Source organism: Pseudomonas sp. (assembly GCF_036404235.1).
Classification (GTDB): domain Bacteria; phylum Pseudomonadota; class Gammaproteobacteria; order Pseudomonadales; family Pseudomonadaceae; genus Aquipseudomonas.
Map to the genome: position 1 here is coordinate 1 of NZ_DASWOT010000103.1, position 46,970 is coordinate 46,970.

A 46,970-nucleotide genomic window follows, 5' to 3' on the forward strand; every position below is an offset into this window, starting at 1 on the left:
ATGCTGACGCTGGCGTGCGCATCTATGACGATGCCACCGCAAGATGTCCGGTCATCTCTACGGATGAAATATCCTATGGCCATTGAGTCTCTACTCCCTGTTTATTTAACGTGCGGGTCCGTGCTATTGCCGGTTGCTGAAGCGATTGTTATCGGTGATCCCTGTGGGTCTCTGCCCAGACGAAGTTGGCGATTTGCTCATCTGTGGACGTTGGCTTATCCAGACTGCAGAGCCATTGGGGAAGTATCACCATGGTGACGTTGAGTGGACCTCCCAGTCGGCTGGGCATGCACAACGATAGAGAGCGTGAGGCAGCCATGATGAATGAGGGGGTGAGGCGTCGGTGGCGCAAATGGCGGTTTGTGCTGTAGGAGGTGTCCGAAAAGTGCAGGGGTTTGTTCCCGCTGCGGAGGGTGTCGCAGTCGGGTGTGGCTTAAGCTGGATGCATGAGCAGTCAGTGGATGAAGTCGACCGAAATGTGGTGGATGGCTGGCCAATATCTCCACTGGGAAGATAAACGATCAAATACACCGCAAGCCAATAACCAAAACGCCCCGCCAGGCTTTCACCGGACGGGGCGTTTGTTGGGGTCGCGATTCAGGCGACGTTCATGGACTTGTGGGTCTCGACCAGATGGGCCACCACGCCTGGGTCAGCCAGGGTTGAGATGTCACCCAACGAGTCGTATTCGCCCGTAGCAATCTTGCGCAGGATGCGACGCATGATCTTGCCTGAGCGGGTTTTCGGCAGGCCCGGAGCCCACTGAATCACGTCTGGCGAGGCAATCGGGCCAATCTCCTTACGCACCCAGTTGCGCAGCTCGATACGCAGTGCTTCGTCCGGCACTTCGCCGCCATTGAGGGTGACGTAGACATAAATGCCTTGCCCTTTCAGATCGTGTGGCACACCGACCACGGCCGCTTCAGCGACTTTGGGGTGCGCAACCATCGCGCTCTCGATTTCAGCCGTGCCCATGCGGTGACCCGACACATTCAGCACGTCGTCCACACGCCCGGTGATCCAGTAGTAACCATCTTCATCACGGCGCGCACCGTCACCGGTGAAGTACATGCCACGGAAGGTTTTGAAGTAGGTGTCAACGAAACGGTCGTGATCGCCGTACAGCGTGCGCGACTGACCTGGCCACGAGTCGAGGATCACCAGATTGCCTTCGGCCGCCCCCTCGATCAGATTGCCCAGGTTATCCACCAGCGCCGGAATCACGCCAAAGAACGGACGCGTCGCCGAACCCGGCTTCAAGGCGGTGGCACCCGGTAGCGGACTGATCAGGATGCCGCCGGTTTCGGTCTGCCACCAGGTGTCGACGATGGGGCACTTCTGCTTACCGACGGTGTTGTAGTACCAATTCCAGGCTTCAGGGTTGATCGGCTCGCCCACCGAACCGAGCAGACGCAGGCTCGAACCGTCTGCGCCGTCCACAGCTTTAGTGCCTTCGGCCATCATGGCGCGAATAGCGGTCGGTGCCGTGTAGAGAATGTTGACCTTGTGCTTGTCGACGATCTTCGACACGCGGGTGATGTCCGGATAATTGGGCACACCTTCAAACAGCAATGTGGTTGCGCCATTGGCCAGCGGGCCATAGACGATGTAGCTGTGACCGGTGATCCACCCCACGTCAGCGGTACACCAATAGACTTCGCCCGGTTTGTAGTCGAACACGCGCTCGTGAGTCAGCGCGGCATATAGCAGATAGCCCGCCGTGGTGTGCAGCACGCCCTTGGGCTTGCCAGTCGAGCCCGACGTATAAAGGATGAACAGCGATTCCTCGGCGCCCATTTCTTTTGGCGCGCATGTGGCAGAAGCCACCTCCAGCAGCGAGTGGTACCAAATATCACGGTGACGGTTCCACTCGATGTCGCCGCCGGTGCGCTTGCACACGATGACTTTCTGCACGCTGGCTGTTTCAGGGTTTGTCAGGGCATGGTCGACGTTGGCTTTCATTGCGGTTTTCTTGCCACCACGCAGGCCTTCGTCAGCGGTGATGACCACCTTGGATTTGCAGTCGATGATCCGCCCGGCCAGGGCCTCCGGCGAGAAGCCGCCGAACACCACCGAGTGGATTGCACCGATACGCGCGCAGGCCAGCATGGCGACTACGGCTTCCGGGATCATCGGCATATAAAGGGTGACCACGTCACCCCGGTGCACATCCTGGCCACGCAAGGCGTTGGCGAACTTGCAGACTTCTTCGTGCAGTTCACGGTAAGTAATGTTGCGGCTTTCGGAAGGATCGTCGCCTTCCCAGATGATTGCGAGCTGATCACCGCGCTCGGCCAGATGGCGGTCGAGGCAGTTGTAGGAGACGTTCAAGGTGCCATCGGCGAACCACTTGATGTCGACACGGTGATCGTCGAAGGAGGTCTGCTTAACCGTGGTGAAAGGCTTGATCCAATCCAGACGCTGAGCTTGCTCACGCCAGAAACCATCAGGATTGACCACCGATTGCTGGTACATGGCCTTGTAGGTCGCCTCGTCAGTCAGCGTTATTGCTGCTACTTCAGGGCGGACGGGGTACAGGGAAGCCGCGCTCATCTTTCTTACCTCGGTGCATATGTTGTTGTTTTATTGACCTGTTGTATCTGGCGAATGCCATAAAAGCCATTCGACGATGGTCTTACCGGCTGTCAGCATACGCCAGAACAGCGCTGAAAGCCTGTAGTACCGGGAGGGTCGACAATTTTGCTACGACCAAAGCACTAGATTTGCGACCACCAAAACAGCGAATTCGCCGATTATTACTGATTCGCTCAACAGTCTTTATCAAAACGGTTTCTATATGTCTCCAGACAAGGGGCATAGAATCCGCTCCGCCAACAAGGCAAATGATTGACAACTAGCGGCCCCCCACACCGGCTTGTCGATCAAGCAACTTTAACAAGTAACTACCGAGCGTCACACAGAGCCCCAAAAGGGTTCTGTGCACCCTGCCGAACAGAGTACCTGCGACGCAGAACTTAATATTGAACTTAGAGGTAACTTGTAATGAAAGCTGTACTGGTTGTAATGGCTCTTTGTGGTTTCAGCGCTGTGGCAATGGCGGAAGAAGCACCGAATGATGTCGCCAGTCAAGCATTACCTGTCGAGCAATACACCTACTCGACTCACCTGGACATCGCTAAAGTCATTTCAATAGATGAAATTCCTAACGTTTGCGCCGTCGTGCCAGAACACATGACATACGAGGATTCCCAGGGCAAACGTCACGTACTGGAATACCAAGTAATGGGCAACGGTTGCAGCAACGGTTGATCCACCGGCTACATTTGTCCCCTCTACGCCTCGCAGGCTGCACCCGCGGGGCGTGACTCGTTTATGGGTCTGTTATTTTCAACTCACTTCACCTCCACCCGCAAATCATCAGCCCTACATTCATCGTCGATGTTCATGTAGCCTGCTGCGCATCATTAAATAACGAACCTGCCCCATAACTTTCACCCCCGCCACAACAGGTCAGAGACCACTCGATATTTAGCAGAAAGTTCAATACCTGCTTGTTAAGCACCCGCTCAAATAAACCATGAGACCCAACGCTTAATAAAGCGATTGACATTTTCATCATCCGCACTACCAGCGGACCGCAATCTATCGACGTCTCTTTTGCTGATGCATGAATCATTATCTGAATGCTAACGCCTCAGTCGAAAACCCCCTTCGCGGTAAAGCTCACGTCACGCGGATCAATCGCAGCGTCCCTCCCCGTCGGGCACTCACGGCGCGCTTATTTATACCCGACACCGTACTGACGTAGTTTGTTGGCGATCGTGGTGTGCGAGACGCCGAGGCGTTTGCCCAATAGTCGGCTGCTTGGGTACTCAGAATGGAGGTGTTCGAGCACGGCTTTTTCAAAGCGTCCGACAATCTCTTCCAGGCTGCCGTCCAGAGAACTGCCATAGAGAGAGCCCCCCCCAAGCGGCTGACGCACACCGTAATCAGGGAAGCGTATGTGCTCGGCCTTGATCACTCCCGCCTCGCACAGAGAAACCGCCTGAAACAACACATTTTCCAATTGCCGCACATTACCCGGCCATTGGTATTGGCGCAGTCGGTCCATAGCGGCTGGCGCAATATCCGGTAACGCACAACCAATCTGTCGACTGGCCTGATCAACAAAATGCTCAACCAGCGGCACCAGGCCATCGAGGCATTCTCGCAAGGGAGGAATGTGCAGGGACAACACATTGAGCCGGTGATACAGGTCCTGACGAAATGCTCCACGCGCACACAACTCAGAGATATCCACCTGGGTTGCGCAAATTACCCGCACATCCAGGTACACCTCCTCATCGCTACCAACCCGGCGAAAGCAGCCTTCTTGCAGATAGCGCAACAGTTTGGCCTGCAGGCGCGGGCTCATGTCTACCAAGCCGTCGAGAAACAGCGTGCCGCCCGCGGTGAGTTCCAACAGCCCCAGCTTGCCTTCAGCCCGCGCCCCTTCGAATGCACCCGGGCCATAACCGAACAGCTCGGTCTCGGCCATGGATTCAGACAGCCCCGCACAATTGAGCGCCATCATCGGAGCCTGCCCCCGCGGGCTGGCCAGGTGACAGGCACGGGCGAGCAACTCCTTGCCGGTACCTGTCTCACCTTCGATCAGCAACGGCGCGTCGAGCGGTGCCATGCGTCGAGCTTCGCGCACCACGGCGGCCATCACTCTAGAACTCTGGAAGATGCTGTCGAAGCCGCGCAGCTCCTGCTTGCGCACGTTATAAATGCGCTCGCCGACGCGATCTGCGCGATGCAACGTCAGTACCGCACCGGCCATCGCTTCGCTGTCGTCATGCTCAGATTGCAATGGCGCGATGTCGGCGAGAAACACATCGCCTCTGACCTTGACCCTCAGGCCGTTGATCCGCGACTTGTTGGCGCGCACCAATTGCGGCAAGTCAAAATCTTCGGCGTAACGTGACAGCGCGATGCCGGGCACCTCGTCCACTCGCACGCCAAGCAATTGTGCCGCCGCGCGGTTTGCGGCGACGATAGAACCGCCCATATCGATGGACAGGACCGGAAATTCCAGCGCCCCGAGCAGAGCATTCAGTTCCATGTGCCGACGCTCGCTGGGCATCAACCCTACACGCTTGATGCCAAATACTCCGGAGATAGCCTTGAACTTCGGAACCAACGCCTGAAATTGCAAATTGATCAGGTTCGGACAGCGCAGATAGATCGCATCGCCATATTCGCCACCCACTTCGCCACCGGACACATTGACCCCGTAGGCGACCAACAACTCAAGAATGTCGCGAAGAATACCGATGCGGTTCTGACAATGGACTTTGATGCGCATGGGTTGACCGGCCTTGGAAACAAGCACGTTTTTGGGAGTGAGCAAAGTTTATCGTAAAGAATACGTGACAGCACAGTGACAAAAACCCTGCCTACGCCCCCCCCACTCGACGCTCACCAATGACCAGACGTAAAGTTATCGTTACGCAAATGGCCCGCTTGCCTTGAATGACAGGTAGGACTCAAGCGCGCCAGCCTCTGACAACTGCGTTATCAATAGCGCCATGCAGTCCCGCTCACCAGGCGGCAACGATCTACAACGCTGCGCATAAGAACAATCCTTCAGGAGAGCAGCATGACGCAAACCCGATACGTGGCTCGCGAGCCGGATTCAACCGGGTTCATCGACTATCCCGACGCCGAGCACGCGGTATGGACCACACTGATCGCCCGTCAACTGGAAGTGATCGAGGGCCGCGCCTGCCAGCAGTACCTTGATGGTATCGAGCAATTGAAGCTGCCCCATGAACGCATCCCGCAACTGGGAGAAATCAATCGGGTGCTGGACGCCACCACTGGTTGGCAAGTCGCTCGCGTACCGGCGCTGATCCCCTTCCAAACCTTTTTCCAATTGCTGGCTAACAAGCGATTTCCGGTAGCGACCTTCATTCGCAGCCGCGAAGAACTGGATTACCTGCAAGAGCCGGATATTTTCCACGAAGTTTTCGGCCACTGCCCATTGCTGACCAACCCCTGGTTTGCAGAATTCACCCACATCTACGGCAAACTCGGCCTGGCCGCCAACAAGGAACAACGCGTGTATCTGGCGCGCCTGTACTGGATGACCATTGAGTTTGGTCTGCTGGATACACCCCAAGGCAAGAAAATCTATGGCGGCGGCATTCTGTCCTCGCCCAAGGAAACGCTGCACAGCCTGTCGTCGACGCCTGAACATCAGGCGTTCGATCCGATAGAGGCCATGCGCACGCCGTACCGTATCGACATACTGCAACCTCTGTATTTCGTGCTGCCGAACCTCAAGCGCCTGTTCGATCTTGCCCACGAAGACATCATGGGCATGGTGGTCAAGGCCACCGCGCTCGGTCTACATGCGCCGAAATTTCCGCCAAAACCCAAAGCAGCTTGATCAGGAAAACCGTTCATGACCACATTAAATCAAGCCCATTGTGAAGCCTGCCGCGCCGACGCCCCGCAGGTTAGCGAGGGCGAACTGCCCGCACTGCTCAAACAAATCCCCGACTGGAACATCGAAGTCCGTGACGGCGTGATGCAACTGGAAAAAGTCTTTCTGTTCAAGAATTTCAAATTTGCGCTGGCGTTTACCAACGCGGTCGGCGAAATTGCCGAGGCTGAAGGTCATCACCCTGGTCTGCTGACCGAATGGGGCAAAGTGACCGTCACCTGGTGGAGCCACTCGATCAAAGGGCTGCACCGCAACGACTTCATCATGGCCGCCCGCACCGACGAGGTGGCCGCCGCCGAGGGCCGCAAGTAATGCATTTTTCACAGATTCAGCGTGTACCCGATGATCCGATTCTGGGTTTGATCCAGGCCTATGCCAAAGATCCGAATCCAAACAAGTTCGACCTCGGCGTCGGCGTGTACAAGGACGCGCAAGGCCTGACCACCATTCCACGCGCGGTGAAACTGGCCGAGCAGCGTCTGGTGGATTCGCAGCCAACCAAGACCTACATCGGTGGGCATGGCGAGCCGCGTTTTGGCACGTTGATCTGTGACCTGGTGCTTGGCGCCGAATCCGCACTGATCCGCGACAGGCGCGTAGGCGCTACCCAGACGCCAGGCGGTACCGGCGCCCTGCGCTTGAGCGCGGACTTCATCGCCAACTGCCTGCCAGGCAAAGCCATCTGGCTCAGCGACCCGACCTGGCCGATTCACGAAACCATCTACGCCGCCGCCGGTTTGCAGGTCAATCACTACCCTTATGTGGGCAGCGATAACCGCTTGAACGTCGACGCGATGCTGCAAACCCTGCAACAGATCCCGGAAGGCGACGTGGTGTTGCTGCATGCCTGCTGCCACAACCCAACCGGCTTCGATCTGTCCCAAGACGACTGGAAAGCGGTGCTGAACATCGTTAAAAGTCGCAACCTGCTGCCGCTGATCGACTTTGCTTATCAGGGCTTCGGTGATGGGCTGGAAGAAGACGCCTGGGCCGTTCGCCTGTTCGCCGCCGAACTGCCAGAGCTGTTGATCACCAGCTCATGCTCGAAGAACTTCGGCCTGTACCGTGAACGGACCGGCGCGCTGCTGGTGTGCGCCAACAACAGTGAAAAACTGGCGGACGTTCGCAGCCAGCTGTCCGCGACTGCTCGCAACCTGTGGTCCAACCCGCCGGATCATGGCGCCGCCGTGGTGGCCGAGATTCTCGGTGACCCGGAGCTCAAAGCGCTGTGGGCCGACGAAGTGGAAGAAATGCGCAGCCGTATCGCGCAATTGCGTCAGGGCCTGGTGGAGGCGCTGACGCCACTGGGGCTGGGTGAGCGCTTCGCCCACATTGGCGTGCAGCGCGGCATGTTCTCCTACACCGGCTTGAACGACGAGCAAGTGGCGCGCCTGCGCAACGAGCACAGCGTGTACATGGTCAATGCCGGCCGGGCGAACGTGGCCGGGATCGACGCGACGCGGCTGGATGCGTTGGCGGCGGCGATTGCGGCTGTTTGCTGACGCCAGTCACACTTGCAGGAGCCAACTTGTTGGCAGGCGACCAACGCGGTGCGCCTGAGGCACCGCCTCGCGAACAAGTTCGTTACAGTTGATCAACCGCCACATTGGAGACATGCGCCATCCGCAGGGGTGAAGCATTTGATACGGCCAGGCTGTTCAGCGAAATACACCGACTGAAAGCTTGACCGGGGACAGAGTATCTGCAGAGGTTACACCGTGCCGGCAATCATGGAGCTTCCTCGTCAAATGACAAACGGCCCACATTAAAAGTCTGTTTGTCATTTGTTGTGCTGTATCCTCACCAAGCGTTTTCAGACGTGCTGTTCAATCAACAACAAACACTTGTGAGGAGCGACGACGATGCATGAAATCCCAAACTTCCCCTTCCCAAGCACACCACAGCAAAGCGCTGCAGCCCGCCAGGAACTCGGTCAGCCGGTCGAGATGAAGGCAGGTGCCAAGAGTGACCCAAGCAAAAAAACACAACGCCCGCGTTAAAAGCTGATTTTTCAGCCCCTATGGAAGAACTTCTTCAAGGTGTATTTCCATAAGGGCTGAAATGCTCGAGTACCCATCCCATGACCGACTTCACCGAAACACAAGCCCAGGCCCTGATCGGCACCGCCGAGAAAATGATCGATATCTGGGCACGCCTGAGTCCTGAAAAACAAAACACTCTGCTTGCGCGCTTTGGCACACAAGAAAACGCCCTGGCTGCGCTGGTTACCACTCAACTTGTTGCGCCTGCAGATAGATAACTCCAGGGCTAAATCCAAGGAGTGAGTCTGCAATTCATTCAGCGTCTGTTCATCCTTGCCCTGCCATCCATTGACAACCCTGGTTATCATGGTCGCGTCGCCCGCCCTTGGAGCGTCTACGCGGAATCCGGACTCCCCCCGCTGCACCCTTCCTGTCGTAATCGTGGATTGATGCCATGCCAGACGCTTCGCGCGCCGAAACACAACGCCCTATGGCGGTCACGCTGCAGGTCGTTTCCATCGTCCTGTTCACTTTCATCGGCTATTTGAACATCGGTATTCCGCTTGCCGTATTGCCTGGCTATGTCCACACCGATCTGGGTTTTGGCGCCATTGCAGCCGGCCTGGTGATCAGTGTGCAGTACCTGGCCACCCTGCTCAGCCGCCCCTATTCCAGCCGCATCATCGACAATCATGGCAGCAAGAAGGCCGTGCTCTACGGCCTCTTTGGCTGTGGACTGAGCGGCGTGTTCATGCTGCTGGCGAATATGCTGGAAAGCTGGCCGGTGGTGAGCCTTGTCAGCCTGTTTATCGGTCGCCTGGTACTGGGCAGCGCGGAAAGTCTGGTGGGTTCAGGCTCGATTAACTGGGGCATTGGCCGGGTTGGCGCACAGAATACTGCCAAGGTCATTTCGTGGAATGGCATCGCCAGTTACGGCGCGCTGGCCATCGGTGCGCCGCTGGGTGTGTTTCTGGTCAACGGCCTGGGACTGTGGAGCATGGGCGTAAGCATCATCCTCTTGGCAAGCCTGGGCATCGCACTGGCCTGGAAAAAAACTCCCGCGCCAATCGTGCAGGGCGAGCGCATGCCGTTTCTGCATGTGCTGGGCCTTGTCTTGCCTCACGGCACCGGACTTGCGCTCGGATCAATCGGTTTCGGCACCATCGCCACCTTCATCACGCTGTATTACGCCAGCCACACCTGGCCCAATGCGGTACTGTGCCTAAGCCTGTTCGGTGTCTCCTTCATCGGCGCACGCTTGCTGTTCAGCAATATGATCAACCGCCTCGGCGGCTTCCGCGTGGCGATTGCGTGCCTGTCGGTGGAGACAGTAGGTTTGCTGCTGCTGTGGCTGGCGCCTAATCCCAATCTGGCACTGGCGGGCGCGGCATTGAGCGGTTTTGGCTTTTCATTGGTGTTCCCGGCGCTGGGGGTCGAGGCAGTTAACCTGGTACCCGCGTCCAGTCGTGGCGCAGCAGTGGGCGCTTATTCGCTGTTCATCGATCTGTCGCTGGGGATTACAGGGCCAGTGGCCGGAGCCGTTGCGGCCGGTTTTGGTTTTGCCTCGATCTTTTTGTTCGCCGCGTTAGCGTCGCTGGGAGGGCTGGGCTTGAGCCTTTATCTGTACAAACAAGCGAGGGTGATGCGGGAGAGATCGACGGCGGTTTAGCCTCTGGGCGCCTTCGGCAGAAGCGGAGTTGCAGCATCCGTTCAAAAGTCCACTTTCCCTCGCCCAGCCTTGATCGAGCCGCGTTTGGTCTTCGACTCCAGCCTGCGAGTCTTGGAGCCCAGGGTCGGCTTGGTCGGGCGGCGCTTCTTCTCGACCTTGCCGGCGCTGATGATCAGCTCACCCAAACGCTCCAGCGCATCGGCGCGATTTTGCTCCTGCGTGCGATATTGCTGAGCCTTGATGATGATCACCCCTTCACTGGTAATCCGACTGTCACGCAGCGCCAGCAGCCGCTCTTTGTAGAACGGCGGTAATGACGATGCGTTGATGTCGAAACGCAGATGCACCGCGCTGGACACTTTATTGACGTTCTGCCCGCCCGCGCCTTGCGCGCGAATGGCGGTCAATTCGACTTCGGCGTCCGGCAGCTGCACGTTATTGGAGATGATCAGCATGTGGATACCTGTGCAAGTTTTGACGCGAGGTCCTGAAGGAGCGTGGCTTGTCCCGCGATTGCGCAGTGCCAGTCACTCTTGTGATGGCTGAACCAACGCAATCGCGGGACAAGCCAGCCTCGCACATACGCGGCAAGCAAGCGCTGCGCCTGCTTACTTGATAATCGAAGTCCGCTGCGCCATGGACTCGCGGGCGGCGAGGCGTCTGTTCTTGATGCCGAAGAACCCCCACATCACCAATAGCCACACCGGAATTGCATACACCGACACCCGAATCCCTGGAATCATCAGCATGATCCCGAGGATCAACACCACGAACGCCAGACAGATGTAATTGCCGTACGGATACCACAGCGCCTTGAACAACGGAACCTGATGGGTACGGTTCATGTGCTGGCGAAACTTCAAATGCGAGTAGCTGATCATTGCCCAGTTGATCACCAAGGTCGCCACAACCAACGACATCAACAGCTCCAGCGCATTCTGCGGCACCAGGTAATTGAGCAGCACCGCAATGACCGTCACCGCAGCAGACACCAGAATTGCCCGAACGGGCACCCCACGGCTGTCGGCTTGCGCCAGAACCGCAGGCGCATCACCCTGCTCCGCCATACCGAACAACATGCGCGCATTGCAATAAGTGCCGCTGTTGTACACCGACAACGCGGCTGTGAGCACCACGAAATTGAGGATGTGCGCCGCGGTGTTGCTGCCCAGCATTGAAAACACTTGCACGAACGGGCTGCCGCTGTAGGAATCGCCAGATGCACTCAGCGCATTCAGCAGCGCATCCCAAGGCGTCAGCGACAGCAGCACCACCAGCGAACCTATGTAGAAAATCAGGATCCGGTAGATCACCTGATTGATCGCTTTGGGGATGATGACTTTCGGTTGATCGGCCTCGGCTGCCGTGAAGCCGAGCATTTCCAGGCCACCAAAGGAAAACATGATGAAGGCCAGCGCCATCACCAAACCGCTAATCCCATTGGGGAAAAAGCCGCCGTGATCCCATAGATTACTGACCGAAGCCTGTGGCCCACCGCTACCACTCACCAGCAGGTAGCTGCCCAGGGCGATCATGCCGATAATGGCCACGACCTTGATAGTCGCGAACCAGAACTCCGCCTCACCGAACACTTTGACGTTGGCCAGGTTAATGATGTTGATCATCACGAAGAACATCGCCGCCGACGCCCAGGTCGGAATTTCCGGCCACCAGTAATGCACGTATTTGCCGACGGCAGTCAGCTCCGACATGCCCACCAGAATGTACAAAACCCAGCAGTTCCAGCCCGACAGAAAGCCGGCGAAACCGCCCCAATATTTGTGTGCGAAATGGCTGAATGAGCCGGCTACCGGCTCTTCGACGATCATTTCACCGAGCTGGCGCATGATCATGAAGGCAATGAAGCCACACAGGGCATAGCCCAGAATCATCGACGGCCCCGCCGACTTGAGAACACCCGCCGACCCCAGAAACAATCCCGTACCGATAGCCCCGCCCAGGGCGATCAACTGGATATGACGGTTTTTCAGACCACGCTTCAACTCACCCGAATGGGGCATATGCTCACTCATTGAATGTCACCTTTTTGTTCTTGTCTGCGCCGGAATCGAACCCGACACGCTCATGACGTGACGGAGTGAAACGGGGTGGGTAACCCCGAACCTGGTGGCGTCCATACGCCGAAGAATCACAGAAAAAAGCCGCGCATTGTACACCGGGCAGAACGCGATTCACCCCCAAAAAGCTGTTCATTCGGTCAGTAAAAACCCTTCGATTGACGGCTCCCTGCAGGAGCAGCCGAAGGAATGCGACAAGCGCAAATTCCAGACAAAAAAAAACGCCAGTCATTGGACTGGCGTTTTTTTATTTCAAACCACCATTACTCAGGCTTGCGACGACCGAAGCCTGGGCGCTGACCGGAACCTGCTGGAGGTCCGCGACGCTTGCCCGATGGGGTTTTGTCGTCGACCAGCTTAATGCCAGGGCGCGACGGCTTTGGCTTGGCCGGACGCTTGTTCATCTCGCTTGGGCGCTCGGCCACTGGCGTACCGCGGCTGTTGTCGGTGCGACCTTGCGAACGACCATCGACCGGAGGGCGTGGCGTGCGTTGACCGCGACCACCCTCCTGCGGTTTACCGGCCGGACGAACACGCTCGCCTTCGGCAACACGCGGTTCGCGCGCAGGGCGCTTCTCGCCAACGGCATAACGCGGATCACGGGCTGGACGATCACCCGCCTCACCGCGCGGCTCGCGAACAGGACGGTCACCGCCAATGGCAGGCCGGGGCTCACGAGCAGGACGCTCGCTCGGCGCGGCATCCTTGGCTGGACGCAGATTACGCACGCGCTCGCCTTTGCCCAACGGACGCGAGGATTGACGCTGCAAACGCTCCAGCTTGTCCTTGGTCTTGGCAGTCATCTGCGGCATGGCGACCGGTGTCAGACCCACTTCGGCACTGAGCGTGTCGACTTCGTACTGACTCATTTCGCGCCAGCGGCCCATGGGCAGGTCGGAGTTGAGGAACACCGGACCGAAACGCACGCGTTTCAGACGGCTGACCACCAGCCCCTGGGATTCCCACAGACGACGAACCTCGCGGTTACGCCCTTCCATCACCACGCAGTGATACCAGTGGTTAAAGCCTTCACCGCCCGGCGCTTGCTTGATGTCGGTGAAACGTGCAGGGCCATCCTCAAGGATCACGCCGTTTTTCAAACGCAGCAGCATGTCGTCATCGACTTCGCCACGTACGCGAACGGCGTATTCACGGTCCATTTCGAACGAGGGGTGCATCAAACGGTTGGCCAGCTCACCGTCGGTGGTGAACATCAGCAAACCGGTGGTGTTAATGTCCAGGCGACCGACGTTGATCCAGCGGCCTTCTTTCGGGCGCGGCAGACGATCGAATACCGTCGGGCGACCTTCCGGGTCATCACGGGTGCAGATTTCGCCGTCGGGCTTGTTGTACATGATGACGCGGCGGACGGTTTCAGCGGCTTCTTCGCGCTTGATGACACGACCGTCAACGCTGATGGCGTCGTGCAGATCGACGCGTTGACCGAGGGTCGCGTCCTTGCCATTGACCTTGATCCGGCCCTGGCTGATCCAGGCTTCTACGTCTCGGCGAGAACCGACGCCAATGCGCGCCAGTACTTTTTGCAGCTTTTCACCTGCTGGGCCGATTTCCTGGCTGTCCTGCTTGTCTTGTTCACTCATCTGGGCACCTCCCGGTGTGTCGAATCAGGCCGCGCTCGAGTGGGCATGACCTGTTGCCTTGCGTTCGCTTCTTAAAATAGAAAAGAACAAGCGCTGGCAGAATACTGAAGATCTCTGGCGCGTGTGGATCGCCAAAAGGTCGCGAATCATACGCCCATGGCGGACGTTGCGCATCAGAGACTAGTCGAAAACTTTCACGTCACTTCTTTTTCCGCCGACCGGCGGCTTTCAACTTGATCAAGCGCTTGGCCGACTCGGCCAGCACCGAGCGTTTCTCGCCCTTTTCCATCTTCTTCCAGGACTTGATCTCACGTTTGCTGCGGCCACAACCGATGCAAATGTCTTCGTTAAATTTGCAAACGCTGATACAGGGGTCTTTTGTACTCATAAGCGTTGTCCGAAGAGGAAAGGATGCGCACCGATTGCCTGCTCCCATCCATTGGCCGTGATGCCGGAAGATCGGGATTTGCTGTGATAATCGGACTCAACGTCTACCGCGGATCTTCTTCGTCTCGCGGCTCATCTTCCAATTCAGACTCTGTATCGGGCTCATTGACCAACAAATCGTCGAAATCGATCTTCAGCCCCTTCTCCATGGAGTCCAACTCAACCAACAGGCTGCGAAAGCTGGTTTCGTCGCGAGGCGGTTCAGGCTCAGCGTCCGGCTCAAGGCTCGCATCGGCGAGCGCTTGAAGGTGTGCGGGCACCGGCGCGTCGTCGAAATCCAACACTGGGTCAGGCTCCAGTTCGCGCAGGTCAGCCAGCGGCGGCAGGTCATCAAGGTTCTTCAGGTTGAAATGGTCGAGAAACGCCTTGGTGGTGGCGAACATGGCCGGTTTGCCGGGGACATCGCGATAACCAACAATGCGCACCCACTCGCGCTCCAGCAGTGTCTTGACGATGTTGCTGTTGACCGCAACGCCGCGCACATCCTCGATCTCACCCCGGGTGATCGGCTGGCGATAGGCAATCAGTGCCATGGTTTCCAACAACGCACGGGAATAACGCTGCGGGCGCTCTTCCCACAAACGCCCGACCCACGGAGAAAACTTCTCGCGAATTTGCAAGCGATAACCCGACGCGACCTCCTTGAGTTCGAATGCGCGGCTGTCGCAGGACTTGCGCAACAGCTCCAGCGCCTTTTTGAACACTGGCGGCTCCGGACGCTCGCCCTCTTCGAAGAGTTCGTACAGTCGCTCAAGCGATTGCGGTTTACCACTGGCCAGCAGGAAAGCTTCGAGCAGCGTCGCCAGCTCGCGGGGTTCGTTGAGGTTCATCGATCAGCTCTGGCTCTTTATTCGGCTCGCGCACGCACATGAATGGCGGCAAAAGGTTCGTTCTGCACCAGCTCGACAAGGGATTCCTTCACCAACTCAAGAATCGCCATGAAGGTCACCACCACACCAAGGCGCCCTTCCTCGGCGGTGAACAGCTCGGCAAACGGCACAAAACCGCCGCCTTTCAAACGCTCCAGTACATCGCTCATGCGTTCACGGGTGGACAACGCTTCGCGACTGACCTGATGGCTTTCGAACATATCGCCTCGGCGCAGCACTTCGGCCATCGACATCAGCAGCTCATCCAGGCTGACATCCGGCAACAGCTTGCGCGCCCGTGCTTCTGGTGCATCGAGTTTGGGCACCACCACATCGCGACCGACACGCGACAGACCATCGATACCCTCGGCGGCGGCCTTGAAACGTTCGTACTCTTGCAGGCGGCGGATCAGTTCGGCGCGCGGGTCGTCTTCTTCTTGCTCGGCCACTTCCGAGCGCGGTAGCAGCATCCGCGACTTTATTTCGGCGAGCATGGCTGCCATCACCAGGTATTCGGCGGCCAGTTCCAGGCGCACGCTTTTCATCAGCTCGACATAGCCCATGTACTGCCGGGTGATTTCCGCCACGGGAATGTCGAGGATGTTGATGTTCTGTTTGCGGATCAGGTACAGCAGCAGGTCGAGCGGGCCTTCGAAGGCCTCCAGAAACACTTCCAGCGCATCAGGTGGAATGTACAGGTCCAGCGGCATCTGGGTGATGGCTTGACCGTAGACCAGCGCGAACGGCAGCTCTTGCTGCACGCCCACCTGACTGTCGAGTGTTTCGACGTCACTCACTATGCTTGGACCTGGAACGGCGTCGGATCGCCACAACCCACGCGGATTACCTGCGGCTCGCCGTCGGCCAGATTGACCACCGTGGACGCCGATACACCGCCCATCCCGGCATCGATGATCAAGTCGACCTGATGCTCCAGCACCTCGCGCATTACATACGGGTCGCTCATCGGTACGGTTTCGCCGGGCAGGATCAGACTGACACTCATCAGGGGCTCACCCAGCTCCTGCAACAACGCCTGGGCAATGGGATGCCCCGGCACCCGCAATCCGATGGTCCGGCGCTTGGGGTGCAAGACCAGGCGCGGCACATCTCGGGTAGCGCTGAGAATAAAGGTGTAAGGCCCCGGCGTATGGGCCTTGAGCACGCGAAACGCCGTGGTATCGACCTTGGCGAACATGCCCAACTGCGAAAGATCACAGCACATCAGGGTGAAGTTGTGCTTGTCGTCCAGTTGGCGCAGGCGGCGAATACGCTCAACAGCGTTTTTGTCACCCATCTGGCAGCCCAGTGCATAGGACGAATCAGTGGGGTACACCACCAGACCGCCCGCCCTGATGATTTCCACAGCTTGCTTAATCAGGCGCGCTTGCGGATTCTCCGGATGGACCTGGAAAAATTGACTCACGGTATCTTCCTGTTCAGACGGCAATAGGCTGGTCATGTTTGAATCGACACCAAAGTGGCGGCAGGTCCTCAGGTATCGGGCGATAAACGCCAATCTCGGACCAGGCGCCAGGGGCATGAAAATCACTGCCGGCACTTACCAGCAGACCGAACTCACGGGCCAGAATGGCCAAGCTACCGACCTGATCGGCAGGCTGCAGACCATTGACCACTTCAATGGCATGACCGCCGGCCTGAAGAAAGTCAGCGACCAGTTTGCGACGCTTACTGCGGGTGAAATCATAATGCCAGGGGTGCGCCAGGCTGACCCAGGCGCCGGCGGCGCGCAGGGTAGCGACCGTGTCTTCGAGGGTCGGCCAATGCTGTTTGACGTCCCCCAGTTTGCCTGCGCCCAGCCATTTGCGGAACGCCTCGGCGCGATCCTTGACGAAACCCCGTTGAACCATGAAGTCGGCAAAGTGCGGACGGGCTGGCGCATTGCCGCTATCACCCAACGCTTGCTGAATGGCGCGGGCTCCTTCGAGCGCGTCGGGCATACCTTTCATCGCCAATTTGCGACTGATTTCTTCAGCGCGCAACCACCGCCCCTGGTGTAACTGCTCGATGGCATCGACCAGAACCTGCGATTTAACGTCAAAACCATAGCCCAGAACGTGGATGGTGGCACCGCCCCAAGTGCAGGAAAGCTCAACCCCGTCGACTAGCTGCATATCCAGTGCAAGCGCCGCCGCGCGGGCCTCTTCGAGACCGTCAAGGGTGTCGTGATCGGTCAGCGCCAGCACCCGCACACCGTTCTCGTAAGCGCGTGCAACCAGCGCGGCGGGCGCGAGGCCGCCATCGGAAGCGGTGCTGTGACAGTGCAAATCGACATTCATAGGGGCGCTTTCGCAGTCATTGATGTTTGTTATTATGCCGCCACATCCAGCTTCTGGCTCTTACTGTGAAACAATTCATCGACTTCATCCCGTTAATCCTGTTTTTCATCGTTTACAAGATCGACCCTCATGCCGTCGACATCATGGGCCACAGCGTCATGGTAGGTGGCATTTTCAGCGCCACCGCGATGCTGATCGCAAGCTCCATCGTGGTCTATGGCATCCTTTTCGTTCGACAAGGCAAACTGGAAAAAAGCCAATGGCTGACGCTGATCGCCTGTCTGGTGTTCGGCAGCCTGACACTGGCGTTTCACAGCGAAACCTTCCTCAAGTGGAAAGCGCCGGTGGTCAACTGGCTGTTCGCGTTGGTCTTCGCTGGCAGTCACTTCATCGGTGATCGCCTGTTGATCCAGCGCATCATGGGCCATGCATTGACCTTGCCACAGGCCATCTGGACCAAACTGAACATCGCCTGGATCGTGTTCTTTTTGTTCTGCGGCGCCGCCAATCTGTACGTCGCCTTCACGTATCAAGCATTCTGGGTCGACTTCAAAGTCTTCGGCAGCCTGGGGATGACCTTGCTGTTCCTGCTCGGCCAAGGCATCTTCCTGGCTCGCCACATGCACGACACCGATCCTGCCACGCCTTCCCCGAAAAAGACTGAGGACTGACATGCTCTACGCCATTGTTGCAACAGACGTCGCCAACTCCCTGGAAAAACGCCTGGAAGCACGCCCTGCACATCTTGAGCGCCTGACTGCGCTGAAAAACCAAGGTCGCATCGTACTGGCAGGCCCGATGCCCGCCGTCGACAGCAACGATCCGGGCGCTGCGGGTTTCACTGGCAGCCTGATCGTCGCTGAATTCGAATCGCTCAACGCCGCACAGGCATGGGCAGACGCCGACCCGTATATCAAGGCTGGCGTATACGATCACGTTGTGGTCAAGCCGTTCAAACAAGTGCTGCCGTAACACCTCGGTTGTTGCACTCATCATCCGGCCCGTTGGTGACCGGATGATTTTCCCCTGGCACCCTTCCTGCTAATTATTCGCATTGCCCTGCCGACAACCTGCCAAGTGCTCAATAAAGACGGTGCCGTCATCCTGCACCTCTACATAAAGTCAGGAGTTCAGATGCGTCCAGGTTCGTGGTGTCTGCTAGTAGCCCTGTTGGCCGTTTCAGCAATCAGTCTTAATGCACAGAGCGAAGAGTCAACCGATTCCGTCAGCCATGCACTGCCGTTGCCTAGCACTGCCAGCCAGCTCAGTGACCTGCGGCAAAAGTTGGCAGACAGCGAACGTCAGCGCCAAGAGTTGACCAAACAGTTGCAGGACTCAGGTGCCCAACAGGAAACAATTGCGCTCGGTCAGCTTCGCCAAGAGAACCAAAAGCTTAAACTGCAGCTCAAAGAAGCGCAGTCCGTCATGCCTCTACGCATCCTGACGGAGCAACAGCAATGGTTTGTCGCAGGCGGCGGCGTTGCACTGATTGCCCTGCTATGCGGTATCTTTGCCAGCGGCTGGCGTAGACAGCGTCGGCAATGGCTAAATTGAGTGAGTCATGAGCGAGCTGTTACTTATTGATGATGACCAGGAGCTGTGCGAGCTCCTGAGCAGTTGGTTGACCCAGGAAGGCTTCCAGGTACACGCCTGCCATGACGGCCAGAGCGCCCGCAAAGCCCTTGCCGAAACATCGCCTGCTGCGGTGGTGCTGGACGTGATGCTGCCCGATGGCAGCGGTCTGGAACTGCTGAAACAACTGCGCACCGATCACCCCGATCTGCCGGTGCTGATGCTATCGGCACGCGGTGAGCCGCTGGACCGGATTCTCGGCCTGGAGTTGGGGGCCGACGATTACCTCGCAAAACCCTGCGACCCCCGCGAACTGACTGCCCGCCTGCGCGCAGTATTACGCCGCAGCCATCCAACGGCGGTGTCGACACAACTGGAGCTGGGCGACCTGACCTTCAGCCCCGCGCGTGGTGTAGTGACCATCGACGATCAAGAGTTTGTCCTGACCGTCTCCGAAAGCCGTCTGCTCGAAGCGCTGCTGGGGCAGCCCGGCGAACCGCTCGACAAACAGGAGCTGGCGCAACTGGCACTGGGTCGCAAGCTGACGCTGTATGACCGCAGCCTGGACATGCACGTCAGCAACCTGCGCAAGAAAATAGGCCCGCACGCCGACGGCCGTCCACGGATCGTGGCATTGCGCAGTCGCGGCTACTATTACGCGGTCTGAAACAATACGATCTGCTGTAGGAGAGAACTTGTTCGCGAGGCGACGCATCTGACACACCGAATCCTGTCTGTCTCGCCAACACGTTGGCTCCTGCAAAGTGAATCGTGTCAGCCGCATTACCGAACCTCTTTACCCAAGCTTTACCCACGCCTGACCTCGCTTGACCTTGATCTCCTTAAACTGGCCACAACCGGCACAGAGCCGGATTCGAGACAAGGAGATACACCATGCGCAAGACCCTGATGGCTTTGATGTTTGCTGCTGCTCTGCCGACCGTTGCGATGGCAATGCCACCCGCCGATGGCGACTCAATGGGTCATGGCGGCCCAGGTCACGGCGGTCCAGGCATGCATCAAAAGGGGCCGTTCGACAAACTGAACCTGACCCCGGAGCAGCGTCAGCAAGTGGGCAAATTAATGCGTGATCAAATGCAAGGTCGCTACGAAATCACTGAAAAGTACCTGGCCAAGTTGTCGCCCGCCGATCAGAAGGCCATGCAGGATGAACTCAGCGCAAAACATGCTAAGACTCAGAGCGACATCCGCGCCATGCTGACCCCTGATCAGCAAAAACAGTTCGACCAGATCCAGAAAGACGAGGCGCAGCGCCGTGCAGATCGCGCCGAGTTCGAAGCCTGGAAAGCGCAGAAGGCGGAAAAAAACCAGTAACAGCGAGCTCTTCGCCGTTACATTGCCCATCCAACCCGACACGCTCCGGCGTGCCGGGTTTTCCGATATGAGGGGATCACGTGCGCTCACTGTTCTGGCGAGTCCTGGCGAGTTTCTGGCTCGCAATTACATTGGTTGCGGGCCTGTCTATTCTGCTGGGGCACATGCTCAACCAGGACGCATGGATTCTCAGCCGCCACCCCGGCCTGCACAAACTGCCGGAAAAGTGGACGCAATTGTATGAAAGCCAGGGCGAGGACGCGGCGCAGGACTACCTGCAAGACCTCAAGCGCCGCTATCACATCGACGTGCAAGTGCTCAACGACAGTGGTGAAGCCGTGGTGCGTGGGACCTTCCCTCCTCGCGCGGCGGCATTTGAAGCCCGTCAGCACGACGATCCGCAACAATTGCCCTGGCGCCGCCTGACCACCGAATACACCAGCCCGAAAACCAACGAAACCTATCTGCTGATCTATCGCATCCCGCATCCTGAACTCGATGCCTGGCACCGCCAAAGTCTGCTTTGGCCATTAAGTGCTCTGGGCATTGCACTGGTTGTACTGACGCTGTTCAGTCTGTTGGTGACCTTGTCGATTACCCGGCCACTGAGCCGATTGCGCAGCGCGGTACACGACCTGGGCCAGACCACCTATCAACAGAACAGCCTGGCTCAACTGGCGGGTCGGCGCGACGAATTTGGCGTATTGGCCAATGACTTCAACCGCATGGGCGCACGCCTGCAAAGCCTGATCGGTAGCCAGCGTCAGCTGTTGCGTGACGTCTCTCATGAATTGCGCTCACCCTTGGCGCGCCTGCGTATTGCCTTGGCGTTGGCCGAGCGCGCGGAAACTGCCGAGCGGGAAAAACTCTGGCCCCGACTGATTCGCGAGTGCGATCGACTGGAGGCGTTGATTGGCGAGATTCTCGCTTTAGCGCGCCTGGACGCGGATGTCGGCAATGCCGAGCAGATCGATCTGAGCGATTTGTTAGAGCATCTGAAGGCCGACACCGAGCAGAGCAGTACTGATCAGACGGTGCAGGTCGAGGTCAATCCCGATCTGAAGCTGCTGGGTTGGCCGAATGTGCTGGAGCGCGCGCTGGATAACCTGTTGCGTAATGCCTTGCGGTTCAACCCCAGCGGCACACCGATTGAACTCTGCGCCTCGCGCGCGGGCGAACTGATGCGCATCAGCGTACGCGATCACGGGCCAGGCGTTGCGCCTGAACATTTAGCACAATTGGGCGAGCCGTTTTATCGCGCGCCGGGGCAGACTGCACCCGGTTACGGGCTGGGGTTGGCCATCGCCAAACGCGCTGCCGAGAAACATGGCGGAAACCTGATACTGGAAAATCATCCACAAGGCGGATTTGTGGCAAGTTTGGAGTTGCCTGTGTCAGCACCGCATTGACAGCGTCGCCCAGCATCACGCATCACGCCAAAACTCACCCCTGCCATTCACTCACAAAATCCGCCACATCGACCTTCGATGCCACGCGTGGTGGATTTTGCGCAGTGCCTAGGTACAGAAAGGCAATCACTTGCTCGTCCGCTGCCAATCCCAGGCCTTTGGCCACATGCGGGGAGTACGACAACTCCCCGGTGCGCCACACCGCGCCGACGCCCAACGCGTAAGCAGCCAGTAACACAGCATGTGCCGCACAACCGGCAGTGATCATTTGCTCGTTTTTTGGCACCTTGTAATGGTCCTGCAATTTTGCAATGACGACCACAACCAGGGGCGCTCTTAACGGACCGTTGCGAGCTTTATCAAGGGCTTTCTCGTCGAACTCGCCACCGCTGTGCTGCAGCGCTTGGGCCAGCAACAATCCCATGCGCTCGCGAGCCACACCTTCCACCGTCAGGAAACGAAACGGCCGCAGCAGACCATGATCAGGCGCGCGCAAGGCTGCACTGAACAGAATTTCGCGTTGCGCGGCATCTGGGGCCGGTTCGATCAAACGGGGAACCGACACGCGGTTGAGCAACAGGTCGAGCGCTTCCATCAAATCGTCTCCTTTAAAAATGATTGGGCATTCTAGGGCGTGTTGAACTTCAATAACGAGTAACGGTGGCATTTACTTACAAGACATACGTAAAGCGTGTCGGTTTACATATGCAGAGCCATGAGTAGAATGGCGCCCCTTCATTTCTTCCTCTGAGCGACCGCATGGCGTTGCCGACCCTTCGCATCATCGGTTTTATTATCGGCATCTTTCTCATCACGCTGGCTGTCGCGATGGTTGTGCCGATGGCAACGCTGTTGATTTTCCAGCGCACCGGGGATCTGCCGTCTTTCCTGTGGTCGAGTACGATCACCCTCATCGCTGGTCTGGCACTGGTTATGCGCGGCCGGCCGGAGCATGTGCATCTACGGCCCCGAGATATGTACCTGCTGACCGTCAGCAGTTGGGTCGTGGTCTGCATCTTCGCCGCGCTACCGTTCTTGCTGACGCAACACATCAGCTACACCGACTCTTTTTTCGAAAGCATGTCCGGCATTACCGCGACCGGTTCCACGGTACTGAGCGGCCTGGACACGATGTCGCCGGGGATACTGATCTGGCGCTCATTGCTGCACTGGCTGGGCGGCATCGGCTTCATCGGTATGGCGGTGGCGATTTTGCCGCTGCTGCGTATCGGTGGCATGCGCCTGTTCCAGACCGAATCCTCGGATCGCTCGGAAAAGGTCATGCCGCGCTCGCACATGGTCGCCAAGTTCATTGTGCTGATCTATGTCGGCATCACGGCGCTGGGCAGCATCGCCTTCTGGCTGGCCGGCATGAGCCTGTTCGATGCGATCAACCATGCGATGTCGGCCATCTCCACCGGCGGTTTTTCGACGTCCGACCAGTCCTTGGCGAAGTGGACACAACCGGCGGTGCATTGGGTGGCGGTGGTGGTGATGATCCTCGCCAGCCTGCCGTTCACCCTGTTCGTCGCGACAGTGCGCGGTAATCGCCGAGCGTTGATCAAGGATCAGCAGGTTCAGGGGTTCATCGGCATGTTGTTGGTGACCTGGCTGGTGATGGGCGTCTGGTACTGGGCGACCACCGACCTGCCGTGGTACGACGCGTTGCGTCACGTAGCACTGAACGTGACTTCGGTCGTGACCACAACCGGCTTTGCACTGGGGGATTACAGTCTGTGGGGCAACTTCTCGCTGATGATCTTCTTTTATCTGGGGTTCATCGGCGGCTGTTCCGGCTCAACGGCAGGCGGGGTAAAGGTATTTCGTTTCCAGGTTGCTTACATCCTGCTCAGGGCCAACCTTCATCAACTGATTCACCCTAGAGCAGTGATCCGGCAAACGTACAACGGCCATCGGCTCGATGACGATATCGTGCGCTCGATCCTGACCTTTTCGTTCTTTTTCACCATCACTATCTGCCTGATCGCGCTGCTGCTGTCGCTGATCGGACTGGACTGGATGACTGCCCTTACCGGCGCGGCCAGTACCGTATCCGGTGTCGGCCCGGGCCTTGGCGAAACCATCGGCCCGGCGGGCAACTTCTCAACCCTGCCCGATGCCGCAAAATGGATATTGTCAGTGGGTATGCTACTGGGACGCCTGGAAATCATCACCGTGCTGGTGCTCTGCATCCCTGCGTTTTGGCGGCATTGAGCAAACGCCCAGGCCGACCCAGTCCCTCTGAACCGTACCCGACCTGTAGAGCCAACGTGTTGGCGAGGCGACCAACGCGGTGTGTCTGGAACACCGGCTCGCGAACAAGTTCGCTCATACAAAATGAACGGCACTCGACCTGTAGGCGCTAACTTGTTGGTGAGAGGGGCTATGCGGTGTGTCAGGCATGACGCCTCGCGAACACGTTCACTCCTACAAAATGAACGGCACTTGACCTGTAGGCGCTAACTTGTTGGCGAGAGGGGCTATGCGGTGTGTCAGGCATGACGCCTCGCGAACACGTTCACTCCTACAAAATGAACGGCACTCGACCTGTAGGAGCCAACTTGTTGGCGAGATGTCGGCCCGTTAAACCCAGATTGCATCCCAGAGCGGATAGTCCCCTACCCGGTTCACCAATCTCGCACGTAGCGGGTTCGCGACGATGTAGCGCGCCAACGCTTGAATATCATCTTCGTGGCGGACCGCTCGATCATGAAAGCCCCGTTGCCAGACGCGTCCCTTGCTGCGGGTGGCTCTGTTGAACTCAATCGCGCTTCGAGCCTTGACACGCTTGATCAGGGTTTCCAAAGAACCTGCCTTGAGCTCAAACAACCAATGAAAATGATCCGGCATTACCACCCAGGCCATAGAAGCAACCAGCCCGTCTTGCTCGGCGGCACGAAACTCCTGGACAACAATTCGCCCCAGATGCCAGTTACTGAAAACGGGCAAACGGCCCTCAACAATTGAAGTTACGTTGTAAATACGTCCAACTTCAGAAAAACGGCCTCGGCGAAGGCGGTAGCCGTGTTCTTGGCGCGTCAAGGCGTTGCCCTCCATGGCATAGAAAACAACCCGGAAATTTATCTACCGATTCATTGAAGGTCTATTGGAACTGTCTTCCTGAATATGTCTAGGCAAGATAATCAGTTATGCCAGGCATGACGTATCGCGAACAAGTTCGCTCCTACAAAATGAACGGCACTCGACCTGTAGGAGCCAACTTGTTGGCGAGAGGAGCTATGCGATGTGTCAGGCATGACACCTCGCGAACACGTTCACTCCTACAAAATGAACGGCACTTCACCTGTAGGAGCCAACTTGTTGGCGAGAGGGGCTATGCGGTGTGTCAGGCATGACGCCTCGCGAACACGTTCACTCCTACAAAATGAACGGCACTCGACCTGTAGGAGCCAACTTGTTGGCGAGAGGAGCTATGCGGTGTGTCAGGCATGACGCCTCGCGAACACGTTCGGGTCTGCTGAAGCTCTCATGTACCCTGTCGATCTACAACCGCGCCCGATACTCTCCCGGCGTCTCGTCGAACCATCGCCTAAATGCACGAAAAAAGTTGCTCGGGTCAGCAAAACCCAGCAGGTAGGCGATTTCCAGCAGGGTCATTTGCGGTTGAGCGAGGTATTGCTCGGCCAGTTCGCGGCGAGTGTCGTCAAGCAGAATCTGAAAGCTGGTCCCTTCCTCCTGTAAACGCCGCTGCAAGGTACGCTGCGACATGTGCAGGCTTTGCGCGACCACTTCACGCTTGGGTTCGCCTTGCGGCAGCAGGCGACACAACACCTGTCGCGCCTGATGAGTGACGCGATTACTGGCAAAGCGTGCGAGGAACTCACCGGCGAATCGGTCGTGCAGCTTGGCCATGGCCTCGTCGGCGGTGGGCAGCGGTGCCTCCATGTCGGCGCGGTCGAACACCAACGCGTCGTAGGGCGCGTTGAAGGTCAGCGGCGCATGGAAGAACTTCTTGTACGGTTCGACGTTTTTCGGTTGATCGCCCTGGATCATTACCGACAGCGGATGCAGTGGTCGGCCGGTCAGCCAGCCGCAAAAGGCCAGTGCGAATGCGAGCGATGCTTCAGCACTTTGCCGTGTGGGAGGAAGATGGTCGCCATGCACTGTCAGAATCAGCGCATAACCTTCAGGCAGCAGACGAAAACTCAAGTCAGCACTGTCGGCGATGATGCGCTGGTAACGCACCAGTCGCTCGAATCCTTCCTTAAGCGTGCGCGATGACATCAAGGCGTATCCCGCAACACTGAATGACGCAGGCCTGACAACGCGGGCCATGTTCAAACCCACTGCCGGATTACCCGACAGTTCGACTGCGCGTTGCCACAAACGGGTCATGGAATCCTGGGGGAAGCGCGCATCCGGGTTTTCCAGATCGGCATATACCAGGCCTAGCTCCTTGAATAACGCCCGACAGTCCAGTCCATCCATTTCCAGTGACTTGACGATGCCCATCGCCCAACTGGAAGAAGTCGTCCTTTCCATGTTTACGTCTTCTTTATTTTGCCAGCCGCCCCCTGCGGCCGATAGCCGAAGGATACTACGTTGGCACTCAATGTCACTGATTGTGTCGAGGGCTCGGCTAGACTGACAATACGTCATACAACACAGAGATCAGCCTGTGGATAACGTGAAAACCTTCAAGCGTTTCGCCGATTTCTATCCTTACTATCTGGATGAGCACAGCGACAGCACGTGCCGTCGCTTGCACTTCATTGGCACCAGCCTGGTGATTCTGATTGTGGCGGCGACGCTGCTTAGCGCCAACTGGACGTGGCTGTGGATGCTGCCACTGGTGGGGTATAGCTTCGCCTGGGTCGGGCATTTCTTCTTTGAGAAAAACCGCCCGGCCACCTTCAAACATCCGTTCTACAGCCTGCTCGGCGACTTTGTCATGTACCGCGATATGCTCAGGGGCAAAGTGCCCTTTTAACGCGGGATGAGCACAAGGCTCAGGCAGTTGCTTGTTCTGCCTCCTGGTCCGCCTTGGCGCTAAGATGAGCATCAGCCAATCGGAACAGCTCGATATTGCCATCCCAATGCTCGATCAGGGCCGTGCAGGATTCGACCCAATAGCCGCAGTTCAGGTATTCCACCTCCCCGACCTTGCGTATTTCGGCGTGGTGAATATGCCCGCAAACCACCCCGTCGAGGCCGCGCTTGGCGCACTCATGGGCAATCGCTTCTTCGAAGTCGCTGATGAAACTGACCGCGGTCTTGACCTTGTGCTTCAAGTACGCCGACAACGACCAATAGCCGTACCCGTAACGGGCGCGCCAATGGTTGAGCCAGCGGTTGAGGGTCAGGGTGAACTCGTAGGCCGAATCGCCAAGAAAGGCCAGCCAGCGGTGGTATCGCGTGATGACATCGAACTGGTCACCGTGTATCACCAGCAAGCATCGACCATCGGCGGTGGTGTGTATGGCCTCGTCGACCAACTGGATATTGCCCAGGATCAGCTTCGAGTAACGGCGCAAAAACTCGTCGTGGTTGCCAGTGACGTAGATGACCTCGGTGCCGCGCTTGCTCATGGTCAGTAGGCGGCGAATGACGTTGGTGTGCGCCTGTGGCCAGTACATGCCACCACGCAGTTTCCAGCCGTCGATGATATCGCCGACCAAATAAATCCTGTCAGCATGATACTGCTTGAGAAAACCTGACAGGTGCTCAGCCTGGCAATCCCGGGTGCCCAGGTGGACGTCGGATATCCATAAGGTTCTGACACGTTGCTTACGACTGGGGCGGGCGTTTTCAGCAATGCTCATGGACAACCTCCGTCTGGTTTCGATGAGACTGAACCGGCCGGGTTAATCGAACATGACAACGATATTGAGCTTTGATGACAGCGGGCTCAGAGCCCGCAAAGGATTGCGTACATTTAGCCTTGACGTCTTTGGCGCGTAAGCCTCTCGCCCACAACGCCAACCACCCACTTAGCTCAACACATACTCCACCGGCTCCAGGACTGGAGGCAGGTCGCGCGCACCCAGCGCATGAAGGATTTCGCGTTCAAGGACGCGCACCAGAAAGTTGGTTGGCAGATCGTTCTCGTCTTGGCCGAACGGGTCTTCCAGCTCATTGGCGATCGCATCGAGCCCCAGGAAGGTATAACTGACAATCGCCGTGAACAACGGTGTCATCCAGCCCAGCGGCTCGGCCATTACGAACGGCAGCAAAATACAGAACATGTAGATCGTGCGGTGCAACAGCAAGGTATAGGGAAACGGCAATGGCGTGCTCTTGATGCGCTCACAAGTCGCTTGCACGTGGGTGAGGGTGTTCAGGTGATTGGCCATCAGCATGTAGCGCCATTCGTTGATTGCCCCGGACTCAGCCGCATCGGAACATTGCTGGCCAATCTGTCGCAGGATGCTTTCACCGATATTAGGCGTGCCCGCAATGGGCATGACGCTGAGCCAGTCAGCTACCGCTTGCTCGACATTTTCCCGCCGTAGACCGGCATTCAAGGCATGGGCGAAACCGCACAGATCGCGCAATATCGCACTGCGCTGGGCCAGGTCTTTGATCACCTGGGTTTCCCGGATCATTGAGCGGATCGCCGACGTCATGTCGCCCCAGGCTTTACGCCCCTCGTACCAGCGATCGTAACAAGCGTTGTTGCGAAAGCTCATGAAAATCGACAGTGATAGACCCAGCAAGGTAAAGGGTGTCGCGCTGACCTTCGCAAACGAATCAGGGTTCATTGACTCGATCAACACGATCGCGGCGGCCATCAGCGTCAGCAGCACGGTACGCCAGGCGATTTTGCGTGCAATCGAACCCTTGAGCGCGAGGAGAACATTAATCAGATTGGGGTTAGGTCGAACGATCATGGGTGCAGCCTTCAATCGACAGAAAGTGAAACTGGCAACAAACTTAACCACCTGTCATGTTCAAAAAGCACACAACCTACACGTCGTGCATTGATGTCAAAACCTGCCGATATAGTTTGAGTTTCATTGAAAGAAAATGTCGCAGGCTGTACCGCCCGGCCCAGCATACGATCGGCTGACAATTGACGTCCAATCACTCTAAGCAACTACCTAATCGATGAGATCTATCAAGTTACGTGGTAGATGAGGTTTTATCGATTGACCAGCCGAAAGGTGTCAGGCATTCAAAACGTCTGAGCCGACAGTGACCGTTCAAGCATCGGGTGTCGACACTCTATCGTTGTGCCCCAGATCCCGCTGCGGGTCGATCTAATCGCGGACCCGCTGCTTAAGTACTTTGGCGTCAGGGAAGCCGCCGTCGGCCTTGCGCTCCCAGATTTGCACGCCGTCGCAGGTGATGTGAAACACACCGCCAGTTGCAGGCACCAGCGACACCTTCCCCAAGTCGTCCGAGAACGTGCTGAGCAGTTCCTGCGCCAGCCACGCCGCGCGTAACAGCCACTGACATTGGGTGCAGTAGGTAATGATGATTTCGGGCTTGGTATGCATTAACTGATCCCCGCCAGCAAATCTCGGGCAGTCTGTTGGGAGCCGTCGTCACTGCGGTCGATGATTTCCTGCAACAGTTGACGCGCCTCATCGGTATTGCCTTCGTCGATCAATACCTGCGCCTGATTGATTTTGCTCAGTGGTTCCTCTTCCAGGTCGAGCAAATCGAATTGCGACTCATCGTCCATGAAGCCATCGAGAAACGCGTCGTCCAGCGAGTCGCTATTAGACGGCACAATCGGGTCCGAAATCGGATCGGCCTCAAGATCCATACCCAGATCAGCGTCCAGATCGATATCCATGTCCAGATCAAAATCCGGATCGACGTCTGGCACAGGCTCAGCAAAGTCACTAAGGAACTGCTCATCCGGCATTTCGAACACTTCAGGCAATTGCGTCAGGTCTGACGCGAAGTTGGGGTCCATTGCCTGCGGCGCCTGTGGAACAGGTTTACGCGGGGCAGGCGTACTTTCGAATGGGTCCACCAGATCCCAATCCGAATCCATCGACAAGTCATCGAGGTTCAGGTGGAAATCATCTTCCGGCTGAAGATTGAGTGTTGCCGCCGCATTCTCGTCCAGTTCTGGGGAGGCCTTGGCGGGGGGCGTCACGGATGAAATCACCGCAGCAGCGACCACCGGAGCCACCAAGGGCGCAGCAGGTGAAATGACAGCGGCTGGCGCAGGTGCGACCGAGGCTGGCTGAGCGGACACACTCAATTGGGGATAGCGCGAGCGAATGTCCTGAAGTTTCTGCGGCTCGATACCTTGGTTCAACAGGACCTTTTCTTCTTCGTCGAAACCGACGAGATCGCCTTGTTCGCCAAGCAACTCAAGGATTCTCAAACGCAAATCCGTGCGTTGCGGTTGCTTTTGCAGGGCTTCGCGCAGAATAGCCAATGCCTCGGTGAAACGTCCGTAAGCGATATAGATACTGGCGCCATCCAGAGCATCGGTGGACACTCCCGCCAACCGGCTCCCGGAGAACGCAGTGGACACAGGTGTGGAAGCCGCACTCGGTTTCGGCGCAACCGCTGGCACTTCGAACACTGGCGTCACAGCCGATTGAACCGGCTTGATGAGTGGCTCAGACTCAAGGGCCATTTCGTTTTTGATCCGGTTGCGGCGCACCGAATAAGCAAGCCCCAGCAACAACAAAAGGATCAGCACGGCGCCGAGCAACAATGGCCAGGGCAAATCGCTTGAGTCATCGACGGGTTCGACCGGGGCTGGGGCAGCATGTGTGGGTGCAACCGCAGGCGTAGCCACTGGCGCAGGGGCCGTCGGCGTTGCCTTAAGCTCGGCTAATCGGGTCTGCAGTTCGGTGATCTGCTTGTTTTTGTCTGCGACCTCCTCCTCGACCACCTGCACCTGGCCTTTTAAATCGCCGACGCTCTTGGTCAGCTGTTGGTTTTCCAGGGCCGTGGCGGTCAGTTGTTCGGCGACCTTGGGCGTGTTGTCGCCAGGTGTGACGGCACCGGAGCTGGTGGGCGCAGGCTGTTGCGCGGGCGCAACGGCGGCGTCGGGCAACAGCAGGCTCTGGCCCACTTGCAGCCGATTGCGCTCACCACCGGGAAACGCTTGTGGATTGAGCGCCTGAATGCCCTTGGCCAGGTCAGCGGTAGACACTTTGCCCCCCGGTGCCTGCACGCTTTTGGCAATCGAAGCCAAGCTGTCGCCGACCGCGACGGTGTAATGCTTGCCTTCTACAGCCGCAGGTGGCGCGACCGGCATGCGCGACTCAGTGCTCGTCGGGGTCGAACCTGCCAACGTCGTGGTTCGACTGCGCGTCGCGGACAACCCGGCGGGAGAATCGGGTGGGTCGAGTAACAGCGTGTATTCGTGCAACTGGTCGCCGGAAGGACGCACCAGTCTTACCAGAAAACTCAGGTAAGGCTCGGTGACTGCTTTTCTCGACTCAATATGCACCACACCGCGATTGCCACGAATGATCGGTGTGAAACGCAGGTCGTTGTAGAAAAATGCGCGCTCGATCCCCGCCTTGCTGAAGGCTTCCGACGATGCCAGGCCAACAACGATGTCCTCAGGATTGAGACCTTCGGTCTGGATCAATTCGATATCGGCGTTCAGGGGCTGGCCCATTGCTGAGTGCAGGGTGATATCGCCTAGCCCGAGCGCCGCCGCAATGCTGCTATGAAGCAAGGACGCGCAGGCAATTGCCAGTGTCAGCAAGCCAGAACGAAGACCTGCGTTGACACGACGCCCAGAACACGCGACGCGCCGACTATCAGCCTGAAAACTCTTGCGCATGCGAACCCTTATGGTGACCAAGGCAGGCGTTGCTGCCTATTCATTGACGTAGATGAACGCCGTGTCCAGCGCGAACAAGTATGGGTGCAAATAGAACAGGATGTATGAGCGCGTACAACGTATTTTGTCCGCCGATACGCGCGAGATCTCAGGATTTTTCGAGGTTGGCGAGTATTTTCGAGTGGACTCGCATACAAATCTGCAATTCCTCGTCATCAATGCCCACGAACAACTCGTGGCGCAACGCCGTGGCAATGGTTTCGATTTTCTCGATCAAAGGACTGGCAGTATCGCTGAGCAGGATCTTTTTTGCCCGACGATCCTCCAACACTGCCTGACGATGCACCAGCCCTTGGTTTTCCAGGCTGTCGAGCAAGCGCGCCAACGTCGGACCTTCGACCCCTACGCTTTGCGCCAGCTCGCGCTGCGTCGGTGGTTCAGTGAAGCGCCCCAGATGCAACAACACCAGCCAGCGGGCCTGGGAAAACCCAAGATCGGCCAGGCGCCGGTCGAGCTCTGCACGCCATCCACGCGACGTATGGGCCAATTGCATACCGAAGCGGTGTTCGTCAGTTAAAGGCATAGATAACTCGATGGTTAAAGGCTTTTGCTAATTAATAGGCAGCTAACCATGGCGCTTGTCATCAGGCAAGTATTCGGATGTGGTGATTCGTCGCACGGGCGTCGTGCCGTTCAGAGTGAGGCGGGGTTGCTGGCGGATGTCTTCAACGTGGCGGTTGATGGTGGTAGGAGCGAACTTGTTCGCGAGACGGTGCCCCAGGCGCACCGCGTTGGTTGCCTCGCCAACACGTTGGCTCCTACAGAATCATGGGGCACACGGAGTTCATACTTGCCCGCCGTTGCTCATCTATCGCTGCTTGCCATTGGTGGACGTCGTCAACGTGGCGGTTTCGCGGTAGGAGCGAACGTGTTCGCAAGGCGTCGCCCAGGCGCACCGCGTTGGTTGCCTCGCCAACACGTTGGCTCGTACAGAAAAAATCACAGTGCATTTAAGGAAAGCACCATCGCCAGCACGCGTGCATCTATTGCGTCGTTAAACCTCAAACTCCGACTGCAACGCCGCACGCACGCAGTACAACACGCCTTCCGGTACGCGCCCGGCAAACATTCCGGCAATGGCAGCGACCGCAGGCAACTCGCCTTCGCCATCCAGAAACGCGTCCTGGATTTCGCCAAGCAGGTCTTCCGGCAAGTCCAACGCCTGCTCTAGCGATAACTGCTGCTTGCCGATGGCTTCAGCCAGCATCGTATAGACGTTCTTTTCAGAGCATTGTAATTGCCCGCAAATCTGCATCGGCGTCATACCGGCACGGGCCAGTGTGATCAATTCGTGACGTACATCAGCGACCGCTTTGAGGGCTGGTGCCGAACCACCGAGCACCTCCAGGAACGCCTCGCCATAACGCTCCAGCTTGCGCGCGCCAACACCGCTGACCCTGCCCATGTCGGCCATTGTTTGCGGTTTACTGCGCAGCATTTCCAGCAGTGTGGAGTCCGGGAAAATAACGTACGGCGGCACGCCGTGTTCTTCGGCCAACTTGCGTCGCAACGCCCGCAACGCCTCCCATTGCTCGCGCTCTTCGCCACGCACCAACTGACTGGCCGGGCTACCGGATGTTTTGGCGGTGGTCTGTGGTTTCAGATCACGACGCAATTCCAGAGTGACTTCACCGCGCAGCAGGGGCCGACAGCTGTCGCTCAGGCGCAGCCCGCCGTAGCCTTCCAGATCAATATCAGCCAGACCCCGGGCGACTAACTGCCGGAATAAAGAACGCCACTCACTTTCGCTGCGGCTTTTTCCGACACCGAACACGGAAAGATGCTGATGGCCGAAGCTCTGCACCTTGTCGTTTTGCTTACCCAGCAGCACGTCCACCAAATGCCCGACGCCGTAGCGCTGGCCGGTGCGATAGATCGCCGACAAGGCCTGTCGCGCAGGCTCGGTAGCGTCCCAGGTCTGCACGCCATCAACACAGTTGTCGCAATGCCCGCAAGGGTTGGGCATGTCTTCGTCGAAATACGCCAGTAACGTCTGCCGACGGCAGCGGGTTTCTTCGCACAGGGCGAGCATGGCATCGAGCTTGTGTTGCTCAAGCCGCTTATGCCGCTCGTCGCCTTCGGAGTTTTGTAGCATCTGTTTGAGCATGACAACGTCTTGCAGGCCGTAAGCCATCCAGGCGTCGGCGGGCAGACCGTCACGCCCTGCTCGCCCGGTTTCCTGGTAATAGGCTTCCAGTGATTTGGGCAAGTCCAGGTGCGCGACGAAACGCACGTTGGGTTTGTCGATGCCCATGCCAAAGGCGATGGTGGCAACCATGATCAAGCCTTCTTCATTGAGGAAGCGGCGTTGATTGCTCGAACGGGTCTCGTTCGGCAGACCTGCGTGATACGGCAAGGCGGGATAACCGTTGTCACTGAGGAATGCTGCGGTTTCGTCTACCTTCTTGCGCGACAGGCAATAAACGATGCCCGCGTCGCTGCGCCGTTCCGACAGGAATGCCAGCAGCTGCTTGCGCGGCTGTTCCTTGGGCACGATGCGGTAAAAAATATTGGGGCGGTCGAAGCTTGAGAGGAAACGCTCAGCGTTCTGCAGGTGCAGGCGCTCAACGATCTCTTCGCGGGTACGTTTGTCGGCCGTGGCGGTCAACGCAATGCGCGGCACATCGGGAAACAGCTCGGCCAATTGCCCCAGTTTCAGGTATTCCGGGCGGAAATCATGGCCCCATTGCGAAACGCAATGCGCTTCATCAATGGCGAACAGGGCTATTTTCAGGTTTTGCAAGAATGCCATCATGCGCGGCTGAACCAGACGCTCCGGCGCCAGATAAAGCATTTTGATCTCACCCAGACGAATCCGGTTAGCGAGGTCGCGTTGCTGCTCTGCGCTCAAGGAGGAGTTCAGCGCGGCAGCAGAAACTCCCAGTTCTTCCAGCGTCGCGACCTGATCGTCCATCAAGGCGATCAACGGCGAAACCACCACCGCGAGGCCATCACGCAACAGGCCAGGCACCTGAAAACACAAGGACTTACCGCCGCCAGTGGGCATCAACACCAACGCATCACCGCCATTGGCCACGCGCTCGATAATGGCACCCTGGCGACCACGAAAACTGTCGTAGCCAAAGATGTCTTTAAGTACGCGCTGAGCCTGGTCGAGCATAGTTACCCCGGAGTGTGCTGCTACAGCGGTAAAGCGTCCGCTGCGAAATTCAAAGCGCGGCAGTATACCGGAGCGTTTGGACCCAGAGGACAGCAGCGACATGAGCGGTCGAAATTAAGCGCAATACAGACTGCGTAGGCCTCGCCGCTGGCGCATGCGGCGCTCAGGGCCTAGAATTCAGCATCGTTTATTTCCAAGGTAGTCCGTCCAATGTCCTTCGCTGAGCAACTAACCCGCCTGCAAGTGTTCCTCGACGCCGATGAGCTGCATGACGAAGCGTTGGACTATGTGGCCGCTCATGGCTACCTGACCGCGCTGTCGATCTGCGCCGAAACCGTGCCAGAGCGTGAATGGATCGACGCTTTGTTCGCCGAGCCTCCGCATTACGCCGATGAATCCCAACACCTGGAAATCGAAGCCACGCTGGTTCAGTTGCAGGCGCACATCGCCCGTCAACTGGCGTCGGATGAAGAGTTCGATCTGCCATGCGATCTGGACCTGGGCGATGACCCGGACGATTCGGAGCTGCGCGGCTGGTGCATCGGCTTCATGGAAGGCGTATTCCTGCGTGAATCGGCCTGGTTCGAGAACGACGAAGAAGAAGTCAGCGAAATGCTGCTGCCGATCATGGTCGGTTCAGGGCTGTTCGATGAGCAACCGGAGTTCGCCGACATCGCCGCCGACGCCAATCTGATGGACGACATGATCGTGCAGATTCCAGAAGCGCTGACAGCCTTGTATCTACTGCTGCATGCACCGGATGAAAAACCGGCCATCCTCAAACCCCGTCACCACTGATTCGGCGCCTATGGCGCAGAGCAACTCAGCACCGCGTATGAGTCGCCACCGGGTCGTACGCCTTTTGTTAGTCGCGGTTGGCTGGTTGAGCGTGGTGTTGGGCGTCATCGGGATTTTTCTGCCGGTGCTGCCGACCACGCCTTTCCTTCTGCTGGCGGCCGCCTGCTTTGTCCGCAGCTCCCCGCGCTTCTATCACTGGCTGGTCACTCACAAACATCTGGGGCCGTGGATACGCGAGTATCTGGACGGCAACGCCATCCCGCTTAAAGGCAAGGTCTACGCCATCGGCCTGATGTGGCTGAGCATCGGTTTTTCCTGCTGGTTGGTGCCACTACCGTGGGCGCGAGGGTTCATGCTGGTCAGCGCAGTGTGCGTGACGATTTATATTCTTCGGCAGAAGACGTTGCGTAAGGCCTGAAAGCCTGCCGGGGACAGATTCATTTACGGTGAAGCGTGTAAATAAATCTGTCCCCTCATACCCTTAAATAAATCAGTCCCCTCATACCCGAGTCCCCTCATACCCTCCCTCATACCTGCCGATACGGTAACGCTAACTTCGCCTCCTCGACATATGCCAGGATCCCCGCTCTCTCCTGCTCAAGAAAGTCCGCCACCGCCTCACGCAACCCCGCATGCGTCAGGTAATGCCAGGAATGGGTAATCACCGGTTCAAAGCCACGAATCAACTTGTGTTCACCCTGAGCCCCCGCATCGAAACGCTGGATGCCTTTGTCGATGGCGTATTCCATGCCCTGATAAAAGCAGGTCTCGAAATGCAGGCGATCAAACTCCGCCAGGCATCCCCAATAGCGCCCGTAAAAACTGTCACCGCCGATCAGACTGAATGCCATCGCCACCGGGCGTGAGCCCTGTTTGGCAAGGACAACGCGAATCGACTCGGGCATACGTTCGGCCAACAGACTGAAAAATTCCCGCGTCAGGTACGGCGCCTGCCCACGTATCTCATAGGTATTGGAATAGCAGGCGTAGACGAAATCCCATTGCGCCTGGCTCAGTTCATGACCTTCCAGCCATTGGAAATCGATGCCCTGCCCCGCCACTTGCTCGCGCTCTTTGCGCATCTGCTTGCGCTTGCGCGAACTCAACGCATCGAGAAAATCCTGAAAATCCCGATAACCACGGTTCTGCCAGTGGTACTGACAACCAATGCGTTGCAGCCAGCCCGGTTGTTGCGCCAACAACTCATCGGCGAGTGGATCGGTGAAGTTTACGTGGACGCTGGACAGCGCTTCGATTTCAACATAACCCGGCAGGCTCGCCAGCAGTTCTCGACCGTCTTCGGGACGCCGTGCCAACAGCCGCGGGCCGCTGACCGGGCTGAACGGCACCGCCACCAACAGCTTTGGATAATAGGCAATGCCCGCACGGCGGCAGGCATCGGCCCAGCCGTGATCGAACACGTACTCGCCGTAGGAATGCCACTTGCGGTAGGCCGGCAACGCGGCAATCAGCTGCTCACCTTCGTAATGCAGCAGATGCTCGGCGCGCCAGCCTGAGCGCGGCCCGAGGCTGCCACTGTCTTCCATCGAACTCAGGAATGCATGCCGCAGAAACGGCGAATCGCCGGGCACCAAGGCATCCCATTGTTTAGGCGCCAGGGCCGACAGCTTTTCCAATCGATGTAATGGCATCGCATCCCCCACTTCATTGCGCGAAAGCCGGCCGAGTATCGCGCATCGCCCACCGTTGCACACGGACTATACGACGACACCGCTCTAAGTCTTGGGTTCCAAAGAATTCATAACGTCATCGACATGCCATCACATAGCCACCTTACTGTCATAAACCATCGCGATACTGACGCCAGTTTTAGAGCGTCCGGTTCTAACAACGGGCTAACCCGTCCACTGCCGGACGGTTTTTTCAGGGTGGTTTTGCCATCCCTCTCAGCTACGGAGATTGATATGCGTCTTGCTTCCACCAAAACTGCGGCGGCCTTGTGCGGGGGTCTGTTATTGGCCATGAGCGTTCAGGCCAATGCTGCAGTCGACGCCAAATTGCTCGAAATGCTCAAGGCCAATGGATCGATTTCTCCGGCGCAATACGCCGAACTGCAAACCGAGCTGGCCAAGGATCAGCAAGCTCAACAAGTTGCTCAGCAACAAACCGCCTCGCAACTTGCAGCCGCCCAGAGCAAGTCGGCTGAGCTGAGCGCATTCGAACAAAAAGTGGCGTGGGCTGCCAAGACTCAATTCAAGGGTGATGTCCGCGTACGTGAGGAAACCGTCAAAATCGATGGTCAAAACAACAGCCAGGACAAGGACCGTCAACGTATTCGTGCTCGCTTGGGTGCCTACACCGAAATCAACCCGCAGGTGAGCACCGGTATTCGTATCGCCACCGGCGGCAGCAACGATGCTCGCTCCACCAACCAGGATCTGGACGGCTACTTCGTCAAGAAGGATCTGTGGCTTGACCAGGGCTATATCGACTACCACCCAACCGCGATTCAGAACCTGCACATCATCGGCGGCAAAATGAGCCAGCCGTGGATCAGTGAAGGCGACATGATCTGGGACAGCGACATCATGCCCGAAGGTCTGGCCGTCACCTACAGCCTCCCGATCAGCAAAAGCTTTGAGTTGTTTGGCAGCGCGGGTAACTACACCCTCAAGGACAACATTGACGGCGATGGCACGCAATTCAAGAACGACCTGCGTTTGAACGCGGGTCAGTTAGGTGCTCGCTTCACGCCTATCGATGCTCTGAAAGTCACTCTGGGTGGCAGCGTCTATCAGTACCAGAACGACAAAGACAGCGCAGCCCTGTCGGTCAATGGCAACAACACCGATCGATTCCGCCTGCTTGAAGGCTTTGGCCAGGTGGACATCAACGGCTTGGCCGTTCCACTGTCGGTATATGGTCAGTATGTGGTTAACAACGCCACCGACAGCGATGAAGACACTGGCTGGCTGACCGGCGTGAAGACCAAGGTGTTTGGCTTCAACCTGGACTACAACTACCGCGACACCCAACGTAACGCTGTCGTTGGCGCCTTCACCGACTCGGACTTCGCCAACGGCACCACCGGTTCGCGCGGGCACAAGTTGAAAGTGGCGTACGACATCGACAAGAACTTTGCCGTCGGCGCGACATACTTCCTGACCAAGGCAGACTACGCCGTTGCCTCGCAACGTGACGCAGACGCCAACACGCTGCAACTGGACGTGGAAGCGAAGTTCTAAGAGAAACAGCTATTACCCCCTTCCAGCCTGACGCTGACCTATCGGATCCCCATCATCCGTTCGATAGGTCAGTGCCGGGCTGTTTTTGCGTGTAACACCTGACACCGCCCCGCGTAGGAGCTGACGACCCTACCAGGACCGCGTGACGCTCACTTCTTGCGCAAAATCACGCTGCCAATCGAGTAACCCGCACCGAACGAACTCAACACGCCCAACGCGCCGCTGGGCAAGTCGTCCTGGTATTTGTGCAGGGCAATCACCGAACCTGCTGAGCTGGTATTGGCGTATGTGTCGAGAATCACCGGAGCTTCTTCGATTGTTGCTTCGCGGCCGAGCAGCTTCTTGACGATCAGGTGGTTCATGCTCAGGTTCGCCTGATGCAGCCAGAAACGCTGCACGTCGCTGACGTTCAGGCTGTTTTCCTGCAAATGCGTGCCCACCAGTTCAGCCACCATCGGGCAGACGTCACGGAACACCTTCCGGCCTTCCTGCACGAACAGTTTATCCGGCTTGCCCTCACCCTCTTCCGCTGTGCGGTTAAGGAAGCCGAAGTTATTGCGGATGTTATTAGAGAAAGAGGTCAGCAGCTTGGTGCTGACGATCTCGAACTGATACGGCGAGGTCGCAAGGTCGGCCCGTTCAACGACAACCGCGGTGGCGGCATCGCCAAAGATAAAGTGGCTGTCGCGGTCACGGAAATTCAGGTGAGCGGTGCAGATTTCCGGACTCACTACCAGCAGCGCACGGGCCTGCCCCAACTTGACGCTGTTGCAGGCATTCTGAATACCAAATGTGGCTGACGAACAGGCAACGTTCATGTCAAAGCCGAACCCCTGAATACCCAGTGCGGCCTGCACTTCGATGGAAATAGCGGGGTAGGCACGTTGCAGATTGGAGCAGGCAACGATCACGCCGTCGATGTCAGCGGCGGTCTTGCCAGCGCGCTGAAGTGCCTGTTCGGCCGCCGCTACGCCCATCTGACACAGGATCGACCATTCATCATTGGAACGCTCCGGCAGGCGTGGCTTCATGCGTTGCGGGTCGAGGATGCCATCCTTGTCCATGACGAAACGGCTTTTGATGCCTGAGGCCCTTTCGATGAAGGCAGCGCTCGACTCAGTCAACGCTTGAGTTTCGCCGCGCTCGATGGCCGATGCATGTTCGGCGTTGAACTGGGCGACGTAGGTGTTGAAAGACTGCACCAGCTCATCATTGGAAATGCTGTTGGCCGGGGTATAGAGCCCTGTGCCACTGATCACGACGTTGTACACGGTCGTTCCTCTCTTGTTGATGGCAGCAGGTGACAGACCTGCTCAGGCATGGGTGCTGGCTGTTTTTTGGAACGGCAGTACCAATGCACCAATAATAATTCCCCGTCGGCGGGGGCAATGTTCGTGACACTTTGATGTTTTAGGCGCGAAGTTTGCCATATCGGCCCGGATTTCGCGCTATTTGGCTGCGCGAGGGCCGAAACCTGCGCGGCATTTGCTTTTGATTCAGGCCGCAGGCAGAAGCCTATCGGCGGCAGCTAACCTTCCACCTGACTCCATTGCTTGCTCAAACGCTTGTCAGAAATGGGCACCTTGGTCCCCAACTGCTGGCCGAACAGCGAGACGCGGTATTCCTCCATCCACCAGCGGTACACCACCAGCTCTTCATCACGCTTGCCTTCTTGCGCGTGTTTGTCGGCACGGGCTTGGTATTGCGCCCACAGATTGGCCAACTCGATGCTCCAGACCCGATCCTTCTGCACCTGCGATGGCAACTTTTCCAAACGCAGCTCAACGGCCTTCAGATAGCGCGGCAGTTCCTTGAGCCAGGGTGCCGGGGTCTCACGGACGAAGCCCGGATACACCAACTTGCCCAGTTGCGCCTTGATGTCGTTAAGTGCCACAGCCTGTGCCAAGTCGATCTTGCCCTTGAAGCGCTTTTGCAAACCGTGCCACAGCGTGAGGATTTCCAGGACCAGCTTCGCCAATCGCTCGGCCTGCTCGGTCAGACCGCCGCGTTTGCGCTCAGCCAACGACATGAGCCCGGCGCCGTCACGCGGCAAGCTGGCCTCGCCTTCAAGAATGCAGGTGTCCAGGCTCGCCAGCAGGATGTCTTCAACCAGCGCATCGACACGGCCCAGTTCGCGATACAACAACGCCAATTCGGTTTGCCCCGGCAGTTTGCTGCGCAAGAACTTCGCTGGCTCGGCCAGTTGTTGCAGCAATAAGCGCTGTAAAGCACGGCGATGCTGATACTGCGCCTCGGTGGCCGTAGAGAAACGGCCTTCCTTGACCGTCCCGCCCTCTTCGACCAACGCCGGGTACACCGTCATCGACAACCCGGCGATATTTTGCTGGGTCTGTTGCGCCACGGCGGCGAAGCCTTTGGCCTCCACCGGCTGCTGACTTTTTGCCGACTGCGGCACCGCCAACGCGGCCTGACTGGCTTGGGCGAAACGTGCGGTCAACTCATCCAGATCGCGACCTTCGCCGAGGAACTTGCCATCGGCGTCGACGATTTCAAGATTCATTTTCAGATGGTTTTCCAACTGCTGCGTCGCTTCGACCCACGCCTCGTCGGTGACCCGTGCGCCAGTCATGCGCAACAGCTCACGGCCCAGCGCTTGCGGCAGCGAACCGTCGCCAAAGGTCATGCGCTGCAAGGCTGCCTTGACGAAGTCCGGCACCGGCACGAAATTCTTGCGCAACGCCTTGGGCAGGTTGCGCACCAGCGCGATGCACTTGGTTTCCAGCAGCCCAGGCACCAGCCACGCCAGACGCTCGGCGGGCAGCGACAACAACAGCGGCGCTGGCACCCGCAGGGTCACACCGTCACGCGGATGATTGGGTTCGAAGTGGTAGCTCAGCGACAAGGTCAAATCGCCCAGCCGCAATGTATCCGGGTACTGATTGGCCGTGACTTCACTGGCTTCACGGGCCAGCACGTCCTCTTCGCGCATGATCAGCAGTTGTGGATTCTTCTGGCTCTCAACCTTGTACCAACTGTCGAAGGTCGCGGTCTGGTGAATCTCCGCAGGCAAGCGCTCATCGTAAAAGCGGAACAGAGTATCTTCATCGGCCAGGATGTCGCGGCGCCGGGCCTTGGCTTCCAGCTCGTCGAGTTCTTCAAGCAGTTTGGCGTTGGCCGACAGGCATTTGGCGCGCGATTGAATCTCGCCGCGCACCAGAGCTTCGCGAATGAAAAACTCGCGAGACACCACCGGATCTATCGGACCGAAATGTACCGGGCGACGACCGACCACGATCAGCCCGAACAGGGTAATCTGCTCGAACGCGACGACCTGACCGCGCTTCTTCTCCCAATGTGGCTCGAAGTGGTTCTTCTTGATCAAATGCCCGGCCAACGGCTCGATCCAGTCAGGCTCGATCTTTGCCACCATGCGTGCGTATAGCTTGGTGGTTTCTACCAACTCGGCGGCCATGATCCATTGTGGACGCTTGCGACCAAGGCCCGACGAGGGATGCACCCAGAACCGCCGCTGACGCGCACCGAGGTAATCACCTTCTTCGGCTTTCTGGCCGATCTGGCTGAGCAAACCTGCGAGCACCGCTTTGTGGAATTTGGGGAAGTCGGCTGGCTCCTTGTTGACCGTCAGTTGCAGGTCGCGACAGATCAGGCTCAATTGCCGATGCGAATCGCGCCACTCGCGCAGCCGCAGATAGTTGAGGAAGTTACGACGGCACCAGTTGCGCAGGGGACTGGCGGTCAAGGCCTGGCGCTGCTCCTCGAAACCGCGCCACAGATTGACCAATCCGGCAAAGTCGGAATCCTGATCCTTCCATTGTGCGTGGGCTTGATCGGCAGCCTGCTGTCGTTCGGGAGGGCGCTCGCGCGGGTCCTGAATCGACATGGCGCTGGCGACGATCAACACTTCCTGCAAGCTGCCCTGCTTCGCCGCTTCCAGCAACATGCGGCCCATGCGCGGGTCCACTGGCAGGCGCGCCAACTGGCGACCCAGCGGCGTTAACTGATTCTCGCGATTGACCGCCGACAGCTCCTGCAACAGGTTGAAACCGTCGCTGATGGCCTTGCCGTCTGGCGGCTCGATGAACGGAAAATCGGTGATCTCGCCCAAGCGCAGATGCAGCATTTGCAGGATCACCGCCGCAAGGTTAGTGCGCAGGATTTCCGGATCGGTGAAGCCAGGTCGACTGTTGAAATCTTCTTCGCTGTACAAGCGCACGCACAGCCCCGGCTCAACCCGGCCACATCGGCCTTTACGCTGATTGGCGCTGGCCTGGGATATCGCTTCGATGGGCAGGCGCTGAACCTTGGCGCGGTAGCTGTAGCGGCTGATCCGCGCGGTGCCGGTGTCGATCACATAACGGATGCCCGGCACAGTCAGCGAGGTTTCGGCGACGTTGGTCGCCAACACCACGCGACGGCCCGGATGCGACTGGAAAATTCGCTGCTGTTCAGCGGGCGACAGGCGTGCGTAGAGCGGCAGGATTTCCGTGTGCTTGAGCTGAGCCTTGCGCAGCATTTCGGCGGCGTCGCGAATCTCGCGCTCGCCAGGCAGGAACACCAACACATCGCCAGGGGATTTGCGCTCACTGCGCTCCATGGCCGCAAGCTCATCCAGCGTCGCCAGAATTGCCTGATCCACGGTCAGGTCTTCTTCGACGCTGTTGCCGTCTTCGTCCTGCTCTGAAGTCAGCGGGCGATACCAGGTATCCACAGGGAAGGTCCGCCCCGAAACTTCGATGATCGGCGCCTTATCGAAGTGCTCGGAGAAACGCTCCAGGTCGATGGTTGCCGAGGTGATGATGACTTTCAGGTCGGGACGACGCGGCAGCAGGGTTTTCAGGTAACCCAGCAGGAAGTCGATATTCAGGCTGCGCTCGTGGGCTTCGTCGACGATGATCGTGTCGTAGCGCTCAAGAAAGCGGTCGTGCTGGGTTTCGGCCAGCAGGATGCCATCGGTCATCAGTTTAATCAGCGTATTGCTGTCGCTCTGGTCTTCAAAACGGACCTGGTAGCCGACCAATGCGCCCAGCGGCGTACCGATTTCCTCGGCGACGCGGCTGGCAACGCTGCGAGCAGCGATTCGACGCGGTTGAGTGTGACCAATCAGACCGTGCTGACCGCGACCGATTTCCAGGCAGATCTTCGGCAACTGGGTGGTTTTACCCGAGCCGGTTTCGCCCGCGATGATCAGCACTTGATGCTTGAGCAGAGCTTCTTTGATTTCATCGCGCTTGGCCGCGATTGGCAGGTTGTCGTCGTAGCGCACCGTCGGCACGCTTTGCTTGCGCGCGGTGACCTGCGCGCAAGACGCTTGAACACGCTCGACCCACTGCGCAAGCCTGGCCTCGTCGGGCTTTTTGCGCAGTTCATGCAACTGACGACGCAAACGATGACGATCACTGATCATCGCGTGGTCGAGGTTCTTCAGCAGTTGGTCGATGGAGGGCGATTCGTCGGTCATCAGCGGCGCGAGGTCTTCAATTCAAATGCAGGGCGCGGATTGTCGCAGATTTAGGCGCGATCATGCATCGCATTGGGCGGACGCTGCGGTATCGATCGGCAAACACGATCCCTGTGGGCCAGGTTTGCTAGGCCGTAGCAGGCAACCGCCAATCAATTGGGGCAATGCCGTTCTGTTCCAAAAACTTATTGGCCTTGCTGAAATGCCCACAGCCCAAAAACCCCTTGTATGCCGACAGTGGCGATGGGTGGACTGAGGTCAGCACCAAATGCTTGGTCGCGTCGATCAGCTTTTGCTTACTCTGCGCATGGGCTCCCCACAGCAGAAACACCAGGTGCGGTTGATGCGCACTGACGATTTCGATCACCTTGTCAGTGAAATGCTGCCAGCCTTTTCCGGCGTGTGATGCAGCATTGGCGCGTTCTACGGTCAACGTAGTGTTGAGCAGTAACACCCCCTGATCGGCCCAGGACTGCAAATACCCGTGGCTCGGGATGTCGATGTTAAGGTCTCGTTTGAGCTCTTTATAGATGTTGACCAGCGACGGTGGCGCGGGCACGCCCGGCTGTACCGAAAAGCACAAACCATGAGCCTGATTAGGGCCGTGATACGGGTCCTGGCCGAGGATCACCACTTTCACTTTATCCAGCGGCGTGGAGTTCAATGCGTTGAAAATCAGCGGGCCGGGCGGGTAAATCTGCTTGCCTGCCGCATGCTCCTGACGCAGAAACTCGCGTAGCGCGCCCATGTAAGGCTTTACGAATTCGTCACGCAGCGCGTGTTTCCAACTGGGCTCCAGTTTGATGCGGTCGTTGCTTGTCATGGTTACATCCGGCAAAAACAATGGGCGAACTTTAGGGGTTAGCGCCAATTATTTCTAGCACGGCGACCCCAGCGTTTCCTACACTCTTGCCCACGCTTGATGTGCAACTTCCCGGCATTCCAAGGACTCAGAGCCTTGATGATGCTCCGTACCACTGATAAGAGGTCACGATGAATCTGCAATTCGAAGAGCTCACCGCAGCCGACGGCGCCCGCATCGGGATCGCCAGCCTGGACGCGCAACAATCGTTGAACGCCCTGTCGCTGCCAATGGTGCTGGCGCTGCAGGATCGCCTTGCCGCCTGGGCCAGCGACCCACAAATCGTGTGCGTTTTGCTGCGTGGCAACGGCCCGAAAGCGTTTTGCGCAGGCGGTGATGTACGCGCATTGGTGGAGGCAGGTCGCAATCATAAAGGCGAAGTCCCGCCTTTGGCGGCGCAGTTTTTTGCTGCTGAATATCGTTTGGACTACATGCTGCACACCTATCCGAAACCGCTCATTTGTTGGGGGCACGGCTACGTGCTCGGCGGCGGCATGGGGCTTTTGCAGGGCGCGAGTATCCGCGTGGTCACGCCAAGCAGTCGCTTGGCGATGCCGGAAATCAGTATCGGTTTGTACCCGGATGTGGGCGCCAGCTGGTTTCTGTCGAGACTGCCGGGCAAATTGGGGTTATTTCTGGGGTTGACCGGCTCACACGTCAATGGTCATGACGCATTGGATCTGGGCCTGGCAGACCGCTTCCTGCTGGACGATCAGCAAGAAGAGATGATCGAGCGATTGTTGCAATTGAACTGGCAAGAACAGACCGCCGTTCAGCTCAACAGCCTGTTCAAGGCATTGCAACAGGAAGCGATGCCGCAGTTGCCACAAGCGCAGTGGCTGCCGCGTCGGCAGAAAATTGACGAGATACTGGACATCGCCGACGTACCATGCGCCTGGAATGCCATCAAACATCAACTCAACAGCAGCGATCCTCTCCTGGCGAAGGCCGCGAAAACCATGACCGAAGGCTGTCCGATGACCGCGCACCTGGTCTGGGAACAAATCGCCCGAGCACGGCATATGTCGCTGGCTGAGGTATTCCAGATGGAATACAGCATGAGCCTTAACTGCTGTCGTTATCCCGAGTTCGGTGAAGGGGTTCGCGCGCGGTTGATCGACAAAGATCAAAAGCCCCTTTGGCACTGGCAGGATGTCGCCACTATTGCATCAGCGGTGGTCGATGCACATTTCGAGAAGGCGTGGGAAGGACGGCATCCACTGGCGGATTTGTCGGAATATTAACGGCCGCTGACCGCAACGCCCGTTTTCGCAGGAGCTGACGAGCCCGGGCGAGGCGACCGGCGCGGTGCGCCTGAGACACCGCCTCGCGAACAAGCTCACTCCAGGGCGTTCTGGTCAAAACATTAGCGATGACGACTTGTAGGAACGGGCTTGTCCCGCGACCGGCGGGGAACCCGTCGTAAAACCTGTGCTCGCGGTGTGACAGGCAGACCGCATACATCGGGTTTACTGCCGCTGCGCGCCAGCTCGCGGGACAAGCCGCACCCCTACAGCAGCAACGACACATTCAAGAGATCCACCCTCCGCAGCATTTGATACGGCCACGCTTTTCAGCGAAAAACACCTGCTGAAAGCTTGGCCGGGAACAGAGTACGCAGAAACATTTCACGTTAGGGGCGTATGCGTCTGGACCACGGAAGATCACTTATCGCTGATGTGAACTTTTGTGTTCAGACTTCAGCGATTCCCGCCACCTCGACCGCCCTGGCCACGACCACCGCCACCGGGGCCACCGGGGCCACCGGGGCCACCACGGCCCGGACCGCCGGGGCCGTGCCCGCCGCCATGATTGTCGCTCCAGTCGGGACGCGAGCCATTGCCTGGTCCACCACCACCGGGACGTGGGCCTGGATGATAACCCGACCCTGGACGTGGGCCACCCTGCCAGCCCGAACCGCCGCCGTAACCAGGACGCGGGCCTGCGTTCCAGCCAGGCCCTCCATAACCAGGACGCGGACCGCCGTAGCCGGGTCTTGGGCCTTGGTAATAACGAGGTGGTGGCGAGTAATAGCGTGGC

Annotated in this window: 41 protein-coding genes and 1 pseudogene; 18 read left to right on the forward strand and 24 right to left on the reverse strand. The window is 57.9% G+C overall.

The annotated features are described in order from the left end of the window. Positions 1-597 precede the first annotated feature (597 nt). Positions 598-2,553 carry an acetate--CoA ligase gene (gene acs / locus VGC62_RS12755; protein ID WP_331187441.1) on the reverse strand — a complete coding sequence of 652 codons (1,956 nt, stop codon included), beginning with the start codon at positions 2,551-2,553 and terminating at the stop codon, positions 598-600. A 450-nt stretch (positions 2,554-3,003) separates the two neighbouring features. Here acs and VGC62_RS12760 point away from each other — a divergent pair, with 450 nt between their 5' ends. Beyond that, entirely contained in the window at positions 3,004-3,270 is a 267-nt protein-coding gene (locus VGC62_RS12760) for a DUF2790 domain-containing protein (protein ID WP_331187442.1), read from the forward strand. A 469-nt stretch (positions 3,271-3,739) separates the two neighbouring features. Here VGC62_RS12760 and VGC62_RS12765 read toward each other — a convergent pair whose 3' ends face one another. After that, positions 3,740-5,308: a sigma-54-dependent transcriptional regulator gene (locus VGC62_RS12765; RefSeq protein ID WP_331187443.1), complete on the reverse strand. Its 1,569-nt coding sequence runs from the start codon at positions 5,306-5,308 to the stop codon at positions 3,740-3,742. 294 nt (positions 5,309-5,602) lie between these two features. Here VGC62_RS12765 and phhA point away from each other — a divergent pair, with 294 nt between their 5' ends. The 5 genes from phhA to VGC62_RS12790 all read left to right on the forward strand — a co-directional run bounded on the left by phhA (position 5,603) and on the right by VGC62_RS12790 (position 10,102). Further along, on the forward strand, positions 5,603-6,394 hold the full coding sequence (gene phhA / locus VGC62_RS12770; protein WP_331187444.1) for a phenylalanine 4-monooxygenase: 792 nt from the start codon (positions 5,603-5,605) through the stop codon (positions 6,392-6,394). 15 nt (positions 6,395-6,409) lie between these two features. Next, positions 6,410-6,763 (forward strand): 4a-hydroxytetrahydrobiopterin dehydratase, encoded by a 354-nt coding sequence (locus VGC62_RS12775; protein WP_331187445.1) that lies wholly within the window; start codon positions 6,410-6,412, stop codon positions 6,761-6,763. Then, positions 6,763-7,953 carry an amino acid aminotransferase gene (locus VGC62_RS12780; RefSeq protein ID WP_331187446.1) on the forward strand — a complete coding sequence of 397 codons (1,191 nt, stop codon included), beginning with the start codon at positions 6,763-6,765 and terminating at the stop codon, positions 7,951-7,953. Before VGC62_RS12775 ends, VGC62_RS12780 begins: the two co-directional genes overlap by 1 nt. Before the next feature lie 578 nt (positions 7,954-8,531). Further along, on the forward strand, positions 8,532-8,711 hold the full coding sequence (locus tag VGC62_RS12785; RefSeq protein WP_331187447.1) for a hypothetical protein: 180 nt from the start codon (positions 8,532-8,534) through the stop codon (positions 8,709-8,711). Positions 8,712-8,887: 176 nt separating this feature from the next. Beyond that, a complete protein-coding gene (locus VGC62_RS12790; RefSeq protein WP_331187448.1) occupies positions 8,888-10,102 on the forward strand; it encodes an MFS transporter in 1,215 nt (404 codons plus the stop codon). Positions 10,103-10,143: 41 nt separating this feature from the next. Here the strand turns inward: VGC62_RS12790 and arfB are convergent, their stop codons facing one another. The 8 genes from arfB to VGC62_RS12830 all read right to left on the reverse strand — a co-directional run bounded on the left by arfB (position 10,144) and on the right by VGC62_RS12830 (position 17,397). Beyond that, positions 10,144-10,557 (reverse strand): alternative ribosome rescue aminoacyl-tRNA hydrolase ArfB, encoded by a 414-nt coding sequence (arfB, locus tag VGC62_RS12795; RefSeq protein WP_331187449.1) that lies wholly within the window; start codon positions 10,555-10,557, stop codon positions 10,144-10,146. Between the two features lie 153 nt (positions 10,558-10,710). Next, a complete protein-coding gene (locus VGC62_RS12800; RefSeq protein ID WP_331187450.1) occupies positions 10,711-12,135 on the reverse strand; it encodes an amino acid permease in 1,425 nt (474 codons plus the stop codon). A 308-nt stretch (positions 12,136-12,443) separates the two neighbouring features. Beyond that, complete coding sequence (gene rluB, locus VGC62_RS12805; RefSeq protein WP_331187451.1) at positions 12,444-13,781, reverse strand: 23S rRNA pseudouridine(2605) synthase RluB; 1,338 nt, start codon at positions 13,779-13,781, stop codon at positions 12,444-12,446. Positions 13,782-13,980: 199 nt separating this feature from the next. Continuing rightward, positions 13,981-14,169: a DUF1289 domain-containing protein gene (locus tag VGC62_RS12810; RefSeq protein ID WP_331187452.1), complete on the reverse strand. Its 189-nt coding sequence runs from the start codon at positions 14,167-14,169 to the stop codon at positions 13,981-13,983. 103 nt (positions 14,170-14,272) lie between these two features. Next, positions 14,273-15,058: an SMC-Scp complex subunit ScpB gene (scpB, locus tag VGC62_RS12815; protein ID WP_331187453.1), complete on the reverse strand. Its 786-nt coding sequence runs from the start codon at positions 15,056-15,058 to the stop codon at positions 14,273-14,275. 17 nt (positions 15,059-15,075) lie between these two features. Continuing rightward, positions 15,076-15,774: a ScpA family protein gene (locus VGC62_RS12820; RefSeq protein ID WP_331187481.1), complete on the reverse strand. Its 699-nt coding sequence runs from the start codon at positions 15,772-15,774 to the stop codon at positions 15,076-15,078. 119 nt (positions 15,775-15,893) lie between these two features. Beyond that, positions 15,894-16,523, reverse strand: a complete 630-nt coding sequence (locus tag VGC62_RS12825) for an L-threonylcarbamoyladenylate synthase (RefSeq protein ID WP_331187454.1) — start codon at positions 16,521-16,523, stop codon at positions 15,894-15,896. A 13-nt stretch (positions 16,524-16,536) separates the two neighbouring features. Further along, on the reverse strand, positions 16,537-17,397 hold the full coding sequence (locus VGC62_RS12830; protein WP_331187455.1) for a PHP domain-containing protein: 861 nt from the start codon (positions 17,395-17,397) through the stop codon (positions 16,537-16,539). 65 nt (positions 17,398-17,462) lie between these two features. Here VGC62_RS12830 and VGC62_RS12835 point away from each other — a divergent pair, with 65 nt between their 5' ends. The 6 genes from VGC62_RS12835 (at position 17,463) to VGC62_RS12860 (ending at position 21,713) form a co-directional block, all read left to right on the forward strand. Next, complete coding sequence (locus VGC62_RS12835; protein ID WP_331187456.1) at positions 17,463-18,068, forward strand: septation protein A; 606 nt, start codon at positions 17,463-17,465, stop codon at positions 18,066-18,068. A 1-nt stretch (position 18,069) separates the two neighbouring features. Beyond that, complete coding sequence (locus tag VGC62_RS12840; protein WP_331187457.1) at positions 18,070-18,369, forward strand: YciI family protein; 300 nt, start codon at positions 18,070-18,072, stop codon at positions 18,367-18,369. Positions 18,370-18,531: 162 nt separating this feature from the next. After that, entirely contained in the window at positions 18,532-18,951 is a 420-nt protein-coding gene (locus VGC62_RS12845) for a translation initiation factor 2 (RefSeq protein ID WP_331187458.1), read from the forward strand. A gap of 7 nt (positions 18,952-18,958) precedes the next feature. Then, positions 18,959-19,636 (forward strand): response regulator transcription factor, encoded by a 678-nt coding sequence (locus VGC62_RS12850; protein ID WP_331187459.1) that lies wholly within the window; start codon positions 18,959-18,961, stop codon positions 19,634-19,636. 227 nt (positions 19,637-19,863) lie between these two features. Continuing rightward, the gene (locus tag VGC62_RS12855) at positions 19,864-20,304 is read left to right on the forward strand and encodes a Spy/CpxP family protein refolding chaperone (RefSeq protein WP_331187460.1); all 441 of its coding nucleotides are present in this window, start codon (positions 19,864-19,866) and stop codon (positions 20,302-20,304) included. Between the two features lie 80 nt (positions 20,305-20,384). After that, complete coding sequence (locus VGC62_RS12860; protein ID WP_331187461.1) at positions 20,385-21,713, forward strand: HAMP domain-containing sensor histidine kinase; 1,329 nt, start codon at positions 20,385-20,387, stop codon at positions 21,711-21,713. A 34-nt stretch (positions 21,714-21,747) separates the two neighbouring features. Here VGC62_RS12860 and VGC62_RS12865 read toward each other — a convergent pair whose 3' ends face one another. Beyond that, positions 21,748-22,308, reverse strand: coding sequence for a nitroreductase family protein (locus VGC62_RS12865; protein ID WP_331187462.1), 561 nt, complete (start codon positions 22,306-22,308; stop codon positions 21,748-21,750). 164 nt (positions 22,309-22,472) lie between these two features. Between VGC62_RS12865 and VGC62_RS12870 the strand changes: the two genes are divergently transcribed. After that, positions 22,473-23,927 carry a TrkH family potassium uptake protein gene (locus VGC62_RS12870; protein WP_331187463.1) on the forward strand — a complete coding sequence of 485 codons (1,455 nt, stop codon included), beginning with the start codon at positions 22,473-22,475 and terminating at the stop codon, positions 23,925-23,927. Between the two features lie 369 nt (positions 23,928-24,296). On the opposite strand, the gene VGC62_RS12875 is transcribed toward VGC62_RS12870, so the two are convergent. Continuing rightward, positions 24,297-24,755 carry an REP-associated tyrosine transposase gene (locus VGC62_RS12875; RefSeq protein ID WP_331187464.1) on the reverse strand — a complete coding sequence of 153 codons (459 nt, stop codon included), beginning with the start codon at positions 24,753-24,755 and terminating at the stop codon, positions 24,297-24,299. A 462-nt stretch (positions 24,756-25,217) separates the two neighbouring features. Then, positions 25,218-26,216 carry an AraC family transcriptional regulator gene (locus tag VGC62_RS12880; RefSeq protein ID WP_331187465.1) on the reverse strand — a complete coding sequence of 333 codons (999 nt, stop codon included), beginning with the start codon at positions 26,214-26,216 and terminating at the stop codon, positions 25,218-25,220. A gap of 136 nt (positions 26,217-26,352) precedes the next feature. Here VGC62_RS12880 and VGC62_RS12885 point away from each other — a divergent pair, with 136 nt between their 5' ends. Further along, positions 26,353-26,664, forward strand: a complete 312-nt coding sequence (locus VGC62_RS12885) for a DUF962 domain-containing protein (protein WP_331187466.1) — start codon at positions 26,353-26,355, stop codon at positions 26,662-26,664. Between the two features lie 19 nt (positions 26,665-26,683). Here the strand turns inward: VGC62_RS12885 and VGC62_RS12890 are convergent, their stop codons facing one another. The 6 genes from VGC62_RS12890 to recQ form a co-directional block, all read right to left on the reverse strand. Continuing rightward, complete coding sequence (locus tag VGC62_RS12890) at positions 26,684-27,496, reverse strand: UDP-2,3-diacylglucosamine diphosphatase (protein ID WP_331187467.1); 813 nt, start codon at positions 27,494-27,496, stop codon at positions 26,684-26,686. 168 nt (positions 27,497-27,664) lie between these two features. Continuing rightward, complete coding sequence (locus VGC62_RS12895; RefSeq protein WP_331187468.1) at positions 27,665-28,564, reverse strand: bestrophin family protein; 900 nt, start codon at positions 28,562-28,564, stop codon at positions 27,665-27,667. A gap of 369 nt (positions 28,565-28,933) precedes the next feature. After that, the gene (locus tag VGC62_RS12900; RefSeq protein ID WP_331187469.1) at positions 28,934-29,173 is read right to left on the reverse strand and encodes a SelT/SelW/SelH family protein; all 240 of its coding nucleotides are present in this window, start codon (positions 29,171-29,173) and stop codon (positions 28,934-28,936) included. Continuing rightward, complete coding sequence (locus VGC62_RS12905) at positions 29,173-31,443, reverse strand: FimV/HubP family polar landmark protein (RefSeq protein WP_331187470.1); 2,271 nt, start codon at positions 31,441-31,443, stop codon at positions 29,173-29,175. The genes VGC62_RS12900 and VGC62_RS12905 overlap by 1 nt, the downstream gene beginning before the upstream one ends. Positions 31,444-31,591: 148 nt before the next feature. Then, positions 31,592-32,026 carry a MarR family transcriptional regulator gene (locus VGC62_RS12910; protein WP_331187471.1) on the reverse strand — a complete coding sequence of 145 codons (435 nt, stop codon included), beginning with the start codon at positions 32,024-32,026 and terminating at the stop codon, positions 31,592-31,594. A gap of 471 nt (positions 32,027-32,497) precedes the next feature. Continuing rightward, positions 32,498-34,624, reverse strand: a complete 2,127-nt coding sequence (recQ, locus tag VGC62_RS12915) for a DNA helicase RecQ (protein ID WP_331187472.1) — start codon at positions 34,622-34,624, stop codon at positions 32,498-32,500. 210 nt (positions 34,625-34,834) lie between these two features. Here recQ and VGC62_RS12920 point away from each other — a divergent pair, with 210 nt between their 5' ends. Together VGC62_RS12920 and VGC62_RS12925 are read left to right on the forward strand one after the other, a co-directional pair. Then, entirely contained in the window at positions 34,835-35,422 is a 588-nt protein-coding gene (locus VGC62_RS12920) for a YecA family protein (RefSeq protein WP_331187473.1), read from the forward strand. A gap of 37 nt (positions 35,423-35,459) precedes the next feature. Further along, positions 35,460-35,840 (forward strand): YbaN family protein, encoded by a 381-nt coding sequence (locus VGC62_RS12925; protein ID WP_331187474.1) that lies wholly within the window; start codon positions 35,460-35,462, stop codon positions 35,838-35,840. 109 nt (positions 35,841-35,949) lie between these two features. Here VGC62_RS12925 and VGC62_RS12930 read toward each other — a convergent pair whose 3' ends face one another. Then, positions 35,950-37,074 carry a GNAT family N-acetyltransferase gene (locus VGC62_RS12930; RefSeq protein WP_331187475.1) on the reverse strand — a complete coding sequence of 375 codons (1,125 nt, stop codon included), beginning with the start codon at positions 37,072-37,074 and terminating at the stop codon, positions 35,950-35,952. A 273-nt stretch (positions 37,075-37,347) separates the two neighbouring features. On the opposite strand from VGC62_RS12930, the gene VGC62_RS12935 reads away from it, so the two are divergent. Further along, on the forward strand, positions 37,348-38,628 hold the full coding sequence (locus VGC62_RS12935) for a putative porin (protein ID WP_331187476.1): 1,281 nt from the start codon (positions 37,348-37,350) through the stop codon (positions 38,626-38,628). 149 nt (positions 38,629-38,777) lie between these two features. Here VGC62_RS12935 and VGC62_RS12940 read toward each other — a convergent pair whose 3' ends face one another. The 3 genes from VGC62_RS12940 to ung all read right to left on the reverse strand — a co-directional run bounded on the left by VGC62_RS12940 (position 38,778) and on the right by ung (position 44,891). Next, entirely contained in the window at positions 38,778-39,899 is a 1,122-nt protein-coding gene (locus tag VGC62_RS12940; RefSeq protein ID WP_331187477.1) for a beta-ketoacyl-ACP synthase III, read from the reverse strand. 257 nt (positions 39,900-40,156) lie between these two features. After that, positions 40,157-44,068: an ATP-dependent RNA helicase HrpA gene (hrpA, locus tag VGC62_RS12945; RefSeq protein ID WP_331187478.1), complete on the reverse strand. Its 3,912-nt coding sequence runs from the start codon at positions 44,066-44,068 to the stop codon at positions 40,157-40,159. A gap of 127 nt (positions 44,069-44,195) precedes the next feature. Then, positions 44,196-44,891 (reverse strand): uracil-DNA glycosylase, encoded by a 696-nt coding sequence (gene ung / locus VGC62_RS12950; protein ID WP_331187479.1) that lies wholly within the window; start codon positions 44,889-44,891, stop codon positions 44,196-44,198. 170 nt (positions 44,892-45,061) lie between these two features. Here ung and VGC62_RS12955 point away from each other — a divergent pair, with 170 nt between their 5' ends. Further along, the gene (locus tag VGC62_RS12955) at positions 45,062-46,174 is read left to right on the forward strand and encodes an enoyl-CoA hydratase/isomerase family protein (RefSeq protein WP_331187480.1); all 1,113 of its coding nucleotides are present in this window, start codon (positions 45,062-45,064) and stop codon (positions 46,172-46,174) included. 456 nt (positions 46,175-46,630) lie between these two features. On the opposite strand, the pseudogene VGC62_RS12960 reads toward VGC62_RS12955, so the two are convergent. After that, positions 46,631-46,970 (reverse strand): annotated as a pseudogene (locus VGC62_RS12960) (hypothetical protein); the annotation flags it as partial.

What these genes read in the sequence shown, in the direction of transcription:
- VGC62_RS12830 (WP_331187455.1), bottom strand. Translation starts at nt 17,397, where the DNA reads ATGAATGTCGATTTGCACTGTCACAGCACCGCTTCCGATGGCGGCCTC.
- VGC62_RS12765 (WP_331187443.1), bottom strand. Translation starts at nt 5,308, where the DNA reads ATGCGCATCAAAGTCCATTGTCAGAACCGCATCGGTATTCTTCGCGAC.
- VGC62_RS12775 (WP_331187445.1), top strand. Translation starts at nt 6,410, where the DNA reads ATGACCACATTAAATCAAGCCCATTGTGAAGCCTGCCGCGCCGACGCC.
- VGC62_RS12910 (WP_331187471.1), bottom strand. Translation starts at nt 32,026, where the DNA reads ATGCCTTTAACTGACGAACACCGCTTCGGTATGCAATTGGCCCATACG.
- VGC62_RS12900 (WP_331187469.1), bottom strand. Translation starts at nt 29,173, where the DNA reads ATGCATACCAAGCCCGAAATCATCATTACCTACTGCACCCAATGTCAG.
- VGC62_RS12855 (WP_331187460.1), top strand. Translation starts at nt 19,864, where the DNA reads ATGCGCAAGACCCTGATGGCTTTGATGTTTGCTGCTGCTCTGCCGACC.
- VGC62_RS12935 (WP_331187476.1), top strand. Translation starts at nt 37,348, where the DNA reads ATGCGTCTTGCTTCCACCAAAACTGCGGCGGCCTTGTGCGGGGGTCTG.
- VGC62_RS12840 (WP_331187457.1), top strand. Translation starts at nt 18,070, where the DNA reads ATGCTCTACGCCATTGTTGCAACAGACGTCGCCAACTCCCTGGAAAAA.
- VGC62_RS12880 (WP_331187465.1), bottom strand. Translation starts at nt 26,216, where the DNA reads ATGGAAAGGACGACTTCTTCCAGTTGGGCGATGGGCATCGTCAAGTCA.
- VGC62_RS12790 (WP_331187448.1), top strand. Translation starts at nt 8,888, where the DNA reads ATGCCAGACGCTTCGCGCGCCGAAACACAACGCCCTATGGCGGTCACG.
- recQ (WP_331187472.1), bottom strand. Translation starts at nt 34,624, where the DNA reads ATGCTCGACCAGGCTCAGCGCGTACTTAAAGACATCTTTGGCTACGAC.
- VGC62_RS12925 (WP_331187474.1), top strand. Translation starts at nt 35,460, where the DNA reads ATGAGTCGCCACCGGGTCGTACGCCTTTTGTTAGTCGCGGTTGGCTGG.
- VGC62_RS12955 (WP_331187480.1), top strand. Translation starts at nt 45,062, where the DNA reads ATGAATCTGCAATTCGAAGAGCTCACCGCAGCCGACGGCGCCCGCATC.
- hrpA (WP_331187478.1), bottom strand. Translation starts at nt 44,068, where the DNA reads ATGACCGACGAATCGCCCTCCATCGACCAACTGCTGAAGAACCTCGAC.
- VGC62_RS12780 (WP_331187446.1), top strand. Translation starts at nt 6,763, where the DNA reads ATGCATTTTTCACAGATTCAGCGTGTACCCGATGATCCGATTCTGGGT.
- scpB (WP_331187453.1), bottom strand. Translation starts at nt 15,058, where the DNA reads ATGAACCTCAACGAACCCCGCGAGCTGGCGACGCTGCTCGAAGCTTTC.
- VGC62_RS12895 (WP_331187468.1), bottom strand. Translation starts at nt 28,564, where the DNA reads ATGATCGTTCGACCTAACCCCAATCTGATTAATGTTCTCCTCGCGCTC.
- rluB (WP_331187451.1), bottom strand. Translation starts at nt 13,781, where the DNA reads ATGAGTGAACAAGACAAGCAGGACAGCCAGGAAATCGGCCCAGCAGGT.
- VGC62_RS12870 (WP_331187463.1), top strand. Translation starts at nt 22,473, where the DNA reads ATGGCGTTGCCGACCCTTCGCATCATCGGTTTTATTATCGGCATCTTT.
- VGC62_RS12890 (WP_331187467.1), bottom strand. Translation starts at nt 27,496, where the DNA reads ATGAGCATTGCTGAAAACGCCCGCCCCAGTCGTAAGCAACGTGTCAGA.
- VGC62_RS12905 (WP_331187470.1), bottom strand. Translation starts at nt 31,443, where the DNA reads ATGCGCAAGAGTTTTCAGGCTGATAGTCGGCGCGTCGCGTGTTCTGGG.
- VGC62_RS12865 (WP_331187462.1), bottom strand. Translation starts at nt 22,308, where the DNA reads ATGGAAGCGCTCGACCTGTTGCTCAACCGCGTGTCGGTTCCCCGTTTG.
- VGC62_RS12810 (WP_331187452.1), bottom strand. Translation starts at nt 14,169, where the DNA reads ATGAGTACAAAAGACCCCTGTATCAGCGTTTGCAAATTTAACGAAGAC.
- VGC62_RS12845 (WP_331187458.1), top strand. Translation starts at nt 18,532, where the DNA reads ATGCGTCCAGGTTCGTGGTGTCTGCTAGTAGCCCTGTTGGCCGTTTCA.
- arfB (WP_331187449.1), bottom strand. Translation starts at nt 10,557, where the DNA reads ATGCTGATCATCTCCAATAACGTGCAGCTGCCGGACGCCGAAGTCGAA.
- ung (WP_331187479.1), bottom strand. Translation starts at nt 44,891, where the DNA reads ATGACAAGCAACGACCGCATCAAACTGGAGCCCAGTTGGAAACACGCG.
- VGC62_RS12920 (WP_331187473.1), top strand. Translation starts at nt 34,835, where the DNA reads ATGTCCTTCGCTGAGCAACTAACCCGCCTGCAAGTGTTCCTCGACGCC.
- phhA (WP_331187444.1), top strand. Translation starts at nt 5,603, where the DNA reads ATGACGCAAACCCGATACGTGGCTCGCGAGCCGGATTCAACCGGGTTC.
- VGC62_RS12930 (WP_331187475.1), bottom strand. Translation starts at nt 37,074, where the DNA reads ATGCCATTACATCGATTGGAAAAGCTGTCGGCCCTGGCGCCTAAACAA.
- VGC62_RS12800 (WP_331187450.1), bottom strand. Translation starts at nt 12,135, where the DNA reads ATGAGTGAGCATATGCCCCATTCGGGTGAGTTGAAGCGTGGTCTGAAA.
- VGC62_RS12850 (WP_331187459.1), top strand. Translation starts at nt 18,959, where the DNA reads ATGAGCGAGCTGTTACTTATTGATGATGACCAGGAGCTGTGCGAGCTC.
- VGC62_RS12785 (WP_331187447.1), top strand. Translation starts at nt 8,532, where the DNA reads ATGACCGACTTCACCGAAACACAAGCCCAGGCCCTGATCGGCACCGCC.
- VGC62_RS12760 (WP_331187442.1), top strand. Translation starts at nt 3,004, where the DNA reads ATGAAAGCTGTACTGGTTGTAATGGCTCTTTGTGGTTTCAGCGCTGTG.
- acs (WP_331187441.1), bottom strand. Translation starts at nt 2,553, where the DNA reads ATGAGCGCGGCTTCCCTGTACCCCGTCCGCCCTGAAGTAGCAGCAATA.